This is a genomic window from Arthrobacter sp. CDRTa11, assembly GCF_026427775.1.
Lineage (GTDB): Bacteria > Actinomycetota > Actinomycetes > Actinomycetales > Micrococcaceae > Arthrobacter.
Genome location: NZ_CP044532.1, coordinates 3436035 through 3493705, shown reverse-complemented (window position 1 = coordinate 3493705; position 57671 = coordinate 3436035). Strand labels below are relative to the sequence as shown.

General features: G+C 61.7%; 54 protein-coding genes, 1 other RNA gene and 1 riboswitch (2 of these 56 cut by a window edge). Of the genes, 30 read left to right on the top strand and 25 right to left on the bottom strand.

Annotated elements, in window-relative coordinates; translation table 11 throughout:
- A protein-coding gene (locus tag F8G81_RS15755; RefSeq protein ID WP_267275626.1) for a hypothetical protein crosses the window boundary here: on the top strand, positions 1–384 show its end. 1923 nt of this gene lie to the left of the window's left edge; 384 of the gene's 2307 nt are visible here — the last part of the coding sequence; the start codon falls outside the window, past its left edge; the stop codon is at positions 382–384.
- Between the two features lie 59 nt (positions 385–443).
- Complete coding sequence (locus F8G81_RS15750; protein WP_267275625.1) at positions 444–2393, top strand: DUF7657 domain-containing protein; 1950 nt, start codon at positions 444–446, stop codon at positions 2391–2393.
- Here the strand turns inward: F8G81_RS15750 and F8G81_RS15745 are convergent.
- Together F8G81_RS15745 and rfbA are read right to left on the bottom strand one after the other, a co-directional pair.
- On the bottom strand, positions 2378–3949 hold the full coding sequence (locus F8G81_RS15745) for a DUF2142 domain-containing protein (protein ID WP_267279251.1): 1572 nt from the start codon (positions 3947–3949) through the stop codon (positions 2378–2380). The two genes, F8G81_RS15750 and F8G81_RS15745, sit on opposite strands and share 16 nt — an antisense overlap.
- A gap of 5 nt (positions 3950–3954) precedes the next feature.
- On the bottom strand, positions 3955–4824 hold the full coding sequence (gene rfbA / locus F8G81_RS15740) for a glucose-1-phosphate thymidylyltransferase RfbA (protein WP_267275624.1): 870 nt from the start codon (positions 4822–4824) through the stop codon (positions 3955–3957).
- A gap of 57 nt (positions 4825–4881) precedes the next feature.
- Here rfbA and rfbB point away from each other — a divergent pair, with 57 nt between their 5' ends.
- Together rfbB and F8G81_RS15730 are read left to right on the top strand one after the other, a co-directional pair.
- Positions 4882–5880: a dTDP-glucose 4,6-dehydratase gene (gene rfbB / locus F8G81_RS15735; RefSeq protein ID WP_267275623.1), complete on the top strand. Its 999-nt coding sequence runs from the start codon at positions 4882–4884 to the stop codon at positions 5878–5880.
- Positions 5877–7286 (top strand): bifunctional dTDP-4-dehydrorhamnose 3,5-epimerase family protein/NAD(P)-dependent oxidoreductase, encoded by a 1410-nt coding sequence (locus F8G81_RS15730; protein WP_267279250.1) that lies wholly within the window; start codon positions 5877–5879, stop codon positions 7284–7286. Before rfbB ends, F8G81_RS15730 begins: the two co-directional genes overlap by 4 nt.
- Before the next feature lie 92 nt (positions 7287–7378).
- Here the strand turns inward: F8G81_RS15730 and F8G81_RS15725 are convergent, their stop codons facing one another.
- The 5 genes from F8G81_RS15725 to F8G81_RS15705 all read right to left on the bottom strand — a co-directional run bounded on the left by F8G81_RS15725 (position 7379) and on the right by F8G81_RS15705 (position 16680).
- Positions 7379–8302 carry a glycosyltransferase family 2 protein gene (locus F8G81_RS15725; protein WP_267275622.1) on the bottom strand — a complete coding sequence of 308 codons (924 nt, stop codon included), beginning with the start codon at positions 8300–8302 and terminating at the stop codon, positions 7379–7381.
- A 46-nt stretch (positions 8303–8348) separates the two neighbouring features.
- On the bottom strand, positions 8349–8843 hold the full coding sequence (locus tag F8G81_RS15720) for a GtrA family protein (protein WP_267275621.1): 495 nt from the start codon (positions 8841–8843) through the stop codon (positions 8349–8351).
- Complete coding sequence (locus F8G81_RS15715; protein ID WP_267275620.1) at positions 8836–10497, bottom strand: DUF2142 domain-containing protein; 1662 nt, start codon at positions 10495–10497, stop codon at positions 8836–8838. The genes F8G81_RS15720 and F8G81_RS15715 overlap by 8 nt, the downstream gene beginning before the upstream one ends.
- Positions 10498–10701: 204 nt before the next feature.
- Positions 10702–13035, bottom strand: a complete 2334-nt coding sequence (locus F8G81_RS15710) for a GH25 family lysozyme (protein WP_416377059.1) — start codon at positions 13033–13035, stop codon at positions 10702–10704.
- Between the two features lie 519 nt (positions 13036–13554).
- On the bottom strand, positions 13555–16680 hold the full coding sequence (locus F8G81_RS15705; RefSeq protein ID WP_267275619.1) for a chitobiase/beta-hexosaminidase C-terminal domain-containing protein: 3126 nt from the start codon (positions 16678–16680) through the stop codon (positions 13555–13557).
- A gap of 226 nt (positions 16681–16906) precedes the next feature.
- On the opposite strand from F8G81_RS15705, the gene F8G81_RS15700 reads away from it, so the two are divergent.
- Positions 16907–17635, top strand: a complete 729-nt coding sequence (locus F8G81_RS15700; RefSeq protein ID WP_267275618.1) for a hypothetical protein — start codon at positions 16907–16909, stop codon at positions 17633–17635.
- A 165-nt stretch (positions 17636–17800) separates the two neighbouring features.
- The gene (locus tag F8G81_RS15695) at positions 17801–18241 is read left to right on the top strand and encodes a hypothetical protein (RefSeq protein ID WP_267275617.1); all 441 of its coding nucleotides are present in this window, start codon (positions 17801–17803) and stop codon (positions 18239–18241) included.
- 102 nt (positions 18242–18343) lie between these two features.
- On the opposite strand, the gene F8G81_RS15690 is transcribed toward F8G81_RS15695, so the two are convergent.
- Entirely contained in the window at positions 18344–19627 is a 1284-nt protein-coding gene (locus F8G81_RS15690; protein ID WP_267275616.1) for a hypothetical protein, read from the bottom strand.
- Between the two features lie 353 nt (positions 19628–19980).
- Between F8G81_RS15690 and F8G81_RS15685 the strand changes: the two genes are divergently transcribed.
- From F8G81_RS15685 to F8G81_RS15620, 14 genes are all read left to right on the top strand, one after another.
- Entirely contained in the window at positions 19981–21204 is a 1224-nt protein-coding gene (locus F8G81_RS15685) for a CpaF family protein (protein WP_267275615.1), read from the top strand.
- Positions 21204–22058 carry a type II secretion system F family protein gene (locus tag F8G81_RS15680; protein ID WP_267275614.1) on the top strand — a complete coding sequence of 285 codons (855 nt, stop codon included), beginning with the start codon at positions 21204–21206 and terminating at the stop codon, positions 22056–22058. Before F8G81_RS15685 ends, F8G81_RS15680 begins: the two co-directional genes overlap by 1 nt.
- On the top strand, positions 22055–22996 hold the full coding sequence (locus F8G81_RS15675) for a type II secretion system F family protein (protein ID WP_267275613.1): 942 nt from the start codon (positions 22055–22057) through the stop codon (positions 22994–22996). The genes F8G81_RS15680 and F8G81_RS15675 overlap by 4 nt, the downstream gene beginning before the upstream one ends.
- 132 nt (positions 22997–23128) lie before the next feature.
- A complete protein-coding gene (locus F8G81_RS15670) occupies positions 23129–23392 on the top strand; it encodes a hypothetical protein (protein WP_267275612.1) in 264 nt (87 codons plus the stop codon).
- Positions 23393–23464: 72 nt separating this feature from the next.
- Positions 23465–23812, top strand: coding sequence for a TadE family protein (locus F8G81_RS15665; RefSeq protein ID WP_267275611.1), 348 nt, complete (start codon positions 23465–23467; stop codon positions 23810–23812).
- A gap of 124 nt (positions 23813–23936) precedes the next feature.
- Positions 23937–24356, top strand: coding sequence for a hypothetical protein (locus tag F8G81_RS15660; RefSeq protein ID WP_323809195.1), 420 nt, complete (start codon positions 23937–23939; stop codon positions 24354–24356).
- Positions 24357–24366: 10 nt separating this feature from the next.
- The gene (locus tag F8G81_RS15655) at positions 24367–24852 is read left to right on the top strand and encodes a Tad domain-containing protein (RefSeq protein WP_267275610.1); all 486 of its coding nucleotides are present in this window, start codon (positions 24367–24369) and stop codon (positions 24850–24852) included.
- Positions 24853–24956: 104 nt separating this feature from the next.
- A complete protein-coding gene (gene prfB / locus F8G81_RS15650; protein ID WP_267275609.1) occupies positions 24957–26072 on the top strand; it encodes a peptide chain release factor 2 in 1116 nt (371 codons plus the stop codon).
- A 177-nt stretch (positions 26073–26249) separates the two neighbouring features.
- Positions 26250–27044 (top strand): cell division ATP-binding protein FtsE, encoded by a 795-nt coding sequence (ftsE, locus tag F8G81_RS15645; RefSeq protein ID WP_267275608.1) that lies wholly within the window; start codon positions 26250–26252, stop codon positions 27042–27044.
- Entirely contained in the window at positions 27041–27955 is a 915-nt protein-coding gene (ftsX, locus tag F8G81_RS15640) for a permease-like cell division protein FtsX (RefSeq protein ID WP_267275607.1), read from the top strand. Before ftsE ends, ftsX begins: the two co-directional genes overlap by 4 nt.
- A 27-nt stretch (positions 27956–27982) precedes the next feature.
- Entirely contained in the window at positions 27983–29389 is a 1407-nt protein-coding gene (locus tag F8G81_RS15635) for a M23 family metallopeptidase (protein ID WP_267275606.1), read from the top strand.
- A gap of 87 nt (positions 29390–29476) precedes the next feature.
- Positions 29477–29947: an SsrA-binding protein SmpB gene (gene smpB, locus F8G81_RS15630; RefSeq protein WP_267275605.1), complete on the top strand. Its 471-nt coding sequence runs from the start codon at positions 29477–29479 to the stop codon at positions 29945–29947.
- A 116-nt stretch (positions 29948–30063) separates the two neighbouring features.
- Positions 30064–30432, top strand: a transfer-messenger RNA (tmRNA) gene (ssrA, locus tag F8G81_RS15625).
- 350 nt (positions 30433–30782) lie between these two features.
- A complete protein-coding gene (locus tag F8G81_RS15620; protein WP_267275604.1) occupies positions 30783–31793 on the top strand; it encodes a S1C family serine protease in 1011 nt (336 codons plus the stop codon).
- A 29-nt stretch (positions 31794–31822) separates the two neighbouring features.
- On the opposite strand, the gene F8G81_RS15615 is transcribed toward F8G81_RS15620, so the two are convergent.
- From F8G81_RS15615 to F8G81_RS15570, 10 genes are all read right to left on the bottom strand, one after another.
- Positions 31823–32191 (bottom strand): hypothetical protein, encoded by a 369-nt coding sequence (locus F8G81_RS15615; protein ID WP_267275603.1) that lies wholly within the window; start codon positions 32189–32191, stop codon positions 31823–31825.
- Between the two features lie 46 nt (positions 32192–32237).
- Positions 32238–32642 carry a fluoride efflux transporter FluC gene (locus tag F8G81_RS15610; protein ID WP_267275602.1) on the bottom strand — a complete coding sequence of 135 codons (405 nt, stop codon included), beginning with the start codon at positions 32640–32642 and terminating at the stop codon, positions 32238–32240.
- Positions 32639–33043, bottom strand: a complete 405-nt coding sequence (locus tag F8G81_RS15605) for a fluoride efflux transporter FluC (RefSeq protein WP_267279247.1) — start codon at positions 33041–33043, stop codon at positions 32639–32641. Before F8G81_RS15605 ends, F8G81_RS15610 begins: the two co-directional genes overlap by 4 nt.
- A 21-nt stretch (positions 33044–33064) precedes the next feature.
- Positions 33065–33778: a metal-dependent transcriptional regulator gene (locus tag F8G81_RS15600; RefSeq protein ID WP_267275601.1), complete on the bottom strand. Its 714-nt coding sequence runs from the start codon at positions 33776–33778 to the stop codon at positions 33065–33067.
- A 31-nt stretch (positions 33779–33809) separates the two neighbouring features.
- Positions 33810–34568, bottom strand: a complete 759-nt coding sequence (locus F8G81_RS15595) for a class I SAM-dependent methyltransferase (RefSeq protein ID WP_267275600.1) — start codon at positions 34566–34568, stop codon at positions 33810–33812.
- A 165-nt stretch (positions 34569–34733) separates the two neighbouring features.
- Positions 34734–36167, bottom strand: a complete 1434-nt coding sequence (locus tag F8G81_RS15590) for an aminotransferase class V-fold PLP-dependent enzyme (RefSeq protein ID WP_267275599.1) — start codon at positions 36165–36167, stop codon at positions 34734–34736.
- A gap of 36 nt (positions 36168–36203) precedes the next feature.
- Positions 36204–36317: riboswitch (SAM riboswitch) on the bottom strand.
- Positions 36318–36467: 150 nt separating this feature from the next.
- The gene (gene hisN / locus F8G81_RS15585) at positions 36468–37286 is read right to left on the bottom strand and encodes a histidinol-phosphatase (protein WP_267275598.1); all 819 of its coding nucleotides are present in this window, start codon (positions 37284–37286) and stop codon (positions 36468–36470) included.
- A 143-nt stretch (positions 37287–37429) separates the two neighbouring features.
- Positions 37430–38545 (bottom strand): ribosome small subunit-dependent GTPase A, encoded by a 1116-nt coding sequence (locus F8G81_RS15580; RefSeq protein ID WP_267275597.1) that lies wholly within the window; start codon positions 38543–38545, stop codon positions 37430–37432.
- Positions 38529–39923: a 3-phosphoshikimate 1-carboxyvinyltransferase gene (gene aroA / locus F8G81_RS15575; RefSeq protein ID WP_267275596.1), complete on the bottom strand. Its 1395-nt coding sequence runs from the start codon at positions 39921–39923 to the stop codon at positions 38529–38531. Before aroA ends, F8G81_RS15580 begins: the two co-directional genes overlap by 17 nt.
- Positions 39924–39929: 6 nt before the next feature.
- A complete protein-coding gene (locus F8G81_RS15570; RefSeq protein ID WP_267275595.1) occupies positions 39930–40478 on the bottom strand; it encodes a DoxX family protein in 549 nt (182 codons plus the stop codon).
- A gap of 285 nt (positions 40479–40763) precedes the next feature.
- Between F8G81_RS15570 and F8G81_RS15565 the strand changes: the two genes are divergently transcribed.
- Together F8G81_RS15565 and rsrA are read left to right on the top strand one after the other, a co-directional pair.
- The gene (locus tag F8G81_RS15565) at positions 40764–41534 is read left to right on the top strand and encodes a sigma-70 family RNA polymerase sigma factor (RefSeq protein WP_267275594.1); all 771 of its coding nucleotides are present in this window, start codon (positions 40764–40766) and stop codon (positions 41532–41534) included.
- Positions 41531–41791: a mycothiol system anti-sigma-R factor gene (gene rsrA / locus F8G81_RS15560; protein WP_267275593.1), complete on the top strand. Its 261-nt coding sequence runs from the start codon at positions 41531–41533 to the stop codon at positions 41789–41791. The genes F8G81_RS15565 and rsrA overlap by 4 nt, the downstream gene beginning before the upstream one ends.
- Before the next feature lie 176 nt (positions 41792–41967).
- On the opposite strand, the gene F8G81_RS23600 is transcribed toward rsrA, so the two are convergent.
- From F8G81_RS23600 to F8G81_RS15540, 5 genes are all read right to left on the bottom strand, one after another.
- Positions 41968–42042, bottom strand: a complete 75-nt coding sequence (locus F8G81_RS23600) for a 50S ribosomal protein bL37 (RefSeq protein WP_369299106.1) — start codon at positions 42040–42042, stop codon at positions 41968–41970.
- 157 nt (positions 42043–42199) lie between these two features.
- Positions 42200–42814, bottom strand: a complete 615-nt coding sequence (locus F8G81_RS15555) for a PadR family transcriptional regulator (protein WP_267275592.1) — start codon at positions 42812–42814, stop codon at positions 42200–42202.
- The gene (locus tag F8G81_RS15550) at positions 42814–43671 is read right to left on the bottom strand and encodes a DUF4097 family beta strand repeat-containing protein (protein ID WP_267275591.1); all 858 of its coding nucleotides are present in this window, start codon (positions 43669–43671) and stop codon (positions 42814–42816) included. The genes F8G81_RS15555 and F8G81_RS15550 overlap by 1 nt, the downstream gene beginning before the upstream one ends.
- Positions 43672–43767: 96 nt before the next feature.
- Positions 43768–44367 (bottom strand): GDSL-type esterase/lipase family protein, encoded by a 600-nt coding sequence (locus F8G81_RS15545; protein WP_267275590.1) that lies wholly within the window; start codon positions 44365–44367, stop codon positions 43768–43770.
- Positions 44368–44517: 150 nt separating this feature from the next.
- A complete protein-coding gene (locus tag F8G81_RS15540; RefSeq protein ID WP_267275589.1) occupies positions 44518–48327 on the bottom strand; it encodes a multifunctional oxoglutarate decarboxylase/oxoglutarate dehydrogenase thiamine pyrophosphate-binding subunit/dihydrolipoyllysine-residue succinyltransferase subunit in 3810 nt (1269 codons plus the stop codon).
- Between the two features lie 562 nt (positions 48328–48889).
- Here F8G81_RS15540 and F8G81_RS15535 point away from each other — a divergent pair.
- From F8G81_RS15535 to F8G81_RS15515, 5 genes are all read left to right on the top strand, one after another.
- A complete protein-coding gene (locus F8G81_RS15535; RefSeq protein ID WP_267275588.1) occupies positions 48890–50221 on the top strand; it encodes a hemolysin family protein in 1332 nt (443 codons plus the stop codon).
- Positions 50218–51288: a hemolysin family protein gene (locus F8G81_RS15530; protein ID WP_267275587.1), complete on the top strand. Its 1071-nt coding sequence runs from the start codon at positions 50218–50220 to the stop codon at positions 51286–51288. Before F8G81_RS15535 ends, F8G81_RS15530 begins: the two co-directional genes overlap by 4 nt.
- A gap of 99 nt (positions 51289–51387) precedes the next feature.
- Positions 51388–52410 carry a metal ABC transporter solute-binding protein, Zn/Mn family gene (locus F8G81_RS15525; protein WP_267275586.1) on the top strand — a complete coding sequence of 341 codons (1023 nt, stop codon included), beginning with the start codon at positions 51388–51390 and terminating at the stop codon, positions 52408–52410.
- Positions 52411–53226, top strand: a complete 816-nt coding sequence (locus F8G81_RS15520) for a metal ABC transporter ATP-binding protein (RefSeq protein WP_267275585.1) — start codon at positions 52411–52413, stop codon at positions 53224–53226.
- Positions 53226–54101, top strand: a complete 876-nt coding sequence (locus F8G81_RS15515) for a metal ABC transporter permease (protein WP_267275584.1) — start codon at positions 53226–53228, stop codon at positions 54099–54101. Before F8G81_RS15520 ends, F8G81_RS15515 begins: the two co-directional genes overlap by 1 nt.
- A 98-nt stretch (positions 54102–54199) precedes the next feature.
- On the opposite strand, the gene F8G81_RS15510 is transcribed toward F8G81_RS15515, so the two are convergent.
- Positions 54200–54700, bottom strand: coding sequence for a Fur family transcriptional regulator (locus F8G81_RS15510; protein ID WP_267275583.1), 501 nt, complete (start codon positions 54698–54700; stop codon positions 54200–54202).
- A gap of 130 nt (positions 54701–54830) precedes the next feature.
- Here F8G81_RS15510 and F8G81_RS15505 point away from each other — a divergent pair, with 130 nt between their 5' ends.
- Entirely contained in the window at positions 54831–55487 is a 657-nt protein-coding gene (locus tag F8G81_RS15505) for an MBL fold metallo-hydrolase (protein WP_267275582.1), read from the top strand.
- Between the two features lie 19 nt (positions 55488–55506).
- Here the strand turns inward: F8G81_RS15505 and F8G81_RS15500 are convergent, their stop codons facing one another.
- On the bottom strand, positions 55507–56589 hold the full coding sequence (locus tag F8G81_RS15500) for a PLP-dependent cysteine synthase family protein (protein WP_267275581.1): 1083 nt from the start codon (positions 56587–56589) through the stop codon (positions 55507–55509).
- 73 nt (positions 56590–56662) lie between these two features.
- On the opposite strand from F8G81_RS15500, the gene F8G81_RS15495 reads away from it, so the two are divergent.
- Positions 56663–57544, top strand: a complete 882-nt coding sequence (locus F8G81_RS15495; RefSeq protein WP_267275580.1) for a sulfurtransferase — start codon at positions 56663–56665, stop codon at positions 57542–57544.
- 73 nt (positions 57545–57617) lie between these two features.
- Positions 57618–57671, top strand: partial view of an NAD(P)-dependent alcohol dehydrogenase gene (locus tag F8G81_RS15490; RefSeq protein ID WP_267275579.1) — the 5' end (the start) only. 1122 nt of this gene lie beyond the right edge of the window; the window shows 54 of its 1176 coding nt (coding positions 1–54); it begins with the start codon at positions 57618–57620; the stop codon falls past the right edge of the window.

The window sequence follows — 57671 nt, the reverse complement described above, 5'->3', positions numbered from 1 at the left end:
ACCCGCCTTAGTGAAGTCTCCAGGGACGACACCAAGGTGGTGCTGAAGGTCGAGGAGGTTCCGGCAGATGGCGGCCGTGCCGCTCTGAGCAGGCTTCCCTGGCCGGGATACAGCGTGGAGGGCGCCAGCATGACGCAGCGCCCGATCGGCGGGTACCTCCTTGGTTTATCGATTCCTTCGGATTCGCAGGGAAAGCTGATCACCATCAGCTTCGAACCTCCGGGCTGGCGGGTCGGCATCCCGCTTTGGGGCGCAGCGGTGACAGGGATGCTTATCTGGAGCCTGGTGATGGTACGGAGGCGTCGGTCAGACGGGCCGGTGGTGCCTGTGACTACCCAGGACGAAACCGAGAAGCGTGCCCCCGTCTACGACGGCATAAAGTGAAAGTCCGCACGGAGGGTGCAGTGGAGGCTTCTGTGGCCTCTGGAGGAAGTACGTCGAATGTGAAACTTCCCGCGCCCATAGTGGGGGCCACTCGCCGTTTCTGGCAATGGGTCTGTGTTAACGACCGGGCCGCACGCGCAATCACTGTTGTGGTCTTCGCCGTCCTTGTCCTGCTCGGTATTACCACATCGTCTATTGGCATTGCGGACCTCCGACAGGACCCGGCGAACCCGCTGGGCTGGCAATTCGGTAATTCGAGGCCCATCCGGTCGGATGAGATCCATGCCTATTCAGCGATTGTGATCTCCATCCTCGCTACCCATGGCGCACCGAGCCTGAGCCCGCTGGCCGCTCGAGCCGACGTGATCCACAGGTTCCCGACCGACGGCTTTTTTGAGCAATTCGTATTCTTCGATTCCACCATGCTCCGTGCCTCGGTGATCCTGCCGGAAAATATGCTGTTCGCGGCGCACTGGTGGCTGCCTTCCCTGATCCTTCTGTTGGCGCTGCCTACCTGGTTCCATCAGCTTGGACGCTCTCGCCGGTATGGCTGGTTGGCAGCAATCCTGATTGTCTTGTCCCCGTCCAGCGCGTGGTGGTCTTTGATGCCCGTTGCACTCATCGCCTATACGGTCGGTGGCAGCGTGCTGATGATCGCCGCCTTCCAAAGGTTCAGCCGCGGGCAACGCCTCATTCCGGTCATCATGGCTCTAGTCGGCGGAATCCTGATCGCCGGTCTTCCCTCGTTCTATGCACCCTGGTCCCTGATGCTCGGGCTGCCGGTTCTGGGCGCCTCCACTCTGTGGATTTTGCTTCAACGCAGTGACTGGGGACCTCGCCTGAAATCCGTCCTCGTGACGGGAGGAACGGCGTTGGTTTTCGGGGCCGGCATGCTGCTGGAAAACCGCGAGGGCCTCCAAGCCCTCTTGGGTACTGTTTATCCCGGTTCAAGGCGGGTGGGGGCAGACCCCCAACCTTTCGGTCGTATCTTCGGCGCGCCGGCGCTCGGGCCGCTGCAGTTCAGCGAGCCTGTCGGTGTTAACGCCAGCGAGCTCTCGTCGTCGTTTACTGTCTTCTTTGTATGGGCTCTGGTCCTGCTGCTTGCAGCACGGTGGCGGCCGACATTCCGCGACAATGTGGCTGAATGGACCTTTGGAGCGTGGTCGGCGCTGTGGATCCTATGGATCAGCCTGGATCTGGGCGCTACCGGGCGGATGGTTCCCCTCCTGAATATGGTGACTCCTCCCCGGGCTGCCCAAGTGGTCGGCGTGCTGGCCGTCATACTCCTTTGCCTGCTGATCAGCAGGTGGTCCCCGCCTGCCTCCTGGAGGGTCCCTCTGCTGGCCGGTGCTGCGTGCGCCCTTTCGACGGGCTATGCGGCCTCGCTCCTGAAAGCCACGGATTTGCCGGATATATCCACAGGGCTCATTCTTCTGGCCTCAGGCGTGGTGGGCATGACAGTTGCCGTCATCACAAAGTATCCCCAGCGCTCCTGGCCCCTGATTTTCTGCGCCCTCTTCGCTGTGCTGCCCGTTGCCCGCGCAAATCCTTTCCTGGCGGGTACGGGAGATCTGCGTGCATCGCAGACGGCCAAGACCATTGCCGCGCAGGTCCCGGCGGCGAAGTCAGGGGGAAAGCTGTGGGCAGCTGACAACCCTTCCATGAGCACGCTACTCCTGGCTAATGGCATGCCATCGCTGTCCGGACTCCAGCGCTCCGGTCCTGATGCGGAGGCATGGCAGAAGCTGGATCCAGACTCCGCATTCTCAGACAAGTGGAACCGCGGTGGCGGCTACATCTTTTTTGCCTGGACTCCTGGGCAGCCAACCACCTTCCAGACCAACGATTTCGACGCCGTCGGGGTGGTTATTGATCCCTGTGTCCTGAAGGGTTCCTGGCCGAACCTCGACAGGATCGTCTCGTCACAGCCGCTGGCGGCCGCGTGCCTCACCCTGGATTCAGAGCTGCAGTGGCAGGGCAAACCTGCCTACGTTTACGCGGTCAGCTGAGGCTGACGGCGTTCGGCGTTGATGGCGCGCCGGACCAGCCACAGGGCAAGGACCAGCATGAGGGTGAAGAGTGCAACGCACAACAGCGTCCCGCCCGGCGGCTGCCACGACGGGTTGGTAATCATCTCACTCCAACGCCGGTCCACTGCCCATCCGGTGACATAGCGTCGTAGCGTCTGGAGGAACGTCCATAACTGGAAGAGTGCAACGAGCGCGGCTGCGGCGTACAGGATCGATGCTGTCTGCTGGGAAAAAGGCCCGGGATTGGTGCGGTCCAACGCTATTCCACAAACCAACAGCAGCGGGAGGAACAATGCGAGGACGTAGCGGCCCTGCCAAACGATCCCAATCGTCTCAACGGCCTGTGCCTGAAGGAGCGGCGGCAGCAGGAGAAGTGCTGAGAGCAGGAAGATTGTGGCGGTACGCGTGCGGCCCCTGGATAATACGACGGCACCCATGACCAGGGCTCCGGCAAGCCCCAGCCAGAGTACAAAAGCGCCCAGCGGTGCAGGTACTTCCAGCCATCCGAACTGGCCGACATAGCCAGTGGCGTAGTCAAAGGTCCGGTCCATCATTATCTCGGCGCCGGCCCAGGGGGAGTAACCTGCGGCTTCGAAGGGGTTACTTTCCAGGCTGTCGTGACGGACAAGCCAGTAGAGCGCGAAGGCGCATGCAAGACTGATCGCTGCGGTCCCGGCCCATACCCAAGCGTTGCGGCATAACTCCCTAATTTGCGGCCAGGTTCCCAGAATGCAGGCCGTTATGACCATGAGTGCCAGCCAGAGAAGGGACAAGCCTTTCGTGTTGGCCAACAGACAGGCAGCCGCCGTTATAGGGGGAACATAACGCCGATAGACGTCCGGTTCCGCGGAACGCTCCAGGAGGAGAACCAGATTTGCCAGCAGGGCGGCTGACGTGGCGTATTCAAGTGAATTTGGGTTTACGGCCCCGTTGAGGAAGAGGACCATCGGCGTAACAGAGACAGCAGCGGCGACCATGGCCCACTTGCGGTGGCGCATTTTCGAGAGTGCCGAAAAGGCAATGGAGAGGAACAGGCAACTCAAGACGGCATTGATAAGCCGCATTCCATACACTGCGCCGGCGCCACTGTTCACCAGCGAGGGAAGCCCCACCACGGTGTAATAGATGGGATTGTAGTTTCCCGCAGACGTGCGGGCATCGACCAGAGCATTGATGTCACCATCAAACGGTGGGACACATGAAGGCGTGATTTCCTTCTGCTGCGCAAAACAGCCAAAGCTGTCGTAGTAGGCGATTCCCGCTGGGACTTTCACGAGGTGGAAGCCGCCTCCGCCAGCCATTTCCCGTCCAGTCAGCTCGCCTCTGACGACGGAGGCTGCCTTGATGACGTGCGCAGGTTCATCGGGAACTCCCATCAGCGGCGTGGCCACAGTCCATGCCGTGGAGAGTCCCATCAGCAGCAGGAAAACCCACCAGAACGTTCCTCGTCCGGATTTTTGCGCCCGGCCGTCGGCAAGCTCTTCGACGCCGGTTCGATCTACAAGGAACGCATTCGGCCGGTTGCCGAGCCGCATTGGGTTCAACGACCGTTTTCCAGGAGTCCCAGCAGGTAGGTTCCGTAGCCACTCTTGAGCAGGGGCTCGGCGCGCTGGCGGAGGTCGTCGTCGCTAAGGAAGCCCAAGCGCCAGGCGATCTCCTCGGGGGCGCCGATCTTCAGGCCCTGGCGGTTCTCTGTTGTGCGGACAAAATTGGACGCATCGTTCAGATCGTTAAAAGTTCCCGTGTCCAGCCACGCCGTCCCGCGGGGAAGAATCTCAACCTGAAGCTTTCCTTTGTCCAGATACGTCCGGTTGACGTCCGTGATCTCCAGCTCGCCCCGGGGCGACGGCTTGAGGTTCCGTGCGATGTCAACGACGTCGTTGTCGTAGAAATACAGCCCGGGAACGGCGTAGTGGCTCTTGGGTTTCGCGGGCTTCTCCTCCAGGGAGATGGCCTTGCCGCTGGCGTCGAATTCCACCACACCGTAGGACTTCGGGTCGGCAACCCAATAGCCAAAGACCGCACCGCCGTCGATGTCCTCAAAACGGCGAAGCTGGGTTCCCATGCCGTGTCCGTAAAAGATGTTGTCGCCGAGGACCAGTGCCACCGGCTCATTGCCAATGTGCTCAGCTCCCAGGATGAACGCCTGGGCCAGCCCATCCGGGGACGGCTGCTGCAGATAGCTCAAGCTGATGCCGAACTGCGAGCCGTCTCCCAGCAGGCGCTGAAACTGCTCGGCGTCATGGGGAGTGGTGATAATCAGGATGTCCCGGATGCCGGCCAGGATCAGGGTGGAAAGCGGGTAGTAGATCATCGGCTTGTCGAAGACCGGCATCAGCTGCTTGCTGACGCCAAGGGTAATCGGATGGAGCCGTGAGCCGGTACCGCCGGCCAGAATGATTCCGCGCATACGGTACATCTTTCCTGCTGACTCGCGCATCATCCAAATCCGGTAACCTTTGAAACTATGCAGCGACTTTTAGTAACCGGCGGCGCCGGCTTCATTGGCTCCAATTTTGTCCACTACGTCCTGTCCTCAACGGACAATCACGTGACAGTCCTCGACAAGATGACGTACGCAGGCAACCAGGAGTCGCTGGCGAACCTTCCGGCCGAGCGGTTCCAGTTCGTCAAGGGCGATATCTGTGACCAGCCCCTCGTGGACGAGCTGGTCGCAGCTCATGACGTCGTTGTTCACTATGCTGCTGAATCGCACAATGACAACTCCCTGCATGACCCGCGTCCTTTCCTGGACACCAACATCATTGGCACGTACACCCTTATTGAAGCGGCCCGTAAACACAACAAGCGCTTCCACCACATCTCCACGGACGAGGTCTACGGCGACCTGGAGCTCGATGACCCGGAACGGTTTACGGAAAACACGCCGTACAACCCGTCCAGCCCCTACTCATCCACGAAGGCCGGCTCGGATCTGCTGGTCCGTGCCTGGGTGCGTTCCTTCGGGCTGCAGGCGACCATCAGCAACTGCTCGAATAATTACGGTCCCTACCAGCACGTGGAGAAGTTCATCCCGCGCCAAATCACCAACGTGATCGACGGTATTCGCCCGAAACTGTATGGCAAGGGGGAGAACGTCCGGGACTGGATCCATGCCAACGACCACTCGTCGGCGGTTCTGGCAATCATCGCCAACGGCAAGATCGGTGAGACCTACCTCATCGGAGCCGACGGAGAGAAGAACAACAAGGACGTTGTGGAACTGATCCTCAAGCACATGGGTCAGTCCACTGACGCCTACGATCACGTCGTGGACCGTCCCGGCCACGACCTGCGTTACGCGATTGACTCCACCAAGCTCCGGAATGAGCTTGGCTGGGAGCCGCAGTTCTCCAACTTCGACGCCGGCATTGAGGACACCATTGCCTGGTACCGGAACAACGAGGACTGGTGGCGTCCGCAGAAGGCCGCCACCGAAGCAAAATACAAAGTGCAGGGCCAATAGGCATGGAGTTCCAAAAGAAGCTCGCAGCCACGGAAACGCCCATTCCCGGCATGCTGCTTTTCGATCTCCCGGTACACGGTGACAACCGTGGCTGGTTCAAGGAGAACTGGCAGCGGGAGAAGATGATGGCGCTCGGGTTGCCCGACTTCAGCCCTGTCCAGAACAACATTTCATATAACGACAAGGCCGGCACCACCCGGGGCATACACGCTGAACCGTGGGACAAATTTGTGTCCGTTGCCACTGGCCGCATTTTCGGCGCCTGGGTGGATCTCCGTGAAGGACCCACGTTCGGCTCTGTGTTTACGGCCGAGCTGGATGCCGGAAAAGCGATCTTCATTCCCCGTGGCGTCGCAAATTCCTACCAGACGCTTGAGGACAACACGTCGTACGTGTACCTGGTAAATGACCACTGGTCGGCCGATGCCGAGTACACCTTCGTGAACCTCGCTGACGAAACCGTGGGCATCGCATGGCCGATCCCGCTTGAGCAGGCTGAAGTGTCCGAGAAGGACATGGCGCACCCCCGGCTGGCAGGGGTCACTCCGATGGCTCCCAAGAAAACGCTTGTGCTGGGGGCAGACGGTCAGCTTGGGAAGGCACTTCGTACGGCATACGCGGGCGATTCCAGTGTGGAGTTCACTGACCGAAACACCTTTGACCTCCTCGATCCTGCTTCGTTTGGCAGCCGCAACTGGCGCAAGTATTCCACCATCATCAACGCTGCGGCGTTTACCGCAGTTGACGCCGCGGAGACCGAGGAAGGCCGCCAGGCTGCGTGGGCCCTCAACGTTACAGCCGTTGCCGAACTGGCAAAGGTCGCCGTTGCCAACGGTTTGGTGATGGTGCAGGTCTCCAGCGACTACGTCTTTGACGGTTCACGTCCATCACATGATGAGACCGAGGGCCCGACTCCGCTGGGAGTCTATGCACAGACCAAGGCTGCGGGGGACGCCGCCGTCAGTGTGGTTCCCCGGCATTACATCATCCGGACCAGCTGGGTCATAGGTGACGGCCCGAACTTTGTCCGCACCATGGCGTCCCTTGCCGACAAAGGCGTTTCACCCGCCGTCGTCAACGACCAGATTGGCCGCCTGACCTTCTCGGAAGATCTTGCGGCAGGGATCAAGCACCTTTTGGACGTCGGGGCACCGTTTGGTACCTATAACCTGACTAACGACGGCGAGCCCCAGTCATGGGCTGACATTGCCGCTGACGTTTTCGAACTTTCCGGGCGCCCGCGGGGCAGCGTCTCCGGCGTCTCTACATCCGAATATTTTCGTGGAAAGTCGGCAGCCCCCAGGCCCCTGAACAGCGTGCTGGACCTCACCAAGATCACCGACACCGGATTCCGCCCTGAACTGGCTGTTACCAGGCTGAAAGGCTACCTGGAGAACGCCAGGTAGCGGGCGGCAGTTGCGCGAGTTCCTTCCAGTCAAGGCGTGGGAACGGCATAAAAAAGGAGGCCCGGGCTGAATCAGCCCGGGCCTCCTTTCGCTTAGCGGCTTGTCCTGCCGTGCTTTCGAATGTGGGGGAGACTTGGCGCAGAGGGGCTGGCTTGTATGTCGAGCTGCAGCGCACTAATCAGCAGTTGAGTTCCGAGCATCAACGGCAAAGCGGCGAGCATCACAGTTGCCGCTGTTGCCACTGTGCTGGAAAGAATCTGGAAGCAGACCCAAATGCTGATGACGGCTCCCACTCCAAACAAAGCCATTCCCAGGAAAAGCATGAGTGCAACAGGGGAGAAGGACCACAGGACATACCGGTACCAAATCCGCTTCCAGAACCCGGTACCCAGCATATGCAGCAGCTCCGGCACAACCTTGCTCAGCCTGATGCTGGACACTTCCTCGCCGTACACCGCGGGGATGGGAACATCGATGGCGGGAACCTGCAGGATGTTCAGGTTCAGGAGCATGTCGTTCTCGAAGCTGTAGCGCTTGGAAATGGTCTCCAACGGCAAACGCTGCAGAATCTCCGTGCGTACGGCTGTATAACCGTTTTGCGGATCAAAAAGATGCCAGTAACCCGAGGCAAGTTTGGTCATGAAAGACAGGAGGATGTTGCCAAAAATACGGTAACGGGGCATCCCCGAGAAAGAGCCTGCTGAAAAAAACCTGTTCGCCTTGGCGAATCCGTAGCCGTCGTCCACTACCTTCTCCAGGAGATCCGGAAGGTACGCTGGATCCATCTGGGCATCGCCGGCCATGACGACATTTACATCGGCGCCGAGCTCCATGGCTTTTCGGTGACCGGTAATGATGGCACCTCCGACGCCCTGGTTGACGTCATGGCGAATGAGCTCCACTCTTGGGTCCGCCATCGCACGAACAGCACGGGAAGTGTTATCCGGGCTGCAATCGTCAACGATGACAATGTGGTCTACATAGTCGGGCATGGTTTCAATGACTTGCCCGATCATTCTCTCCTCTTTGTAAGCAGGAACGACTGCAGCGATTCGGGCGCCGTTATACATTGTTGATGGGATCCTTTCGGTTGTCTTCCTCGACATGGTCCCCCGTTGGCTGCTTGCCTCCGAATACCCAATGCTTGTAGAGGAAATAGTTCCATACAGTGGTCGCCGCAGTGGAAACCACCTTTGCGCCGCCATAACCCAGGCCGGTAAGGGACAAAAGTTGCACGATGATGACGGTTGCGACCGTGTTGGCGCCTACCAGGAGGGTATAGCGGCCGAGGCTGACGTGTGTTCGGTGGGCTGAGTCAAAGGCAAAGAGTTTCTGGACTGTGTAGCTGAAGGCGAAGCTGAGCAGAAACGCGGTGGCAGCGGCCACAGAGAGGTTCCACTGGAAGACCTCCCGGAAGAGAACAAGCAGACCAAAATCGACCAGAAATGACAGGCCACCGAAAAACAGGTATCTGAAGGCACTGTGATTGACGGCCAGCCGCAGGGGGTGGGTCGTCTTTGGCTGTGCAACGGTTCTGTCCTGTTGATGGTTATGCATGGTTTAGGTCGTCCTGTCCACGTGATACGCGCAGACGCCGTCTTGTTGCTGCGACTGGCTCAGCGGTACCCGCGACTGGCTCAGGATTGCCCTCGAGTGACTCAGTGTTATCCGTGGCTGGCTCAGTGTTGCCACGGGCAACTGGCAGGTCATCAGTGCTATTAATGTGACGCTTCAGAAGGGCCGCGGCAATGACCGACGTCGCGGAGAAAATAACCACCACTGCGACGATTCCAAGAGGCGGCTGCCATTTGGGGGCTTCAAGCATTTCAGCCCAGCGAATGTCGAGTGAAAGGCCAGTGGTGTACCGGCGGAGAACCCATACAAACGTGAATATTTGCGCAAATATGGCGATGTTGACAACGGTGTTGAGGGCCCGACGGCCCGGCGCCGGGATAGTACCTGTAAGTGACCTGTCCAGCGCCACGCCGGCGAAGAGCATAAACGGAACGAAGATGGCCAGGATGTATCGCCCCTGCCAGATGATTCCCTGCTCGGAAATGATCTGGGCCTGAAGCACTATGGGAAGAGCAATCAGGCTGAGCGCCAACAGCAGGGCGGCGATGCGGGCCCGTCCCCGGGTAAACAACAGGACAGAGAGAGTGACAACGAAAATGATCGCCATCCACAAGGCGAGGACACCAAGGGGGGCATCGAGTTCCAACCAACCGAATTGACCGATCCATCCGATCATGTGGTTGAAGACTTTATCGAGCATTATTTCTGCACCGTCAGCGGGCTCCATGCCGGCGCCCTCAAAGGGTTTGCTGCTGAGGCTGTCATGCCGGATGATCCACCGAACAGCGAACGCGCACGCGAGGGCAATGATTCCGGCACCGGCGAGGACTGCCGGGGTCTTGACTAAATGTTTCAGTTGGACCGCTGTCGCCGTAAGAATAACGGCTAACACAACTATTAGCAGCCAAAGCATGGAAAGTGCCTTCGTATTAGCAAGCAACGAGGCGGCGGCCGTGGTGATTGCTATTGGCAGAATTGGCAGCCTCCCCGATGAGGACTTTTCCAGAAGCAGGAGCAGATTCGCAGCTATGGCAGCGGTTGTCGCGTATTCGAGGCTGTTCGGGTTAACGGACCCATTGAGAAATAAGATCATTGGGGTAATCGCAGCCGACAGAGTAATAAGTGCCCACTTATTGCGACGTAATTGGCTCACCGCACCGAATGCCGCCGCGAGAAAGAAACAGCTCAAGAGGGCGCTGACGAAACGCATTACATAGACTGCAGGGAATCCTGACGTGGCGAGCGACGGCAATCCGACTATTGCATAGTAGATGGGGTTATATAGTCCCGCAGTGGTAAGTGCCTGGACCGTATCGTTAAGGTCTCCGTCGACGCGAGGGGCACAGGTCGGCGTGCTGGTCAGGTCCCTCGCGAAACACGACATGGCGTCTACGTGTCGGATGTAACGCGGAACCTCCACGGCCAGCAGCGGCCCATCGGTACCGATTTGAATGCCACCCAATTGGCCGCGGGCGACGGCCGCGGCTTTGGTGATATGGGCCGGCTCATCCGGGACAGATGCAATGGGCGAAGCGAAGGCCCACGACCAGCTCAAGAAGAGCAAGAGCAGGAAAGATGGCAAAAACCAGGATCTGCCTTGGGCCGCGCGGAAACGGGTTATCCGGGCAGAGATCACTGAAGAAGCCTCCTGTTTGTTGATGTCTTTGAGCCGAAAGGCTCCTGAGTGAACTCACCCGGTGTGCAATTCTACAGCAGAAGGAATGCGTCCGAAGCTACCCGGTTCCGTGCCGCTCCCGCTGCCCATGGCCTGGTTCAATGGCACTCTTACCGGCTGGAGGTGACCGGATTGAGGCGCCCACGGAGGAGGGAGCGCTTCAAATCAGGGCCAGCGTGCAGATCCGGCAATAGTCAAAGGCGTCCAGCCGACACCGATGGTGACGGGTGACCGCCACGCGCCGCTGACAACAGGATAGTAGGCAAGGGTGCCGTCCTTGAACCTGACCGTAAGACCGGCGGTGCCCCCACCCTGGAACCCCAGAGTAGAGGTGGCGGCGTCCACGGCATCCCAACCGCTGCCCACTTGCCTCCTGTTCTCGTTCAGAAAGTTGGAGGCTCCATCCGTGCGGTAGAGGAGCAGTTGCCCGTTGGAGTTTCGGGCAATTAGGTCTTGGTTGCCGTCGCCGTCAAAGTCGAACATGGTGATGTCGAGCCCGCTCCAGCCCCAGCCAATGGGAACTGCGGCCTTCAGTGCATCCGCACTCCCGCGGGCGTACAGCAAGAGGTCGCCATTCCCTGATTTTGCGACTATGGCAGGTCTTTGATCCCTGCTGTTCCAGGGGCCTACCGTCAGAGTCTTGTCCTGGAAGCCCGTGGCCAGTCCGACGGGGGCCGAGTATCCTCCTCCTGCCGATCCCTTATAAAGGGTGACGCTGCCGTTCTTCCATTGGGCCAGCAGGTCCAGCTTCCCGTCCATGTCCCAGTCGGTGCTGAATATGGCTTGAACGTTTGTCCACCCGGTACCGGCCGTCCGCCCTGACAGGAGCGTGCCGCCGTCGGCTGGGTACAGAAGCAGCTTTCCCTCAGGTGTGATGCCCATCGTGTCAGCAGGCGTAGCCCATGGAAGAGGCCCTGTCTGGTCACCGGAGCCAAGGATCAGCAGGGGGTCCCATCCTGAGCCGATGTTAGAGGCCTGTCCCCAGGATCCTTGTCCGAACGGGAAATACTGCAATGCTCCTCCGTCGCGGCGTACGACGAGACCGCGCGATCCATTTCCCGTGAAGCCGCTGCTCAGTGAAACCGCAGTGATGGCCTTCCAGCCGGTTCCCACCACCGCCCGCGACTCGGCAATGAAGGCGCCGGCGCCGTTTGAGCGATAGAGCTTCATTTCACCAGCACCGGTTTGGGCCAGGATGTCCTGCTTGCCGTCGCCATCGAAGTCCAGCATCGTGATGTTGATGTTTCCCCAGCCAGTCCCTGCAACGAGGCCGGCCTGCAATCCATCACCGGATCTCGGGTAGTAGAGAAGTTCACCCGTAGGTCTCCGTGCCATGACCCCGGGACGGGCGTCGGCGATCCGCCAGATGCCGAGAGTGATGACGTTTTCCTGAAAGCCCTGGCCAACCCGAATTGGGGACGAGAACCCCCCAGCGGGTAGCCCCCTGTATACGAGGAGGTCCCCGTTATTCCATTGCGAAAAGATGTCGCGGACACCGTCGCCGTCCCAGTCGGTGGTCGTGGCAGACCTCAGATTAGTCCAGCCCGTGCCGATGGTTCGTGGTGCGCGGAGCCCGCCCGCGCCATTCGAGACATAGTTCAACAGATTGCCTGATGCGTCAGCGGCGAGAACATCGGCGTCGGACTTTATTGAGGGTCCGCTTGGCCAGGAGTCACTAATGGCAGCGAATTCCCTCAGTTGGGCCATACTGCCGTTCCAGACATTCGAATCGCCGGCGAACGGCCCGGTGCTGCTGTATTGCCAGATGCTGTAGGTGCTCCAGCTTGAGGGAATGGCGCCGGCATTATTGGTTGGCGCCGCGGGGTAGGCTGCCACCCATAGCGGGTAGTCGCCGAAGCCGGGAGGATCGCCGAGGCACTCCTTCCACCAGTTTGTGTTGGTGTAGATCACCGGCAGGCGGCCTGTCATCGACAGCATGGTGCTGCCGAATTCGCGGACCCAGGAGGCCAGTTGTGTTGGCGACATGTCATAGCAGGTGTTGCCGAAGTAGAACCCGTTGATGGTTCTGCCCGCATAGGGGTTGAACTCAAAGTCGAGTACCGGAGGCATCGTGTAACCGTCTGCGGACCATCCGCCGCCGTTCTGCACGAAGAAGCGGGCCTGGTCCGAAGCGGAGGAACCGTTCGGGATTGCAAAGTGGTAGGCGCCGCGGATCATCCCGACGTTGCGCGATCCCTGATACTGGGAGTTGAAGTAGTCGTTGGTGAAGTAGCTTCCTTCTGTAGCTTTGACATAGGCAAATCTCGCGCCCATATTCCACTGCTGCTGCCAGTCCACGCTGGGCTGGTGGCCGCTTACGTCCAGTCCCTGGACACCAAAGGTGGGCATCCAGGTACCTTCGGTTGCCAGGGATTCTGTGGTGAGTTTTCTCGAGGAGCCAGAGGGATCGGACGCGGTCACCCTGGCGGAGCGTTGACCCATCTCCGCTCCGCCCTGCCCGACAGCTTCAGCCATCGATTCCTTCGTGGGTGTTGACATGGGAGCAGCCGTTGGCTGCTCCTTCGGCAGTGCCGAAGGGATTGTCGCCGGCGCGGATGCCGACGGGACTGATGAGGAGGGCGCAGGACCCGGATCCGCCGTGGGGGCCGTGGGGGCTGTTGGTGTCGGGCTGGGCACGACGGCGAGCGCAGTCCCTGCCAGACCAGGTCCTGTCACGAGGGACACGGCCAAAGCGGCCGTCCCCAGAACCCGCAGAAGGGGACGATGTCTGATCGAGTGGTTCCGCGTCATATTGGCTCCGGTGACAATGAGGCGCTACCCAAAGCGCAACGTCAGGGTTGCAGTTTCAGTGAACCCCACAAAGGGGAGACTGAACTGGGTTATCGAGACTTAATGCGCTCACCCTAGCACCGGAGTAACCAGTGAAACCAGTGATTCTATTGTTGCCAATGTGAAAGATGCGACACTGTTATCACTTCTGCACCAGTACGAAAACGCGCGCCGGCCAGCAGTCTGTGCTTCGACTTACAGGCGTAAACGCGCGTATTCTATATCCGGCTAAGGGATCAGGTAGCCATTCCAGCCTGAACCGATTTGGCTCCTGGGCAGCCATCCCGCCGAACCATTCCCGGGGTAGAGCCAGAGCCGCCCGGCTGAATCGCGTGCCAAAACGTCAGGTTTTCCGTCGCCGCTGAAGTCTCCGGGACCCAGGATGGCGCTCATAGCGTTCCATCCGTTACCCACTTGTTGCCGCGCGAGCCAGCCACCGCTTCCATTGCCCGCGTAAAGATAAAGGTTTCCTCCGGATTCCCGCGCCAGTACATCGTTAAAGCCGTCGCCATTAAAGTCGCCCGGACTGAAAATGAAGCTCATAACGTTCCATGCGCTGCCTACCTGAACCCGGCTCAGGAAACCTCCAGCGCCGTTTCCCGGATAAAGCCAAAGGGCGCCGCCATCGTCCCGCGCCAGGACGTCTGCCTTGCCATTGCCATCAAAGTCACCCGGCGAGAGAATCACGGACATCCCGTTCCACCCTTCACCGTTCTTGACCCTGGGCTGCCAGCCACCTGTGCCGTTGCCGCCGTACAGCCACAAAGCGCCGCTGGTATCCCGGGCCAGCACGTCACTGCGCCCGTCACCGTTGAAGTCCGGAGTGGGTACTATGGCCGACATTGCGTTCCAGCCAGTGCCCGTCTGGATGCGGGCAAGGAAGCCGCCTGACCCAGTGCCGGGGTAAATCCAGAGGCTACCCCCGCTGTCCCGGGCGATGACATCGGCCTTGGCGTCGCTGTTGTAGTCCTTCCAAAGTCCGGAAACGGGAGGAATAACCGTATACGCCTGGGTTCCCACCGGTGACGCGTTGTTGGAGGCATCAACCGCCAGGTATTTCAGCGTGATGGCACCAGACAGGGTAATGGGGGTTGTGTACTTCGTGCTGCCGGTCGATGGCGTAGAACCATTCGTTGTGTAGTAGATCGTTGAGGCCTCATTGGCAGTCAGTGTGATCTGCTGCCCGGTTGGGTAGGTACCCGCAGCCGGCGAGACGACCACCTCAGGTGGTGTCGCGTCAAGGACATAGGTCTGCTGCCCAACGCCAGAGGCATTCAATGCCGAGTCAACCCCCAGATACTTGATCGTCATCGACGTGCCGAGAGCGATGGGCTCTGTATACCGCGTGCCGGCCGCCGTCGGCGTTGATCCGTCAGTTGAGTAGTAAATCGACGCAGGCTCGTTCGACGACAGGGTAATGGTGGTACCCGGGCCGTAGGTTCCGGCCTGCGGCGAGGCCGTCACCACAGGCGGAACGGTGTCGGCGGCCTGAACTGTGAACTTGCGGGTCGCTATGGTCTTGTTTCCGGCCGCGTCCGACACCTCGACGTCGACCTGGTGCTGACCGTTCCCGAGACCGCTATAGCCCTTTGGAGAAGTGCAGGCTGACAGGGCGCTGCCATCCAGACGGCACCTGAACCCTGAAACGTCGGCTGATGTCGACGAGAACTGCACGGAAACCGAATCTGTAACGGTGGCACCTTCGGCAGGCTCCGTGATGGTGACAACCGGGGGCGTAAGGTCGACGGTGACATTGACAGAGGCAGCCGCGCTGACGTTTCCAGCCTGGTCAACAGCCTTCACACGAAGGGTTGCTGGCCCTTCTTTCGTCAAAGCGAACGGCTGGCCTGAGGCGCATGCCAGGAAGCTGGAGTCCGCCGTTGAATCCACAGAGCAACGCAGTGAACTTCCGGTTTCGAATGTGGCCGTGAGTATGGGATTGCCCGTGACGACCTGGGCTGCGGTTGGGGCGGTAATGGCTGGTACGCCAGGAGGAACCGTGTCGATCCGGAACTCACGCGTCGCGGCGACGCCCGGAATGGGACGAACAGCGAAGGAATAGGAGCCATCCGCCTTGGCTGAGGAAGGGGTATAACTTCCGGAAGTGCAGTCCTGCCACGCGGGAATCTGGCCTGCTGCCGTTAGGCTGCATTCCATCTGGCTACCTGCCGGAACAGTTCCTACCGTGAAGGTTGGCGTCGGATCGTTGGTGAACCCGGGGTCTGCCGCCTGCGTGCCATCTGCCGCCGTGGGGCCTGTCAGGATCTGGGCCGCCGTATTGGACAAGAGGTAGAGCTTTCCTTGTCCTGCCGGCTTGCTCGCGTCCAACTGGCCTGAGTCGTCCATGACCAGGAGTTTTCCGGCTTTCATGCCGAGGCCGCCCACCATACTGAAGCCAAGCGCCCATTGTGATTCAACGACCCCCGTCTGCAGGTTGATACGGGCAACTGTGTCGATGCCTGCGTTTGCCGCAGATGTGCCTCCGGCAGTTCCCGTGTAGAGCATCTTGGTAGCACTGTCGAAATGGACTCTTGTTGGCTTCCCAACGTTGTAGGAGGCAAAGGGAACGTAGTCAGTCAGGCTTCCGTCCGGGGGAGCTGTAAAAGTAGTCAGTCCTGTGGTCTCGGCCACAAAAACGGTGACTCTTCCCTGGCTATTGAAACTGGCAGCGGACAGCCCCAAGGCGGCCGAGTTGACCGAAGCTATCGATTCGATACTTGGTTGGTTCCCTGACGGCCTGGTGATCTTAACAATCGACCGCGCCCTCGAGAAAGAGAGGTAAATGTTGTTGTCAGGGCCCGCGCTCGCAGCATTCGGCCTCAGATCGCCGTCAAAGACAGTGAGCTGGTTGAGGTATTCGAACTTGCCCGTGGCCGGATTCCACTTGGCGCGAATCAGTTCGGCACTACCTGGCGCAGCGTCCGGAATGAACGCGAGTTCGTCTCCGCTTCCCGGGGAGTTGGGTGTCGGGTCGAGCAAAGCTGGACTCGCTGCCAGCGCCGGACCTTTTGCATGCTCCGGCAAGTTGCCGCCGAGGCAGGTCTTTGCGGCCGGATCCGTTGCTGTCAGTGGATGCTCGATCCTGCCGGCCGTGCTGCCCGAGGCTTCAAGGACGCGACAAAAGCCTGCCTTGGCATCAGATATCCAGATTCTGCCGGCTGGATCCTGAACCGATCCCGCCGGAGCGGTCAGACCAACAGCCAGGGTGTGGCGCGTCTGGTCTGCCGTCGCCGGTGCAGAAAAGAACACCCCGGTCAGTACCGCCGCCGCGATGCCAACCGAAGCAATAGATGCCGTAATCCGATGCCGTCGATGTCCCCATCCGACGCCGCTCCGGGAGCGGTATTCCTTCATGAGCTGAATGCTAAACCGGCTGGGAGGCTAAGTGAACAAGTAGTAGTACTCATATCTACCTCCACACGGCGGCGTGGGATCCGAGTGTTCCTGTTCCTCACCAGGCCCCGGCGCCCCATCGGAAGTCTTTTCGGACAGGCACCCGGTATTCGGTTCCCAGCGATACTGATCAGCCGGCTTGTTGACCCTGCAGCGACGTCGGTCGATGATGGAACAGGAGGCCAGCGTGAAAAAGTTCTTGTTGATAGGGACGTTGGCGGTTCTCCTCATTGGTTGCTCCGTGAGCCCGCCATCCGTCCAGCCCGAAAGTGCGCCGGCGCCGGCTACAACGACTGGTGGGAGTCCAAGGGAGCAGGACCAGCGGCTGGCTTTCTTTTGCACCAGTCTCGATAACTCGCCGGATGTACAGCTCTCGAGCCTTGAAGAGGTCTGGGCGGCAAGCAACTATCTGCGGATGGAATCGTGCGACGTCACCTACGTGGGTCCCCAACCCTTCCAGCCCACGCCCGACGAAGCCGCTGCCATCGAGATCGCGAATTCAGGAAGCACTAACGCTTCGGACGGGCTCGAAGCCTATTTGACCGCCGTCGAACTCTGTACCCGTGTCAGCGACGAAACAGCTCCAGGCGGCTTTGCTGAGCGCCCAAAGGAAATTCTGCTCGCGGCCGCGCGGATTTGTCCCGATGGCCCGCAAGGGAAGATCATCCAGGGGTGGGCCAACGGAACCCGGATAGGTGACGGTCGGCACGTCGTGGGGGACTCGATGGAACCGGGAAAGTATCGCCTGGAGAAGAAGATGACGGCTCCTGAAGGGGAATGCACCTGGGCTGTTGCGGGAGCAGATGGGTCCGTTATCGATCAGAACGGCAGCTTGTCGGAGCAGGTGGAACTGACCCTGGAAAATCGAGTAGTCCTTACTAGTGACAAATGTGGGATTTGGGAGAAAATTGACTAACTCGGCCTGAACGGCCGAATCGGAATTGCATGCGGAGCTGGGGAGCATCCCAAAGAAGTTGGGGGCTCCACTGTGGATATCCGCAGGCGAACCGTCGTTCAGTTGGCTCTCACCACTTTTGTGCTGAGTAGCTGTTCGACAGCGAACTATCAAAATTCCGGACCGGTGGATCCGCCGGCAGCGGACCGGACTGAGGCTGCGAAAGGCACCCCGCCGGAAAAGCCAGAGCCAATCGTCCGATATCAGTTCGACTGCTCTGACGTGGACGGGCAGAAGATTGGCATACTCTCCAGCCTGGACGAGGTATGGGCGTCGACGAGGTATATGCGGATAGCGACGTGCGACGTCGCCTATGTGGGTGGAACTCCGCATATCCTCACTCCAGAGGAGGAATCGGCCGTGCAAGTGGCACTTGCGGCCGGAGCGCCGGCGGACGATAAGTCTGCACTGTTCCTGCGGATTTTGAAGGCGTCCACTCGTACGAACCCCCGGGAGTTGGAGGCGCGTTTGCCGGAGATCGGAGTTCCAGTCATCAGGGGTGCGCTGGCGTTTGCCCCTATGGCACCGCAAGCTATCCTGCTGGAACGGTGGCTCCAAAAAGCCTGAACATCCCTGCGCCCTGAACATCCCTGCGCAGGGAGGCAACTCTCGAAATTAAGGGTGGCCGGCTAGCGTTGGCCCTCGAGCCATAACGCGGTGATGTCAGGACTAGCCCAGCATGGCATTCATAGTGTTGATCACTGTGTCTTCCACCCCATTGCTTCCGCCCTTGAAATGGGCCAGATGCCCGTAGACAGCCATCGACCCGCCAGCAATGCCGGGGTGGTCGGGATCCCATCCGCCCTCATAGCTCCCGTAGGGCATGTAGGGGGGAAAGAACTCATTGCTGGGAATGTAACAGCAGGATTCATTGGCATAGCCGCCAACTATGATGCCGTTCGCGCCGCCATGCCCGGCTCGGAAGTAGGCACCATAACCGCTGACTAGCTCCCCGCCAATCATTGCGATCTTCAATTGGGGGTTGCCCTGGAGCTTCCAAACTTGAAAAGGCGAAGGGATTGAGGTGGGGAGGTTGTTGCTATCGATCCTTGCGATCATTCCCTGCGCATGTCTTTGGTACCAGCTTGGCTGCCCTTCAGGATTGCCAAGCCTTGCAACGAACGCAGCACGGACGCCGACGAGATTTGCCGGGGTCAGAGTGATGTCGAGGGGGAGTTGTACTTCCTGGTAATAGGTCAGCAGGGGGCCGGCTATCGTTCGCCCTGGGCCGGACATTGCCGAATTCACAGCAGCGCCCAAAGCGTTCCCTTGCTGGTCCCGCAAGGCCCAGCCCCGGGCTCCAAGCGGATCCTGATCCCCAGATGCCCCCTGAAGGAAGAGGGCGAAGCAGCCTGCGGTTTGAGCTTCCAGGTAGTTGCATGCCGCGGCTGGAAAGTCGCCGTCGAACAGCGTGCGCCATCCGGCGCTCACCGGATGGCAGGCGTAACTGAAAATAACAGCGCGCGGAACCCCATTGCTGCGCCGGGCCACAAGGATCGGAACGGCAGTCTCGGTGTATGGCAATCCAACCCTGTTGGCCGCAAAATTCTGGCTTGCAACTTTGTAGTCAAGGGTGACGGGTGTCCGTGGAGCCGCCAGGGCTGTCTGGACGAGAGAGACAATCTTGTCCTCCAGCGCGGCACAGTAGCTTTTGATCAGCGTGAGGTCGGACAGGCCATACGAAATGTGAGGCTGGAGCGTGTCGATGAGGGCGGGACCGTTGTGGGTATGCGTTGCCTGCATGAGGATCTCGCTGCTGTGCCAGCCGGCGAGGGCCAGAACGCGGGCACGGATTCTCTGGTGCATCGCACGGGGGAACGCAAGCACGTCCGCGCTCAATATGAGGTGGGGGTACGTATCTTCCCAGAGAACGATCGCCCGCGCATATAAGGGCTGGTACGGCGTGCTGCTGGTCGCAATCCGTCCTCCGTCAACCGTTCCGTAGCCGGCCATGTAAGGATTCGTGCTGAGAGTCGGCGTGATGTCGACCCTGGCTGTTGCAACGCTGAACGCCATGGCTAGATAGCTCCCTATGCCGGCGCTCCCGGTGGACCGTGGTCCTTCTCGTCAGGATCAAAATCCAAGGTGCGCGACCAGTACGTCAAATATGCTTCATTAGACCATGCAGGCAGACCTTCCGGGGGAAATTGGTGATAAGTCCCGCCGGAAAGCCCATTGGAGTTGGGGTGCCCTCGTGACGTTTATCCACATCTGTACCCATATGACTTGGCGGGGTGTTGTAACCTCCCTAGGCTGTACCCAGTTGTACTGCCTCTGCCGGGGGCGGCAGTCATTTTGGGGAACGCATGGATGCTGTACGAATCGTGGAGGACGAAGTCCGGGAGCTGATCCGTCGCCGGGGTCTTGACCCGTTGCGGCAGCCGGGCGAGGTTCGCCGGCTGGTTGAAGCCGCCGTCAGTGACTATGACGAGCGGGCCCTGATGGGACCGCTCCCGCCGATTGGTCCGCTGGAGGCTGCCCAGAGGTTTGTCTTTGATGCAGTAGCTGGGTTCGGTGTGCTCCAGCCGTTGTTGGACGACCCCTCCATCGAGGAAATCTGGCTGAATGCACCCAATGAGATCTATGTGGCCCGGAACGGCGAGTCCGAGCTCACGTCCCTGAGCTTAACGGCCCAACAGGTGCGCGACCTCGTGGAACGGATGCTAAAGAGTTCAGGCCGGCGGCTCGATATGTCTTCTCCATTTGTCGATGCTGCTTTGCCGGACGGTTCAAGGCTTCACGTAGTCATCCCCGACGTCACCCGGCGGCATTGGGCGGTGAACATCCGGAAGTTCGTGGTCAAAGCAAGCCGGCTGGAGCATCTCGTGGAGTTGGGGACCCTGACGCCCCAGGCGGCCCGGTTCCTGGGAGCAGCAGTGGCCAGCGGACTGAATATTCTTGTCTCCGGCGCCACTCAAGCAGGTAAAACTACCATGCTCAACTGTCTCGCGGCGGGTATCGGCAGCCGGGAACGGGTCATCACCGTCGAAGAAATCTTTGAGCTGCAGTTTCCTTTGAGGGATGTGGTGGGCCTTCAATGCCGCCAGCCCAATCTGGAGGGCGAAGGCGAGATCCCTTTGCGCAGGCTGGTAAAAGAAGCTTTGCGGATGCGCCCTGACCGATTGGTGGTGGGCGAAGTCAGAGAGGCCGAAAGTCTGGACATGCTGATCGCCCTGAACTCGGGCCTTCCCGGGATGTGCAGCGTGCATGCCAACTCGGCACACGATGCTGTGACCAAGATCTGCACGCTCCCTCTGTTGGCCGGTGAAAATATTTCCAGCGCCTTCGTGGTACCCACGGTTGCATCCTGCATAGACCTGGTGGTTCACTGCAGCCGCCAGGCCAACGGCCGCCGTCAGGTGACAGAAATTCTTTCCCTTGGCAGGCGCGTTGAGAACGGCATCATCGAGTCGTCGATGGTGTTCGCCATCGTAGATGGCCAGTTGCAGCCGAGGGCAAGTTCGATGCCCGCCACTGAGAAATTTGCCCGCGCTGGTTACGACGTCGCGGCGCTGCTGGAGTCGCGCTGATGGCGCCGTTAGTTGGGGTGCTGGCGGGGACAGGGCTGTTTCTCATCTGGTTGTCCTGCTGGGAGCAACTGGCGCCCGTTGATCGCACCCATAAGGTCAACCGGCTGGAGGACCTGCTGGCCTCCGCCGGCATCGAAAAGGTTACCGGAAGCGGCCTCATTGCCACGTGTGTTGGCCTGGGCATCTTTGTGGCACTTGCTTTCTTCGCTGTCAGCGGGTCTTGGCCCATTTCTGCCTGCTTTGGATTGTTCGGTGCGTGGCTGCCCATCAGCCTGGTCCGGTGGCGTGCCAAAAAGAGGACGGCGGTGCTGCGTCAGCTTTGGCCCGACGTTGTCGATCATCTTCGTTCCGCCATCCGGGCCGGTTTGTCGCTGCCGGAAGCCCTCATTCAACTGGGAGAGAAAGGTCCGGAGGAGCTTCGCCCTGTATTTCGCGACTTTGGCGCGGACTATCGCGCCGGTGGCCAGTTTAATGCCGCGCTGAATAAGCTCAAGGATCGGTTGGCTGATCCGGTGGCAGACCGGATAGTCGAGGCCCTGCGGCTGACGCGGGAAGTAGGCGGTTCCGACCTCGGGAAACTTCTGGGGACCCTGGCCGAGTTTCTCCGTGAAAGTGCCAGGACGCGAAGCGAACTGGAGGCCAGGCAGTCATGGACCATCAGTGCGGCAAGGCTGGCGGTCGCCGCGCCGTGGATTGTCATGGTCCTCCTGGCCACAAGGCCTGAAGCGGTGCAGGCCTACAATACGCCCGCAGGGGCCGGCGTGCTCCTCGGCGGGCTCGTGGTGTCATTGATCTGCTATTCCGTTATGCTGCGCATTGGGGCCCTCCCGCAGGACGAAAGGGTGCTCCGATGACCGGCACCTCCGCCGCTGTGATCGTCTGTGGTGTCGTTTTGGGTGGAGGCCTCTGGCTGTTGCTGGTCAGGCTGCCGTTCATGCGTGCCACCACGTTCGCCGAGCGGATTGAACCGCAGCTGAGGTCCCAAAACCTTGAGTCCAGGCTTCTGCGATCGAGCGAACGGAATATCACTCCGTTTGGGCCATTGGAGAGAATACTCCGACCGGTCGTTCGCGATGGCCTCTCGAGGCTTGCCAAATTGAATCTTGGTTCCAGGGCGCTGGTGCGCAGGCTTGCACAGGCAGGGATCAGCAAAGCACCTGTGGATTTCAGGGCGGAACAGCTCCTGTGGGCCGCGGCAGGATTTGTTGTCTCACTGGCGGGAGTCGTCCTTGGCGCCGTCGCCGGGCGCTTCAGCCCAGTCTTGGCTGTTATTGCTGTGCTGGGCAGCACCCTTGGTGGCTTTATGCTCCGGGATTACTGGCTTGGCGTCCAGATCAGCAAACGGGAATCCCGGATGATGGCGGAGTTTCCCAGTCTCGCCGAGCTGATGGCGCTGGCAGTCAGCGCCGGGGAGAGCGCCACCGGCGCTTTGGACAGGGTATGCCGCAGCGCCCGGGGAGAGCTGGCCGGAGAATTTGCCAAAATTCTCTCGGAGACCAGGGCAGGAAAGCCCTTGGTTGCTGCACTGCAGGAATTCTCCGCACGGACGGACTTGGGGCCGCTGGTCAGGTTTGTCGACGGCGTCATTGTGGCCGTTGAGCGGGGCACACCCCTGGCAGATGTGCTGCGGGCCCAGGCACAGGACGTCCGGGACAACGCCAAGCGCGAACTTATGGAATCCGCGGGCCGGAAGGAGATTGCGATGATGGTGCCACTCGTGTTCGGAGTTCTTCCCTTGACGGTGGTCTTCGCCGTGTTTCCAGGAATAGCCGCGATCAGCCTGGGTCTCTGAAAGACCCGGCCGCGAAACGGGATTTACGTGCACAAAAGTCAGCATTACCGCGGATGAACAACTAGAGCCAAGAATCCGCCGAGTCATTGAGTCTTTGCCACCACGCAGTATCTACAGATTGGGGATTGAAGAATGAAAAACCTGGGACTTCGGAGCGGATTGCTCTTCCTGGCGTTTCTGGCCGGTCTCTGGACCGTGGCAACCAGGGCCGGCGCCAGGTCATTGAGTGACGCATCCGGGCAGGCCGGACGGGCTGACCATCCGGAGCGGGGCGACGTCCCTGGTTGGGTGATGATCACGTTGATGTCCGCCGTCCTGGTGGCAGCGCTGCTGGCGCTCGCAGGCCCGGCGCTTGAAGCAATGTTTAACCAGGCCATGGACAAGGTCGGAAGCTAGCCCGTGCACCGACAATGCCAGAGCGGACCTTCTTCCGCGACTGGTTGGCGCAGCGAAGAGCGCGGCTCTGCGGTGGTCGACTTCATCCTGGTGGGCGGCCTGCTCACGGTGTTCTTCCTCGCCATCATCCAGCTGGCCTTGGTCCTGCACGTCCGGAATACATTGATCGATGCCGCTTCCTCGGGTGCCCGCTACGGAACCCTGGCTGATCGTGGTGCCCCCGACGCTACTGAACGTGCAGCGGACCTGATCGGGTCAGCGCTAAATGCCGACTATGCCCTGGACATCAGCACGTCCGAGGTGACGTTTCAAGGCCTAAGAACTCTGCAGGTAACAGTCCGGGCACCCATGCCCGTCATCGGCCTCATTGGCCCGCGGGAGATGCTGGAGGTTAAAGGTCATGCTGCAATCCAGCCCTGAGCACCAATCCAGCAGCGAACACCAGTGGCGACCAGGATGGCAGTCATGCTGGCCGCCATTGAGCCTCCGAACCAAAAGCAGGTTCTGTGAAGCCCTGTGCCTGACCCCGGCCGATCCTGGCAGTGTGCGTGAAAGCGAGCGGGGGAGTGCGGTGGTTGAATTTACTTTCCTGGCACTCCTCCTGATGGTCCCCCTGGTGTATTTCATCATCACCATGGGGCACCTCCAAGGTGGTTCTTTTGCAGTGGTGGGTGCCGCCGACCAGGCAGCCAAGGTTTTTGTGGCACAGCCAGACGCACGCTCCGCTCAGACAGCCGCGGAGCAGGCTGCGCTCATCGCTTTGGCGGACTACGGTCACCCTGCCGAAGCGGCACACGTATCAACGCTTTGCGAGCCCTCTGACTGTCAGGCCGCGGGTACTGCTGTCACTGTCACTGTTAGCCTGACCGTTCAGTTGCCCTTCATTCCTTTCAGCGACGCGTTCAGACTGAATGCCAGCGAGGTCGAGGCCTCCTCAACCCAAGTGGTTGGCAAGTTTCGATGAAACAGATTCGATGAAAAACCTTCATAAGGCAGCGTCACCAAAAGCCAGGCAGAAGGAACGGCGAGCACGGGAGGACGGTCAGATGATCGTGCTCATCATCGGCTACGTTTTGCTGGCACTGCTTGTGACGACCGTGGTTGTTGGCATCTCCAGTGTCTACTTGGAACATAAGAGGCTGCTTTCGCTTGCCGATGGAGCATCGCTCGCAGCTGCGGACAGCTACAAACTGGGCCAAGTGGGGACGGAGGGTGGCGTCCCTTCTGCAGTCTTGAACCCAGAACGCGTCCGCAACGTGGCCAGCGAGTTCGTCGCAAAGTCTCCCGCCTCGCAGCGCTTTGATGACCTGTTGGTTGCCCCGGCGACCGGAAGTCCCGACGGTTCAACCGCCGTCGTAGTGCTCAGCGCCGCCGTCCACCCGCCGGTGGTGAATTTCCTGGTCCCTGACGGAATCAGGATAGAAGCGACCTCCACCGCGCGCTCCCGGCTAACCCGGTGACGGAGCGTGGCAGGCGGGGCAAGCGTTACGAGGAATACCGGGACGATCGCGGCGCCAGCAGGCCGGTTCGGGCTCCCGGATGGATAGCGTAGGCTTAAACGACCATGGCCAATATTGATTTTTCCGCAGAAATCCGCGCTCTTCGCGCTACCTACACCTCCATCGAGCGAGTGACTGATGTTGAGGCGTTGAAGGAAGACATCGCTGAATTGAGCGAGCGGGCGGGGGAGCCTGACCTGTGGGATGACCCGGCGGCAGCCCAGAAAATCACCTCACGCCTGTCCCATCGCCAGTCCGAGCTGGAACGGCTCAACACACTGGCATCGCGGATTGACGACCTGGAGGTCCTGGTGGAGCTGGGCCAGGACGAGGACGACGCCGATTCCATGGGCGAGGCGGCCACCGAACTTGAATCCATCAGGAAATCGCTGAAGGAACTTGAAGTGGTAACCCTGCTCTCGGGCGAGTACGACGAACGTGAGGCAGTAGTCTCCATCCGTGCAGGAGCGGGCGGCGTAGATGCCGCAGACTTCGCCGAGATGCTGATGCGCATGTACCTGCGCTGGGCCGAACGCCATGGTTACCCGACCACTGTCATGGACACGTCCTACGCGGAAGAGGCAGGGCTCAAGTCGGCTACCTTTGAAGTCAAGGCCCCGTACGCCTTCGGCACCCTCAGCGTGGAGGCCGGCACCCACCGGCTCGTCAGAATCAGTCCCTTCGACAACCAGGGCAGGCGCCAGACGTCCTTCGCCGCAGTGGAGGTCATACCTCTGATTGAACAGACCGACTCCATAGATATTCCGGACAACGAGATCCGCGTGGACGTCTTCAGGTCATCGGGACCCGGCGGCCAGTCAGTCAACACCACCGACTCAGCGGTGCGCCTGACCCACATCCCGACTGGCACCGTGGTTTCAATGCAGAACGAAAAGTCCCAGCTGCAGAACCGCGCGGCTGCCATGCGTGTGCTCCAGTCCCGCCTCCTTCTAATAAAGAAGGAGCAGGAAGATGCTGAAAAGAAGGCTTTCGCCGGTGACGTTAAGGCGTCGTGGGGCGACCAGATGCGGTCCTACGTGCTCAACCCCTACCAAATGGTGAAGGATCTCCGCACCGAACATGAAGTAGGTAATACCTCGGCTGTTTTCGACGGTGAGATCGACGACTTTATCGACGCCGGTATCCGTTGGCGCACCGATAACCGCAACGCTGACAAGTAGGCAGGTCGGCCTTACCCGGTAGGCCGGATCGCGCGACACGCCCCCGGAACCCCCTAAATCCGGGCAAAAGGCTGCGTATAGTCGAGGAGCCGGAGCTCTACTTCCCCCAAAAGAAAGCCCGCGCACCGGCTGCAGATCTGGGCTGCATCAGCCATGCCCTGCAGGGTACTTAGGGCCATGATCCGATTCGAAAATGTCACCAAGGTCTACGACCAGACAGCCCGGCCGGCGCTGGACGCCGTCAGCCTCGAGATTGACCGTGGTGAATTCGCGTTCCTTGTTGGTGCTTCCGGGTCCGGCAAGTCCACCTTCCTCAGGCTTGTCCTGAAGGAAGACCGGGCATCGTCAGGTGCCGTCTACGTGGCCGGCCAGAATGTAGCTAAAATTTCAAGCTGGCGCGTGCCCAAGCTGCGCCGAGGCATCGGTGTGGTCTTCCAGGATTTCCGTCTCCTTCCGCAGAAGAACGTTTTCGCGAACGTTGCCTTTGCGATGCAGGTGATTGGCAAGAGCCGCAGCGTGATCCGCGATACTGTCCCCGAGGTGCTCAAGACGGTAGGGCTCGAAGGCAAGGAGCACCGGATGCCGCACGAACTTTCCGGTGGAGAGCAGCAGCGTGTAGCCATTGCCCGCGCCGTAGTCAACCGCCCCGGCATTCTCCTCGCCGACGAACCGACAGGAAACCTCGATCCCACCACGTCCATGGGCATCATGGGCGTGCTGGACAAGATCAACCAGAACGGCACCACCGTGGTCATGGCCACCCACGACGACGACATTGTGAACGAAATGCGCAAACGTGTGGTGGAGCTGAAGAACGGCGTCGTTATCCGTGACGAGGCGAGGGCCCTCTACACCTCAATGATTCCCGTGGTGGGCCAGTCCCGGCGGCTCAAGGATGCCAGCGGACGGGAAGAAATTCCACCTGCCGTTCCTGTCGATTACCGTACAGATGCCGGGGAGGAGCAGCGATGAGGCTTGCATTTATCCTGGGCGAGATCGGCAGCGGGCTTCGCCGAAACATCTCCATGGTTGTTTCGGTCATCCTGGTTACTTTTGTCTCCCTGACATTCGTCGGCGCCGCCGGCATGCTCCAGCTTCAGATCAACCAGATGAAGGGCTACTGGTACGACAAAGTCCAGGTAGCGATTTTCCTGTGCAGTGATGGTTCGACGGCGACCGGCTGCGCAACGGGGCCAGTCACCCCCGAGCAGCAGGAGAACCTCAAAGGCCTCCTTGAGTCACCCGCCGTCGCGCAGTACATCAATGACTTCCAATACGAATCCAAGGAAGACGCCTACAAACATTTCAAGGAACAGTTCTCCAATTCGCCGATTGTGGACTCCGTCACCCCTGACCAGCTGCCGGCCTCCTTCCGGATCAACATGAAGGATCCGCAAAAATACCAGATCATCAGTGAGACGTTTTCGTCCCAGCCCGGTGTGGAGAGCGTTATTGACCAGCGGCAGCTGCTGGAGCGTTTGTTCACGGTTATGAACGGCGCTTCGCTGGTGGCAGTGCTGATCGCCGGCGTCATGATTGTTTGCGCCATCCTCCTCATCGCCACCACCATCCGCTTGTCAGCGTTCAGCCGTCGCCGCGAAACCGGCATCATGCGCCTGGTGGGAGCTTCCAAGACCGTCATCCAGCTTCCGTTCATTCTGGAGGGTGTGATTGCGGCGGTGATTGGAGCAGCGCTTGCCTCGGGCACCCTCTGGGCGGTGGCCCACTTCTTCCTGGGCGAGTTCCTGTCCAAGCAATATCCGGACACAGCATTCATCTCGCCGGGGCAGACGCTTATTCTTGCGCCGGCGCTGCTAATCCTTGGCGGATCCTTGGCAGGAATTTCGTCTCTCTTGACCTTACGTAGATATTTGAGGGTTTAGTCTGTGCAAACCGAACAAGGAATGCTTATGAACGCAATGCACCGAACCTTGCCCCGGCACCGCCGGGACAGCCCCCGCCCTTCAGCGCGCCGCAGCGGTGTCATCAGTGCTGTCCTTGCACTGGTCCTCACCGCCAGCCTCGCCTCCGCCGCCCCCACTGCGTTCGCCGGTGACTTGGAAGACAAACAGGCAGCCCTTGAAGCAGAGGCAGCCCGCGTCCAGCAGTCACTCGAATTTGTGGACTCCCGGATCGCCAAGGCAGCCGGCGACCTGGTGATCTACCAGGGTCAACTCCCCGGGGCCCAGCAGGCGCTCCTGGAAGCGCAAGGCCGGGTGGCCAGCGCGGTCAAAGAAGTGGAAGCACTCGCCGCCCGCGTCGACCTGGCGCAACAGAACAAGGCCAAGATCACCCAGCAGCTTGAGACAGACAAGCAGAAGATCGCGGAAACCAAGAAACTTATCGGCCAGATCGCAACCCAGGCTTACAAGTCCGGCGGGGTCCCGTCGAACCTGACGCTCTTTTTCGGGTCCAACACTGGCGGCAGCCTGACCGACACGATGGATCTCGCGGATCAGGCTATGCGCAGCCAGAACTCGGCCATGGACAAACTCACGCAGCAGAGCGCCACCAACGTGAACTCGCAGGCCCGCCTTGAAGCTGTCGAGGCGGAGATCCAGGACCTGAAGGCAAAAGCTGATGCCGCGCTGGAACGGGAAAAAGTTGCCCGGGACGAGGCGGAGGCAAAGAAGGCACAGGTTGACCAGCTGATCGCCGATACCCAGCGGCTGGACGCTGAGCTGCAGGCGGCGAAGCCCGGAATCCAGAGCCAGCTGGCCGCCGTCCAGGCGAGCCAGGACGCCATTGCCGCCGAAATTGTTGAGCGGGACAGAAAGCTCCGTGAAGCGTGGGAGGCTGAGCAGAGGCGCCTCGCCGCGGCCGCCGCTGCGGCCGCAGCAGCGGCGGGCCAGGCTGCGAAGCCGTACGTTCCGGTGACCGGTTCGCCGTCGGCCTTTGGCCTGCGTCATCCGTTCGATGGCAGCGTCCCCATCACGTCCGGCTTCGGTTGGCGGGCCACGCCCCCGGGCACCATCGACTTTTACGGCACAGGCGGCTACCTGCACACGGGCATCGACTTTGGCGCTGCCTGCGGTACGCCCGTATATGCGGCGGCTGCCGGGGAGGTATTTTCCTCCGGGTGGAACTCCGGTGACGGTGGCGGGTGGCGCGTAAAGCTCTCCCACGGTGTGGTGCAGGGCAACTCCCTGACAACCATCTACTACCACAACAGCAGCATTGTGGTTTCCAACGGCCAGCAGGTCTCCCAGGGACAGCTGATCGCGTACTCCGGAAACACCGGCAACTCCACAGGTTGCCATGCGCACTTCGAAACATGGCTTAACGGCGCGGCCGTGGACCCGATGCGCCTGCTCTAGTGCCGTCCGGCGGCTGCCGTACACTGGTATGACTCCAGGCCGGACTGGCCGGAGGCAACGAGGATGACAGAACTGAGGAGTTCCACCGTGCCCAAAGAAAGTGGCCGAAAAGTAGTGGCCACCAACCGCAAGGCCCGGCATGACTATCACGTGCTGGACACTTATGAGGCCGGAATCGCCCTGATGGGCACCGAAGTGAAGTCGCTCCGGGAGGGCCACGCCTCCATGGTGGATGGTTTCTGCACTTTTTATAATGATGAGCTGTGGATGGAGGGCATCCACATCCCGGAGTACAACCAGGGCAGCTGGACCAACCACTCCGCCCGGCGGCGGCGCAAGCTGCTGCTCCACAGGGAGGAGCTCATTAAGATCTCCCATAAGATCCGCGAATCGGGCTTCACCATAGTGCCGCTGCAGCTGTACTTCCTGGACGGCAGGGCCAAAGTGGAGATCGGCGTCGCCCGCGGCAAGAAGGAGTACGACAAGCGCCAAAGCCTCCGCGAGCAGCAGGACAACCGCGAAGCTTTGCGGGAAATCAGGGAACGCAACCGCCGCTAGGAATGATTTGGCCACGGCATGCGTTATGCTTGGTAGCCCGGCAGGAATTGCTGACTGCCCTTCTGGTTGTTTGCTTGAAGGGTGCAGGTTGAACTGCTGGTTTGATAACAAAATACGGGGATGATCGGTTTCGACGATGTTAGTCGCGACAGGTGAAGCGGGCCGAGGATGCAGAATTATCTCGTAAACGCTGTCTGCAAACCAATAAGTGCCGAAAACAAGCGCACTGACTTCGCTCTTGCTGCCTAAGCAGTAAGACAGTCCGTCAGCCCGAGGTTGCTATTGCCCCGGATCCTGGCGTCATTTAGATAGCCACTGCTGTTTACCTCCGTCATCGGGGTGAACGGGACTCTTAGATGACTGGGCCCGGATCAGCTACTTGTTTGCAAGATAGCTGGGGCCGAGAAAATCCGACGCAAACTGCGCCCGGAGAAGCCCTGACAACACGACATCGGACGGGGGTTCAATTCCCCCCATCTCCACAGAAGCTGGCCCCTAGAAATAGGGGCCATTTTCTTGCCCCAGCAGGAACGATCCCAGCAGCATTTCCAGCGCCGCTTCGCTCCGCGCGGCACTGCGGGGCTCTGTTCGGCCACCTGGCACACTCCGTCGGCAGAGCCCGTCGGCACATTCCGTTGGCACGGCCGCTCGGCACGGCCGATTGATACAGCCGCTTGCTACACCCGCGCGGCACGGCCGGGAAGCCCCCTGACGGCGTTCACCAACGGCGTAGCGGTGGAGGGACTATGGCCGGGCCGTCGATCGTTGTCCACTGTAGGACCCGGCGCCAGTCCAGCATCCGAAGCCGGGAGGCAGCAAGAGCAGGAGGTGCGCCATGGACCCGGCGCGGGAGCCCAATCCAGCAGTGCCCAATCCAGCAGTGCCCGATCCTCCAGAGTCCGACGACGGTCTCCTGGACTCTTACTCAAAAACCGTGATGCGGGTGGCCGAAACTGTCACTCCCCACGTTGCAGCCATTGAAATGACCGGCAACCGCCGAAATGGCAGGTTCAGGTTTGGAGCGGGATCAGCCGTGCTCTTCACTGAGGACGGCTACCTCCTCACAAACTCCCATGTAGTAGCCGGAACACATCACGGGCATGCAGTCTTCGCGGATGGCAGCCGGACCGAGCTTGAGCTCGTGGGAGTGGATCCCCTGTCCGACCTTGCAGTGATCCGCGGCCGTGCGCCGAAAGTAGCCCCGGCAGAGTTCGGCGACGCCGAGTCCCTGCGGGTAGGGCAGTTGGTAGTGGCCGTTGGCAATCCGCTGGGACTGGCAGGTTCCGTGACAGCCGGTGTGGTCAGCGGCCTGGGCCGGGCGATTCCGGTGTGGTCAGGCGGCAACCGGCGGGTCATCGAGGATGTCATCCAAACGGACGCTGCCCTGAATTCAGGCAGCTCGGGCGGCGCCCTGGCAGACACCCATAGCCGGATCGTGGGCATCAACACGGCGGTGGCAGGTGCAGGGTTGGGCCTGGCTGTTCCTATCAATGCCACCACCCGCCGCATCATCTCCGCACTCCTGACAGATGGCCGTGTGCGGCGGGCCTACCTCGGCGTGGTCAGCACACCTATCCGGCTCAATGCCAGTGCAGTGGTCAGGACCGGGCAACGCGACGGTCTGAGGGTAGTTGAGGTGCTGGCAGGTTCTCCCGCAGACAGGGCGGGCATCCAGGCCGGCGACTTTATCCTGACGGCGGGAAACCGTCGGGTCAGCAATGCCGAAAGCCTTCAAAAACTGCTCTTCGCGGATGCTATCGGCCAGCCTCTTCAGATCGCCGTCCTGCGCGATGGCAAGGAAATGGATCTCGTGGCTGTCCCTGAAGAAATGGCCGCGAACGGGTAGGTTGGCGGGTTGACGGGAAGCGGCGGGTCTCAGTCCGGAACGGAAACGTCAGCGATGCCCACAAAACGGGTCCCGACGCCGTCGAACTCGCTCCGGACGAAGCCAGGACGAGGGGGCGGCAGCTCGCTGGGAGCATGGTGGCCGCAGGTGACGTAGGTGAAGTCGGGCCACCATTTCTTGGGCCGTGCCGCTTCCTCATACCCACAGACGGCGCACTCCAAATGGACCCAGACCGGACGTTTGCCCGTTCTGTTGGCGCGTGACTGGACAAGCCACGGTGGTGGGTTGTCCAGGATCTCACCCAGGTCCGCTTCGGACAGCCACTTGGGGACTCCATGCCGCTGGGCCATTTCCATAGGTACATCAAGGGCAATTGCCGCGTCGCGTCTGCTAATCATCACAGTCAACGATACGGGACACTGCCAAACCGGTGATCCGGACCGGTCAGCGCCAGGTCACCAGGGCAATGCCCAGGGCCGCGGCGGCGAAGCCCGCAACGAGGTTCCCGCCCAGGTTCAGTCCGGCCGCCGTGAACCGCGCTTCGCTCAGGAGCCGGACCGTGGCCGTGGTCCAGGAACTGAAGGTGGTGAGCCCTCCCGCCAAACCTGTGGCCACGGCGGTGTGCCAGTCGGCGGGAAGTCCCAGCCGTCCGGTGATACCGATGGACAGCCCGATAATGAGGCAGCCTGTGACATTAACCAGCAACGTTGCCCAAGGCCAGTGGCGCGGTGTTCCACCCACCGTGGTGACAGGGCGGCGGGCAGCATGGTGTGCGAACCAGCTATCGGCCGCGAAGCGCAGCAGCGCGCCCAGGACACCCAACACTCCGACGAGCCCTGCGGCGATCATGTAACCGCCCCCTTCCTGTCGGCAAGGACCTTGCCTGTGCGCCAACCTGCTGCTGCGGCGCCCAGTCCAAGTATCAGGGAGAGGGCAAGGTAGGCAATCCATGCTGGGTGCTGGCCGGCCCGCGCCATTTGGTCAATGGCGAATACCACAGCGGAGAAGGTAGTGAACGAGCCCAGCAGCCCGGGGCCTATGCCGGCCCTGAGCCAGAAGGCAGTGTGAGGGCGTGCAATCCAGAAGGTGGTCAGTGCCGCGAGCACAAAGCTCCCGGAAACGTTGATCAAGAGTGTGGCCCACGGAATGGCTCCGGGAGCGTCAGGGAAGGCAAGGCCCAGGCCGTAGCGAACTTCCGTTCCCACCAGGCCACCTGCTGCCACTGCCAGCCACGCGCGCCAATTCGGCATGCTGCCGGCGGCCTGGTTCACTCAGCGGTCCTCGAGGACGCAGCCAGGGTGGGGGTGGTCGCTGTGCACCCAGAGGGCTGACGTCACTTCGTCGGTGAGGTCATATTCCTGTTTCCTGCCCGCAGAACGGATCCGCACCACAAGGGCCCCGCCGAAGGGTTTACGGCCTACAACCTCAACATCGGCGTCCAGGTCGATTTCCTGGGCGGAGAGGTACCGCAGGAGGTCGGGGTTCTCATCGCTGATCCTGGTGATCCTGCCGGTGTGGCCCTGATCCAGCTCGCTCATCAGGCGGGCCGGTGGCATCAGCACGGTTCCGTCCGCAGTAGGAATGGGGTCCCCGTGGGGATCGCGCTGGGGATTGCCCAGCTTGGCCGCCATGCGCTCAATGAACGTATCCGAGACCGCGTGCTCCAGCAGTTCGGCTTCATCGTGGACCTCATCCCAGCTGTACCCCAGCTGCTGGACAAGGTAGGTCTCGATTAGTCGGTGCCGCCGCACCATGGACAGGGCCAACCGTACCCCGTCCTGAGTCAGGGTGATGGCACTGTACGGCTTGTGGTCCACCAGGCCCTGGTCCTTGAGTTTGCGGACCATTTCCGAAACCGAGGAATTTGCCACCCCCAGGCGCTGGGCGAGCTGGGAGGACGTGATGGGCTTGTCCTGCCACTCCGTGAAGGAGTATATGACCTTGACGTAGTCCTCGATCGAGGAGGAGGGCGCGCTGGTCTTCACGGTACCAAGCCTACCCGGTGGTCAGCCGGCGTCATGCCTTGATGGCCCGCCAGGTCAGCGTCAGGTAAGGCAGTCCCAGCCCAGCACCGGCGGTGTGGTCCAAATGCTCGTGCAGGTACCAGTCGAGATTGGCGAGGACCTTACTCCGGGTGGCCTCACCCGCCCTCAGGAAATAGCTCCGGGATTTGGCCAGTTCAATGATGTCCGCCGTGCTGAGCCGGTCTTCCCACCGTGTCACATGGCTTTCGAGCCCCTGGAACTCAGACCCCACCACAGGACGGAATTCCGGCTTGTAGACGTCTCCGGCGTGCATGATCCGTGAGAGCCGGTGGACCCACGGTATGGACGTGTCCAGCTGGTTCCAGATAAGGCCGAGTGTCCCACCGGGACGAAGAATCCGTGCGAGTTCCGTGCTGGCTGGCAGCGGGTCACACCAATGCCAGGCCTGGGCAACGCTGACGACGTCGAAGGAGCCGCTCGCCATACCTGTTGACTCGGCTGTACCCTGCTTTGCCGCCACTTGTGGATAGTGGATCGCCAGTTGCTTGAGCATGTCGGCGGAAGGGTCCACCGCTGAAACGGCCAGGCCGCGCTCCAGCAGCAAGGCCGTGAACTTGCCAGTCCCTGCACCCACGTCAACGGCATCCCGGGCCCCGACGGGAATCAGCCAGTCAGCTGAGTCCGCGGGATACCCGGGCCGGACGCGCTGGTAGTGCTCGCCGCCGTCCTGGAAGCTCTGTGCGAGTTCCCGACGGCGTCCGTGGTCAAGTTTGGGGCCACCCCGTGCCACGCGCGGCCTCCTTCGCCTGATGCCCTTGGGTATCTTTCGAATTTACCGCACGGGCGCGTACCGACGAACCAGGCCTCCAGCAGGCCTCACGCCGGACCTTTGAAAGGGGTGCACTTCAGTCTTGGGCGCAGGTCAGTCTCAGATGCAGTTCAGTCTTGGGCGCAGTCAGTCTTCGATGCAGGGAGCGGCGCCCGCGGTGCCGGGGGTGTTCGGCGCCCACGACGGGTAAGTCCGGGTGTCATTGGCGGGGACCCAGCGGCCGGCGTCCACCACGTAGTCCCAGCCCAGGCCGGTGCGTCGCAGTTCCTCGATGCCTGCCAGCAGCCGTTGGGCGTCTTCGAGGCGGGATCCCAGTCCGAAGCTGGCCCGGAGGGAGCCGGAAGGAAGACCAAGGCGTTTGAGCAAGGGGTGGGCGCAGAAACGGCCGTCACGGAGGCCGACGCCGTGCTCGGCGGACAGATAGGCAGCCACCAGTCCCGCGTCATAGCCGGCAACGGAGAAGTTCACGACGCCGATGGTATCGGTCTCGGGGTCGGTGTCCTTGAAGATCTGGTGGACTGTGACGCCGTCGATCTTCTCAAGGCCTTCCACCAGGAAGGACCTGATGGCGGACTCATGGGCATGCCAGCGGTTCTGGTCCAAGGCGGCGATGACCTGGGTGGCGCGGGCAAGAGTGGCTGCGCCCAGGACGTTGGGGGAGCCGCCTTCATGCCTGGCCGGGCCGGTGGCCCAGCTCACGCCATCCAGCCTGGCTTCCCGGACAGCGCCGCCGCCCGCCAGGTGGGGAGTGCCGGCGTCGAGCCAGTCCGGGCGGCCCACCAGGACACCTGACCCAAAGGGCGCATAGAGCTTGTGGCCGGAGAAGGCCAGGTAGTCGACGTCGTCAGCGGCGATGTCGATCCGCCGGTGCGGTGCAAGCTGTGCGGCGTCCACCACGATGCGGGCGCCGTGCTCGTGGGCCAGTGCCGCCAGTGCCCGGATGGGCAGGATCTCGCCGGTGACGTTGGACGCACCGGTGACGGCCAGCAGGCTCACCCCGCCCTGTTCCAGCTCGGCACGGATAGCCTCGACGGTACCGGTGAGGGTGTCGGCGGCGACGACACTGCGGTGCGGGACTCCCTGCCACGGCAGGAGGTTGGCATGGTGTTCGATGTCGAGATACAGGACGTCGCCCAGGTTGCGCCCGTCGGTGGCCGGAAGGCAGCCGGCCAGCAGGTTCAGGGAATCAGTGGTGTTACGGGTGAAGATGACGGAGTCATCCGGACGGCCGCCAACAAAGTCCCTGACGATGCTGCGTGAGTTCTCATAAACCGAAGTGCTGATCTGGGATGCGTAGCCGGCACCACGGTGGACGCTCGCGTAAAACGGCAGGATCTCGTTGAGGTAGGCAGAAACCACGGAGAGGGCCGGCGCCGAAGCACCATAGTCCAGGTTGGCGTACCTGGCGTGCCCGCCCTGGATCAGGGGAGCCTGGATCTCCGCTCCGGTGACGGCGGAAAGGGGACGCCCGGCGATGGCAAGGCGATCAGCGGACAGTGCTGTTGATGTGCCGGGCCGTGCCTGGGCAGCGGTATTGGGGGAGACGGTGGCAGTTGTCACAGAGACCTCACTCTGAAAAGGACTCCCTGTGCCGGGAATCCGCGCTTGCCGCATCCGTTCCGGACCGGCCTGGTCGTCACCCGGGGCACCCCACCGCGAATGGAGGGTTGCCGGCCAGCAAACCGGGGTTTAGCGCTGGCACTCGTGACCTGTTAAGAGCGTAGGACATGGGCCGGGCGGGGAAAAAGCCGGGCCGAATGTTAAGGGTTTTGTTACGTGGCGTTGAAATAGGCCTACTCATCGAAGATACGACGGCGGACGCCTCCTTTTGGAGGCGTCCGCCGCTGATAATTCGGGTGATCAGGACGACAGGAGATCGTCCAGGCTGGGATTGAGTCTCTTCAGGACCTCCGAGTGCAGGATGGAGTTGGTGGCCAGGGCGTTGCCTCCGAAGGGTCCGTCCTCTCCCTCGAGGGAGGTAAACCGGCCGCCGGCCTCAACCACAATGGGCACCAGCGCCGCCATGTCGTAAAGGTTCAGCTCCGGTTCACAAGCGATGTCCACAGACCCTTCGGCCACCATGCAGTAGGACCAGAAGTCGCCGTATGCCCGGGTCCGCCACACATCCTCAGTGAGCTCCAGGAACTCGTCCAGGTTGCCCCGTTCCTTCCACCCGCCCAGGCTGGAGTAGGACAGCGACGCGTCCGAGAGCTTCGAGACGTCCGATACCCGGAGCCGGGTGGCGGCGGCGAGGGAACGGCCCATGTAGGCTCCAGCGCCCTTGGCCGCCCACCAGCGCTTACCGAGCGCCGGGGCGCTGACCACGCCAACCACCGGTTCGCCCTCGTCAACGAGTGCGATGAGTGTGGCCCAGACAGGGACGCCGCGAACAAAGTTCTTAGTGCCGTCAATGGGGTCGATGATCCACCGGCGGGAACCATGTCCGCTGCTGCCGAACTCCTCACCGAGCACGGCATCACGGGGACGGGAGCGGGAGAGCTGGCCTCGGATGGCTTCCTCAGCGGCCTTGTCAGCATCTGTGACCGGCGTCAGGTCCGGCTTGGTTTCGATGTGGAGGTCCAGGGCCTTGAAGCGGCTCATGGTCTGGTCGTCCACGGAGTCGGCCAGCACGTGGGCCAGGCGCAAGTCATCGTTGTAGCTCGAAGCGGGTTGGATCATGGTTCCAAACTACCGTCAAAGCGAGGCAGGGGCGGGGACATCGGCGTCCCGAACCGTTCCGACGCTCCCGGACACGGTCCGCTGAAGGCAGGAAAAGCGGCAAAAACCCGACGAACAGTGAGCGGATTCCGGCTGGCCGTACGTCAGCCCATGCTGCCGAGTTCCTTGGTTTCCTGGCCTTCCATCCGCGGATCAGTGCCAAGCAACCGCCGCAGTGATGCAAGCCGGGCTGCACCCGTGGAGCCGGCGTGGCCCTCGGCCACCCATGCGTCCAGGCCGCAGTTGACCGCGGCGGCGTTGTGCTTGCAGCCACGTTCGCACGCGTCTGTTCCCGGTTCGAGGTCCGGGAATGACCGGAGGATGCGGTCCGGATCCACATGCGCCAGGCCGAAGGACCGGATCCCTGGAGTGTCAATGATCCAGCTGCCCGCCGGCGCGTCAGTCAGTTTGAGGGCCAGGGCAGACGATGACGTGTGCCGCCCCCTCCCCGTCACCGCGTTGACGCCGCCGGTGGCACGTTCGGCACCTGTCAGCGCATTAACCATGGTGGATTTGCCCACGCCCGAATGCCCCAGCATCACCGTGACCTTGCCATCGAGGTGTTCACGGAGCTGGGCAACGGCATTACTGTCCAGCCGGGCCGACAGTCCGTCATCGGAACGCGCGTCGATGCCGGACGCCTCGGAATCGGCCGTGCGGCTGATGATCACCGGGAAATCAAGGTGCTCGTAGTTGGACAACAGCTCCGAAGGATCCTTCACGTCCGCCTTCGTGACCAGCAGCAGCGGGTCAATCCCGGCGTCGTAGGCTGCTACCAAGGCGCGGTCGATAAAGCCTGTGCGGGGTTCCGGGTTGGCGGCAGCCACCACAACCACCAGCTGATCAGCGTTGGCCACTACTGCGCGCTCCACCGGATCCGTGTCGTCCGCGCTTCGGCGCAGGAGTGTCCTGCGGTCCTGGATCTTGACGAGGCGGGCCAGGGTGTCCGGTTCCCCCGATACATCCCCCACCAGCGAGACGAAATCTCCGGCAACCACGGGGGAACGGCGCAATTCCCGGGCCCTTGCCGAGATGATCACCCGCTCATCGCCCGAATCCTCACCCACCACTGCTGTATACCGGCCGCGGTCCACCGTGATGATGCGTCCCGTGACAGCGTCGTCGTGACTGGGACGGTCCTTGGTGCGCGGGCGGGACCCCTTCTTGCTGGGACGGATCCGGACATCGGACTCGTCCCAAGAATCAGTGCTGCGTGCCACCGACGGAACCCTCCGGTCCCTGGGGCTCGGTTGACTGGCCCTGGGCCAGCATGTCCGCCCACAGTGCAGGAAAGTCCGGCATGGTCTTTGCGGTGGTGGCGATGTCCTCCACCTCGACGCCTTCCACGGCGAGGCCAAGGATGGCGCCCGCTGTGGCCATTCGGTGGTCTGCGTAACTATGTACGACGCCGCCATGCAGCTTGGCCGGGCGGATCACCAATCCGTCGCTGGTCTCTTCTGCATTGCCGCCGAGGCGGTTGATTTCGGTGACAAGCCCCGCCAGCCGGTCTGTCTCATGCCCGCGCAGGTGCGCTATTCCTGTGAGTCTGGAAGGCCCGCTGGCGAGGGCGCACAGGGCGGCGACAGTCGGGGCAAGTTCGCTGGTTTCATCGAAGTCGCCACCCTGGATCCCAGCTCCGCCGGTAACGGTCAGGACGCCGTCAGCCAGGCTGACTTCGGCGCCCATTGCGGACAGGATGCTGCGCCATTTGTCGCCCACCTGGGTGGTACCGGCCGGCCAGTTCGGGATGCGGACCGTTCCGCGGGATGCCAAGGCAGCGGCCAGGAAGGGGCCCGCGTTGGACAGGTCCTGCTCGATGCGCTGGTCGAAAGCCCGAATGTGGCCCGGGGCGACAACCCAGTGGTTGGGGACGGAGTCATCCACAGAAACCCCCACGCTTCGCAGTACGGCCACCGTCATGTTGATGTGGTCAAGGCTTGGCACTGGCTTGCCCACGTGCTCCAGGTGCAGGCCTTCAGCAAACCGTGCTCCCACCAGGAGCAGAGCCGAGACGAACTGCGACGACGCGCTGGCATCTATCACCAAGTGTCCGCCGCGGACTTCGCCCGTGCCCTCGACCACGAAGGGCAACGAGGCAGGAGTGCCGCCGTCCTCGGCTGCTACCGCAACGCCCAGGGCTTTCAGCGCTTCGATAATGGTTCCCATGGGGCGGTTCCTGGCGTGCGGATCGCCGTCGAAAACGCTCTCGCCGTTTCGAAGCGCGGCAAGCGGAGGAACGAACCGCATGACGGTTCCGGCGAGGCCGCAATCTATCTGTGTCCGAGCCGGGGGAGCGTCCTGGCTCAGCGGAATCACTTCGAGGTCCGGCCCAAAGGCACCGTCCCCCGGTACCTCGGTGATGCCGGCACCGAGTTGGCGCAGGGCCTCAATCATCAATGCGGAGTCCCTCGAGTGCAGCGGTGCCCGCAGCCTGGAGGGGCCGTCAGCCAGTGCCGCCAGGACCAGGAACCTGTTGGTCAGGGACTTCGAACCCGGCACCGTAACAGTGGCGTTGACCGGCCTGGCGGCAAATGGGGCGGGCCAGTGGGGCACAGTTTCGGAAGAGTCTCGGGCAGGGGCGGCAATGGATCCGGTCATGCGTCCTTAGGCCCCCGTTGCCTGATCCACGACTCGCCGGACAGCCTTGTCAGCCTTATGGAGCTGCTTCCCGGTGGTCTTTTTGGTGTCGGCAGCGAGGTGTGAAGCGCCCTTTTTCACGTCGGCAGCCAGGTGCTCTGCGCGCCAGGCCAGTCCGGGCTTGCCTGCCGTATCCACGGAGGCAAGCAAGGCGCCGCCGCTGAGGGAGAGGTTTTTGAGGAGCTGCTTGCGCCGGGCATCCCGGCCTTCCTTGGAACTGATGTCCGCGCTTCGCCACTCCACAAAAGTGTTCAGAACCGAGATAACCGTGAGCAGTGTTGCTGACAGCCGGGCGAACTTGCCGAGTCCGAACAACACACCGGCACCCACCTGCGTTCCGCCAATCACCTTGGCCAGTGTCTTCTCGCTGGTCTGGAAAGGCAACGAGGCTGCTGCCTTGCGCAGAAGGGGCGAGAGTTGCTGGGCGGTATCATCAGCGTTCTTGAACTTGTCCAGACCGGCAAGGATGAAACTGGATGCCAGCATGGGCCGGGCGAGAGTACGGACAAAGGACATGGATTTCCTCCTGGGTGGACGAACCGCGTCGTATGCGGCGGAGTCCGTTCTAGTCTTGCACTTTTGAGGAATATTTGCCTGCCACCAGTGGTTATGGTTTGCGGGTCCGGGTATGCCGGACACCCCCAATCGATGAACTGCAGTGGCAAAGAGCGGAGTTGGCCCTTGGCGTTGGTGAAGGACGAAACGGAAGTCGCGGGCCCGGTAGTTTTGGAGACTCTGGAATCAGATCCTCCGGAGTACGGTTCGGAGCGCGCGCGGAGCGTGACAGTAGACTTGAAGGCAATGAGCACCCTGGATCCGGCCCTAGAGGCCATGTATGAGGCCTCCGGAAGCGAAGCCAAGAGCCGTATCGACGCGCAGGCCCCCGCTGCCGGAGAATCCGCAGAGCCTGAAACCGTCACTGGTGAGCCTGCAGAGCCCGCCGTTGACGTGGCCAACGAATCGCCGGAAGAGCGCCGCATCCGCTTCGAGCGGGACGCAATGCAATACGTGGACCAGCTTTATTCCGCTGCCATGCGCATGGCCCGGAACCCGGCTGATGCCGAGGACCTTGTCCAGGAGGCGTACACCAAGGCGTTTTCGGCCTTCCATCAGTACAAGCCGGGCACCAACCTCAAAGCATGGTTGTACCGGATCCTGACCAACACCTACATCAACCTGTACCGGAAACGGCAGCGGGAGCCTTTGCAGTCCAATTCGGACACGATTGAGGACTGGCAGCTGGCCAGGGCGGAGTCCCATACGTCCAGTGGCCTCAGGTCAGCGGAGGCAGAGGCCCTCGATCACCTGCCCGATTCAGATGTGAAGCGCGCGCTGCAGGCAATTCCGGAGGAGTTCCGGCTGGCCGTTTACTTCGCGGACGTCGAAGGCTTCGCCTACAAGGAAATTTCGGACATCATGAACACGCCCATCGGCACCGTGATGTCCCGGCTCCACCGCGGCCGGAAAATGTTGCGGGACATGCTGGCGGACTATGCCGCCGATCGGGGATTCAAAGGCGCCGTCGAAACCCAGGAAGCGGCCGAAAGCACACAACAGGAGAACAGGAAATGAGCGACTGCCAGGGATTGGGCGACTGCGACGACGCCAGGATGCAACGCATCTATGAGTACCTTGACGGGGCACTGACCCGTGAAGACATCACGGAGATCAAGCACCACCTTGATGACTGCCCTGAATGCACTCAGCAGTACGACCTCGAATGCGTGATCCGGAACATGGTGAAACGGTCATGTACCGAGGCCGCGCCGGAGAACCTGAAGAACGCCATCCTGGATCGGATACATTCCATCCGCCCGGTGGACGCTTAGCATTCACCGCCAGCTGCGGAGGACCTGATCCGCTGAGGGATCCGATCCCCGGAAAACCGGGCAGGACGAACCGGTCAAGAACTGATTCAGGGACGAGAACCGATTCAAGACGAAGGACCCCGGAAGCCGTGTGGCTTCCGGGGTCCCTCGCTTAAACCGTGATTCCAAGCTTTTGCTTAGGTGTTGGGGCGCTTCCCATGGTTCGCGCCGCCACGCTTACGGTCACGACGTTTACGTGCACGCTTGCTCATAGCTGGCCTCCTTAATTTCGGTACTCAAAAGAGCTGCCCTCAAGTCTCCCATAAGAAGGGACAGGCCGCGAACCAGGAACGCAGCCATGACCTAGGCGGTGTTCGGCAACGGCCCGGCCCTGCAGTGGCTTGCCCCGCCATTCACCCGCCCCGCCAGTCAACCGTGCAGCGAATTCCTGATGGAGATGCGGGCCTGGTCAAGGACGGTCTTGACGGTTTCGAGTGCCAGGGGGCTGAGCGGCTGCCGGCTCGCCTCCAGTCGAAGTTCGATCCGGAGGTCGTCGCGGAACGCCTGAAGGAGCAGCTCGGCCTCCTTCAGCGTCCGGTTCCCGTCGTGGGGCTGCCGGTTACCTGTCATCCTGAAGTCGGCAGAGCGGGCTGCGGAACGCGCCGCCTCGGCCGTTGCTGCCAGATCTGCCCGCAGGCCGCGCATGTTGCTGCGGATGTCCTCGCGGAGGTTGTCCGCCAGGCGGCGGACGGAGGCGGAGATGTCGTTTTCGACGCCGGCGAGCTCGTCCCGGCGGCTGTTCAGTTCCGCCAGCCCCGCAGCGGTGATGAAATAGTTTGTCCGCCTGCCCACCGACTCCGTAGCTACCAGACCCTCCTCCTCCAGCTTCCCCAGGCGCGGGTAGATGGTTCCGGCGCTGGGGGAATATGTGCCGCCGAACCTCTCCTTGAGGGCCTTGATGAGCTCGTAGCCATGTTTGGGGCCGGACTCCAGGAGAGCCAGAAGGTAGAGCCGGAGGGCACCATGGGCGAAGACCGGAGGCATCAGCCCGCCGCTTCCGGGTTCCTTGTTTCGCCGTCCGATGTTTCCCCGTTACTCGGAGCGTGGCCATGGAAGATGGACGTCTTGCCTGAGACGGAGTTGGTTCGCACCAGCATGAGCTTCCTGTCCGGGCCGGCGATGGTTTCCACCTTGCCCCCGGACTGCGCATAGTGCTGGTCGTCGATGACCACTGTCCCGCTGGCCGATTTCGCCACAATGTCCACCCCGACGTCGTGCGGGAGCCGGATGGTCAGGTCCCCGGAAACTGAATTGGCCCCGAAATCATGGGTAAAGCCCCACAGGTCAAAACTCATGTCGCCGCTGACAGTGTTGGCGCGGATATTGCTGAACCGGCCGGAGGCCGTAACTTCGCCCGAGACGCTTTTGGCGGTCAGGACGCCGTCGTGATTGCGCGCTGCCACGTCCCCGCTGATGGTGTTGATGTGGAGGTTGCCACTGGTGCCATCCGCCATCACCGAGCCGGAGACGGTGTTGAGCCTGGTGTGCCCGCTGATCCCGGACACCAGTCCGTCACCGCTGACCGTGCCCGCTTCCACTTCGACCCCTGCCGGAACGGCTATGCTGATGACCGCCGAATTATTGCTGTTGTGGTTGACGGTTCCCATGAGGTTCTTGAACCAGCCTTGCGGCCCGTGAAGCTGGTGGCGGACCTCAAGCCGGCCGTCGACAAACGAAACAGCCACAGGGTCGCCCTGCACGTCGGTGATTTCAATCCGGGTTACCGGCTCGGCATGGGTAACGACGTCGAACCTTCCGCGCACCATGCCCAGCTTGAGTGACCTGACACTGTCTACGTCGATTGTTTGCGGATCGGTGACGGTCCAGCTGTCCTCTGCCATTGGTTCCTCCAAGATCGCGATATATCGTGTCTTAGGCCAACTTATAACGGGAGCAGGAGTAGGTCAAGATATATCGCGAACTGCCGAAGTGGCCGCTTAGGCCGGAGCGTCCATTTTGAGCCATTGGAACCAGCCGCGATGCAGGACCAGCCACGCCATGAGGCCATACCCCGCCTGTCCGGGGGTTCCGCTGTTAGCGGCGAGGTCCTGCCGCCACTGCTCATGGTTGACCAGTGGAGAGAACGTGTCCACGTAAAGGTGTTTGCGGCGGGTGGTCACATCGGCGAAGGCAGTATTCAGCTCGCCAAGGCGCCGGTTTTGTGCCGGGTCCAGGGTGGGGGGCGGCCCCACCACAAAGACTTCAATCCTGTTTTGCGATGCCGAATCCAGGATATTTGCCAGGTTGAGCCGGCTGCGTGCAGTGGAAAGGCCGAATTCAATGTCCCGGCCGGACAGTCCAATCACGAGGCGGTTCTCGTGCTGGTCACCGAACCGGCGTCCGGCCTCCTCCAGCCAGCGGGCTGCCAACCCTTCCGTTCCCTCCTGCGGGCAGGGGAGGGCATAGCTTTCCAGTTCCACGCCATCCTGGGGAGTGCGGGCCAAAACGCGGCCCAGCCAGCCGAGTGCCCTGGGATCCCCAAGCCCGGCCAGCAGTTCATCTCCAACAGCTGCGATGCGCAGCTTCCTGTCTTCCACGGATTCCTCTTTACTTCAGTGCTGAATGACATGACGCGTAGCCCGCATCTGCTGCTGCCGGACCGTTTCCGGGAAGCGGCCCACCCCCCATTAAACAGAACTGCCCGGCCGGAGTCTGGTATTTCGACGTCCGGCCGGGCAGCCTCGTGGCTACTTCCGTGCAAATGCCTGCTTCAGGAGCGAATCCTGCTCGGCCGCGTGCCGCTTCATGGAGCCGGCAGCCGTAGAGGCCGAAGCGGGACGGGATACCAGCCGGACGGCACGGTCAAGCGCGCCCGGGAGGTTAAGCCCCATAAACGGCCACGGCCCCTGGTTGGCAGGCTCGTCCTGGGCCCACACCACTTCCGCGTTCGGGTACTTGGCAAGCTCCGCCGCGATCTCCGCGTGCGGCAGCGGGTAGAGCTGCTCCACGCGGACGATCGCCGTCGTCTTGTCCTCCGTCTTCTGCCGGGTGGACAGGAGATCGTAGTAGAGGCGGCCGGAGACCAGCAGGACGCGTTCGACGGCGTCCGCCGCCAGCTGCTCATGGTCACCGATAACGGTGCGGAAGCTGCCGGTGGTGAAGTCCTCCACGGAGGAAGCCGCGCCCTTGAGGCGGAGCAACTGCTTCGGAGTGAAGATGATCAGCGGCTTGCGGGGGCGGCTGTACGCCTGGCGGCGCAGCAGGTGGAAGTGGGATGCCGCCGTCGTGGGGTTGGCGACGATCATGTTTTCTTCCGCACACATCTGCAGGAATCGTTCGATCCGCGCCGAGGAGTGGTCCGGGCCCTGGCCTTCATAGCCGTGCGGCAGCATCAGCACCAGGGAGGACCGCTGGCCCCACTTCTGTTCTGCGGAGGAGATGAACTCATCGATGATGGTCTGCGCGCCGTTGACAAAGTCACCGAACTGCGCCTCCCACAGGACGAGCGCATCGGGACGTTCGACGGAGTAGCCGTATTCGAAGCCCATTGCCGCATATTCGGACAGCAGGGAATCGTAGATCCAGAGCTTGGCCTGGTTGTCCGAGAGGTGGCCCAGCGGCAGCCATTCGTTGCCGTTGGCGCGGTCGTGGAAGACAGCGTGGCGCTGAACGAACGTTCCACGGCGGGAGTCCTGCCCGGCCAGGCGCACGGGGACGCCTTCCATGATGAGGGATCCGAACGCCGCAATCTCGCCAAAGCCCCAGTCGATGCCGCCTTCGCGTGACATCTGTTCGCGCTTCTCGAGCAGTTGCTTGAGCTTTGCGTGGACAGTGAAACCGTCGGGGATTTCAACGTGCGCCTTGCCGATGCGGGCCAGGGTTTCAGGGGAGATGGCGGTGGACGCCGGCGCATTGGACCCGGAGTCGGACTGCTGGGCGATGGGACGCTCGATGTCCGATACCGCGGCGGAGTCGGCCGTGATGATCGGGATGGGTGACGTCTGGGCCGCGTGGGTCTCGGCAAAGACCCGCTCCAGGCGCTCCTGGTAGTCGCGGAGCAGCTGCTCGGCTTCTTCTTCGGTGATGTCGCCACGACCGATCAGCGACTCGGTGTACAGCTTCCGCACGGAGCGCTTGGCTTCGATCAGGTTGTACATCAGGGGCTGGGTCATCGAGGGGTCATCACCCTCGTTGTGGCCACGGCGGCGGTAGCACACCATGTCGATGACAACGTCCTTGTGGAAACGCTGGCGGAACTCGTAAGCGAGCTGCCCGATGCGGACTACCGCCTCGGGGTCGTCACCGTTCACATGGAACACGGGGGCCTGGATCATCTTGGCGACGTCCGTGGAGTACGTCGAGGACCGTGATGATGAAGGTGCGGTGGTGAAGCCGACCTGGTTGTTAACCACCACGTGGATGGTGCCGCCGGTGCGGTAGCCGCGCAGCTGGGAAAGGTTCAGGGTCTCAGCCACCACGCCCTGACCGGCGAAGGCGGCGTCTCCGTGGACCATGATGGGCAGCACGGGGAACGCCTCGCCCTGATCCAGTCGGTCCTGCTTGGCGCGGACAATGCCTTCCAGCACGGGGTCCACAGCCTCAAGGTGGGACGGGTTGGCAGCCAGGTAGACCTTGGTCTCCTTGCCGTTATCCGAGGTGAAGGTGCCTTCGGTGCCGAGGTGGTACTTGACGTCACCTGATCCCTGCACGGAGCGTGGATCCTGGGTGCCTTCGAATTCACGGAAGACCTGGGCGTAGGTCTTGCCGGCGATGTTGGTGAGAACATTCAGTCGGCCGCGGTGGGCCATGCCGATGGCCACTTCGTCCAGGCCGTCGTCCGCGGCGTCGGACATGATGGCGTCCAGAAGCGGAATCAAGGACTCGCCGCCTTCGAGCGAGAAGCGCTTCTGGCCCACGAACTTGGTCTGCAGGAACGTCTCGAAGGCCTCGGCCGCGTTCAGCTTGGAGACGATACGGAGCTGTTCTTCGCGGGTGGGCTTGGAGTACGGGTGCTCCAGCTGATCCTGGAACCACTTGCGTTCCTCGGGCTCCTGGATGTGCATGTATTCGATGCCGGTGGTGCGGCAGTAGGCATCGCGGAGCACGGCCAGGATGTCGCGGAACTTCAGCACGGGCTTGCCGCCAAAGCCGCCGGTGGGCCATTCGCGGTCCAGGTCCCACAGGGTCAGCCCATAGGTCAGCACGTCAAGGTCCGGGTGTTTGCGCTGGACGTACTCGAGCGGATCGGTATCCGCCATCAGGTGTCCGCGCACACGGTAGGAGTGGATGAGCTGCTGGATCCGGGCGACCTTGTTGATCTGGTCAGATGGGTCCACCTGCAGGTCCGGGCTCCAGCGCACGGGCTCGTACGGAATGCGCAGGGACTCGAAGATCTCGTCATAGAAGTTCTGCGCGCCGAGCAGCAGCTGGTGGACAAGCTTCAGGAACTCGCCGCTGCCGGCTCCCTGGATGACACGGTGGTCATAGGTTGACGTCAGCGTGAGGACCTTGCTGATGGCGTTGTGCGCAATGATCTTTTCGCTGGCGCCCTGGAACTCGGCAGGGTAGTCCAGGGCACCGACGCCGATGATGGCGGCCTGTCCCTTGGAAAGCCGCGGCACGGAGTGCACCGTGCCGATGCCGCCGGGGTTGGTCAGGGATACCGTGGTGCCGGAGTGGTCGTCGGCTGTTAGTTTGCCGGCACGGGCGCGCTTGATGAGGTCTTCGTAGGTGTGCCAGAACTCAGAGAAGTTAAGCGTCTCTGCCTTCTTGATGTTGGGCACCATCAGCAGGCGCGTTCCATCAGGCTTGGGCATGTCAATGGCGATGCCGAAGTTTACGTGTGCAGGCTGGACCGCAACGGGCTTGCCGTCCACTTCGTCGTAGTAGACGTTCATGGACGGGAACTGCGACAGGGCCCGGATGACGGCATAACCGATGAGGTGGGTGAAGGACACCTTGCCGCCGCGTGCGCGGGCCAGGTTGGAGTTGATGACAACACGGTTGTCGATCAGCAGCTTTGCCGGGATGGCCCTCACGCTGGTGGCGGTGGGCACCTCCAGGCTGGTGACCATGTTCGAGGCGATGGCTTTAGCCGGGCCGCGGAGGACTGAGACAACGTCCTCTTCGGGCGCCGTGGGCGCTTTGACATTTTTGGGGAGCTGCGCGGGGATCGGCTGTGATCCGGTTCCGGGCTCGGCTATCTTTGCGCCGTCCCGGGCAATAGTTGCAGGGGCCTTCTTTGCCGGTGCGGGTGCCTGTGCAGGTGCCGGAGCGGGAGCGGATGCGGCAGGCTGCGCTGCCGGCGCCGGTGCCGGAGCTGCGGGGGCCTGGGCCGGAGCTACGGCAGGCATTTCACGGGTAGGGGGGTGGGCGACCGCGAGGGGCGAATTCCCGTTGGAAGAAGAATCGCTGCCCGAGTCGAAGGATTCAAACAGTGGCCACCATTTGGCATCCACAGCATTCTTGTCCTTTTGGTACTGCTCGTACAGTTCGTCAACGAGCCACTCATTTCCGCCAAATTCCTCTGGTAGACGGTGGCTAGGCTGCTCTGGCACTTGAAATACGCCTCTTCCATGAGTTTGATTTCCCTCTGGCCGCCACGGTGCCTCAGCACAACATCCGAACCAGTTCTCTGCGTCCTCTGAACCCAGACCTTTGCCAGTCTAATGAGCATCTTGCGCTAACTGCCAATAAGGGTGACCCAAATCATGAAGTGACGCCAAGAATGTGGAATATGGCGTGCCTGAAGCTGCTGCGAACGAAAATCCGCAGGTGCCGCAGAGCACCACTGCACACCCCGACTGCACAGCACGCGGGGGCAGCAATCTGCTCCTGTAGACTGAAACTCTTATGGACAGTAAATCTAGGTGCCGGCCTGGGGGCTGTCAGCGGAGCACGAAGAACAGCGCCGCACAGTCCACCCGCAGAGCCGGCAAACCCCGAACGCGCGCCCATCACTCTCCGCCGGTCCTGGCCCGTGGAGCCTCTATGGAAACACCGTCGGCTTCGGCTGACCATCCTCCGCCGGGCAGTTTCCCCCGGAAGCGGCCCGCCGCCCAGATCCTTCACACCACCTGGATTCCCCGCTTGTCCCTGACTTTCAGGGCGGGTTGCTGAATGGAGTGGTTACTTCTCGCAGCAGGTTTCCTGCTGATCGCCGGCACCGGTTTTTTTGTCGCCGTCGAATTTTCCCTCATTGCTTTGGACCAGGCGACGGTCCAGCGGGCCATCGACAACGGTGATACCGGTGCCGTTCCTCTGCTCAAATGCCTGAAGTCCCTTTCCACCCAGCTCTCCAGCTGCCAGCTTGGCATCACACTCACCACACTGCTGACCGGCTACGTGATGGAACCGTCCGTCGGCAGGCTGCTGGAAGGCCCGCTGGTTGCCCTAGGTATTCCCGGCGTCGCAGCAGCATCCATTTCCCTGGTGATCGCCATGGCGCTGGCAACCCTGCTCTCCATGCTGCTGGGCGAACTGGTGCCCAAAAACATGGCCATCGCGTTGTCGTTTCCCGTAGGCAAAGCGCTGGCCAGGCCGCAGCTTGTTTTCACCGCCCTTTTCAAGCCCGCCATCCTGGTGCTGAACGGCTTCTCCAATAAGGTCCTGAACGTGTTCGGGCTTGAAGCCAAGGAAGAAATTTCAGGGGCCAGGACACCCGCCGAGCTTGCCTCACTGGTACGGCGTTCCGCCGCCATGGGAACGCTCGACGCCGGCACGGCCAACTTTGTGGCCAGGACGCTGAATTTCTCGGCCCGGACGGCTGCCGACGTCATGACGCCGCGGATCCGTGTGGAGACCATCGACGCCGACCAGCCGATCTCGGACATCCTGGACGCTGCGCGGCGCACGGGATACTCCCGGTTCCCGGTCATTGGCGAGTCCTCCGACGACATCAGGGGACTGGTGCATGTCAAAAAGGCTGTGGCTGTGCCGTGGGACCGGCGGCCCAACCTGGAAGCAGGCGCCATCATGACCGACGTCCTCAGGGTGCCGGAAACCATCCATCTGGATGCCCTCCTCGCGGAACTCCGCGAGGGAAACCTGCAGCTCGCCGTCGTGCTGGACGAATACGGCGGAACGGCCGGCATCGCCACCCTCGAAGACCTTGTTGAGGAAATCGTGGGCGAAGTTGCAGACGAGCACGACAAAGTTCGGCCCGGTCTCCTCCAGAGTGCGTCCGGGGACTGGTACTTTCCTGGGCTGCTGCGTCCGGATGAACTGTCCGAACAGATTCCCGGCCTGAGCGTTCCTGATGAGTCCGCCTATGAGACGGTTGGCGGCTATGTAATGAGCGAACTTGGCCGCATCGCCACTGTTGGGGACACCGTGCCAGTGGGCGGCGGAACATTGAGTGTTACCAGGATGGATGGACGACGCATCGACAGGATCTGCTTCCAACCCGCCGCGCCGGACGCTGATGAAGGCCCGGAGAGGACCGCACCATGAGCGACTGGGAAGGAATTTTCTGGCTGGTTATCCTCCTGCTCGGCAACGCTTTTTTTGTTGCTGCCGAGTTCGCGGTGATGTCCGCACGGCGCAGCCAGATCGAACCCCTGGCCGAGGCAGGCTCCAAGCGCGCCCAGACCACGTTGCGTGCCATGGAAAATGTGTCGCTGATGCTCGCCTGCGCCCAGCTGGGTATCACTGTTTGTTCACTGCTGATCCTCCAGGTGGCAGAGCCCGCCATCCATCACCTGATGGCCGCACCGCTGGAAATGCTGGGGTTGCCGGTGGAGATGGCGGACGTTGTGGCTTTTGCGATTGCCTTGATGCTGGTGACGTTCCTGCACGTGACCTTCGGCGAGATGGTTCCGAAGAACATCTCGGTATCAGTTGCAGACAAGGCTGCGCTGTTCCTGGCGCCGCCGCTGATGTTCGTTGCCCGTCTGGTGAAGCCCGCAATCGTGGCGCTTAACTGGTCCGCGAACCACATCCTGAAGCTCATGCGGATTGAGCCCAAGGATGAGGTGAACTCGTCCTTCACGCTCGAAGAAGTCCAGTCCATTGTCCAGGAGTCCACACGCCACGGGCTGGTGGACGATGACGCCGGGCTCATTACCGGTGCGTTGGAATTCTCCGAGCACACGGCCTCGGACATCATGGTGCCGCTGGACAACCTGGTTATGCTGAAAGCGGCCACCACTCCGGTGGAGTTTGAGAAGGCAGTCAGCAGGACCGGCTTCTCCAGGTTCCCCATGCTGGATGACGACAGCATGCTGGCCGGCTACCTCCACGTAAAGGACGTGCTGTCCATTCCTGACGCGGATTATCAGCATCCCATTGCTGAAAGCCGGATCCGCTCATTGGCGAACCTCGCGCTTGATGACGAGATCGAACAGGCGATGTCCGTCATGCAGCGTACAGGCTCGCATCTCGCCCGGGTCATAGGCCGTGACGGTCAGACCCAAGGCGTGCTGTTCCTCGAAGACATCATTGAGCAGCTTGTGGGTGAGATCCGGGATGCAACCCAGGCGACGGGGATCAGGAGGCTCGGCCAGCCCAACGGAGAATGACCATGCCGGGCTGCTCCCTAAATAGGAATCATTCCCATTTAGGGGTTAGACTCTCCCAAGACGTAGAAGTCCATCCCCCTAAACAGATTTGAGGTTTTCGTGCGCCGTTCTGCCGCCGCCCGCACATCCGTGGCCGCCCTCGCAGGCCTGAGCCTTTTGCTCACCGCCTGCGGTCCGGGTGGTGAAGCATCGTCAGCATCGTCCACTTCGCCTTCTGAGGGCTTGATAGACATTGTCGCGTCCACCAACGTCTACGGCGACATCGCCCGCTCTGTCGGCGGCGATAAAGTCAACGTATCCGCCATTATCACCAAGACCAGCCAGGACCCGCACTCCTACGAGGCAACGGCGCAGGACCGGCTGGTTGTTTCAAAGGCAGACCTGGTGATTGAAAATGGTGGCGGCTACGACGGCTTCGTCGACAAGATGGCCGAGGACAGCAATATTTCCCATGAGAGCATCCTGACTGCGGTCGAAATCTCGGGCCTGGCGCCGGAGGAAGAGGCTGATCATGCCCCGGCCAGTGATGCCCCGGCCACAGGCGCCGCGGCCACCGAGCCTGCTGATGAGCACGGGCACGACGAGCATGGCGAATTCAACGAACACGTGTGGTACAGCCTGGATGCAATGGGCAAGCTGGCCGATGCCCTCGCAGCCAAGCTCGGCGAACTCGAGCCCGGGTCCGCAGCCACCTTCACGGCGAATGCCGACACCTTCAAGTCAAGCCTGGATGGACTCGCTGCCAAGCTCGCAGCGCTCAAGGCGGCCGGGGGAGCGGGGGCACCTGTAGCAGTTACTGAACCTGTCCCGCTGTACCTGCTGGAGGCGGCAGGGCTGGAGAACCAGACGCCGGCCGATTACAGTGCCGCTATCGAGGAAGGAACCGACGTCCCGCCGGCAGTGCTCAAGGCAGCAACGGACCTGGCCGGTTCAAAAGACATTCGTTTCCTCGCATACAACGATCAAACAGAGGGCCCGCAGACTGAAGCGCTCAAGAAGGCGGCCGAAGCGGCCGGTGTTCCCGTGATCGACTTCAGCGAAACACTGCCCGAGGGCAAGACGTACCTGCAGTGGATGACGGACAATGTTGACAACGTCAGCAAAGTTTTGGAGAAAAAATAGTTGAAACCAGTGGTGAGCCTCCGCGGGGCGTCCCTGAAGTTCGGCAAACGGGCGCTCTGGGAGGATCTCAACCTGGACATCAGGCCTGGTGAGTTCTTCGCCGTGCTTGGACCTAACGGCAGTGGGAAGACAAGTTTCCTCAAGGTGCTCCTTGGCCTTCAGGACCTGCATGCAGGGAACGCCACGCTAGGCGGCCACCCGGTGGAGCGGGGAAGCAAACTGATTGGTTATATCCCCCAGCAGAAGTCTTTTTCCCCTGATACCCCCATGCGGGCCCGTGACCTGGTGGGGCTGGGGGTGGATGGCCACCGCTGGGGACTGCGCCTGGCAGCCTCCAAGGCAAACAGCAGGATAGATGAACTCCTGGAACTCGTTGGAGCGAGCGACTACGCCAAGGTGCCGGTGGGGCAACTCTCAGGCGGCGAACAGCAGCGGCTCCGCGTTGCCCAGGCCCTCGCCACGGATCCCAAGGTCCTGCTCTGCGACGAGCCACTGTTGTCCCTGGACCTGCACCACCAGCAGGCAGTGAGCGCGCTGATCAACAAACAGTGCCACGACCAAAACAGTGCAGTGGTCTTCGTCACGCACGAAATCAACCCCATCATCGACTACGTGGACCGTGTGCTCTACCTCGCCGGAGGCCGGTTCAAAGTGGGGACACCGGAGGAGGTCATGACCACCGCGGTGCTGTCGGACCTCTATGGCAGCCACGTTGAGGTTATCCACGCCAACGGACGCATCGTCGTCGTCGGGTTGCCGGATGCAACCACCCACCATCATGCAGAAGTCCCCGCCACCGCAGCGGAGATGGCCTGATGGACCCGGACAGCATTATCGGATCGATCTTCAGCTTCGAGAATTACGGCGAACTGCTGGTCCTGGTCCAAAACTCCATCTGGGCCGGTGCGGTTCTGGGTCTGCTGGGCGGACTTGTTGGCACTTTTGTGATGAAGCGGGATCTCGCCTTTGCTGTTCACGGCATCTCTGAATTGTCGTTCGCCGGGGCGGCCTTTGCCCTTCTGATCGGGGCGGACATCGTTTTCGGCTCGCTGATTGGTTCAGTGGCAGCGGCGCTGCTGCTCGGGCTGATGGGAGTCAGGGCCAGGGACAAAAACTCGATCATTGGTGTGATCATGCCGTTTGGGCTGGGCCTGGGCATCCTTTTCCTATCCCTTTATGAGGGCCGGGCCGCCAACAAGTTTGGTCTCCTGACCGGGCAGATCGTCTCGGTCGATACCGTGCAGCTGCAGGCACTCGCCGGAACTGCCGTGGTGGTCATGGTGGCCCTGGTGGCAATCTGGCGACCGCTGAACTTCGCCAGCGTTGACCCGGAGCTTGCCGAAGCGCGCGGCGTTCCCGTCCGCACCCTGGCACTCGTCTTTATGGTGCTGCTGGGGGTGAGCGTGGCGCTGTCCATCCAGGTGGTGGGAGCTCTTCTGGTGCTGGCTCTGCTGATCACCCCGGCTGCGGCTGCCTTGCGCGTAACGTCCTCGCCCGTCACCGTGGTGGTGCTGAGCGTGGCGTTCGCCATGACTGCCACAGTGGGGGGAATCCTCCTGGCCCTGGGCGGACGCATACCCATCAGCCCCTACGTCACAACGCTCTCATTCCTGATCTACGTGGTGTGCCGGGTGATCGGAACCGTCCGGGCGAAGAAGGGGCTCAACGGGCGCGTTATGCTTGCGCGCTGAGCCGTTTCTACTGAGCCGGTTCTGCTGAGGCCCTATTTGCTCAAGCCCTTGTAAGAGAGGCCCTGCTTGCTTGCTGAGGCTGTAGAGACCTTGGCCAGTCAGAGCTCGCCGGCTGCCTTGCGGGCAGTGCAGTCGGGGCAAAGACCGTAGATCTCCACGGTGTGTGCCACATCGGTGTAGCCGTGGTCCTTCGCCGTCCGGGCAGCCCACGTTTCCACCGCAGGGGCTTCGACTTCCACGGCCTTGCCGCAGTTGCGGCACAGGAGATGGTGATGGTGGCCAGTTACGGCGCAGCGGCGGTAAACGGCCTCGCCTTCACCGTTGCGGAGCACATCAACTAGTCCTTCATCAGCGAGGGACTGCAAAATGCGGTAGGCCGTAGCGAGTGAAACAGAGACGCCCTGGTTCTGGAGGATCCGGTAAAGCTCCTGCGTGCTCACGAAGTCATCCAGGTCGTCCAGCGCGGCGCTGATGGCCAGGCGCTGCTTGGTGACGCGCTGTTCCTTTCCGGCTCCCGTTCCTCCGCTGCCCGCAGCCGTAGCGGGTGAGGGGGCAGAGGTGGACGGCGTGGTTTCGTCAGCCTTGGTGCCGAACGGCATTGGAGGACTCGCTTCCCTGTGGGATGGTGGCAAAGATCAAGATTACCAGCCGGAGCCTCCTGAGCCGTGAGCGCGGGACCGGCCCTGGGCCTCGTGGACACTCTTTACAGCCGCCCCCTAGGCTGGCGCTATGAAGCTGACAAAATACACACACGCCTGCGTCCGCCTCGAAAAGGACGGCCGGGTGCTGGTGCTGGACCCAGGGACGTTCTCGGAGACGAAGGAAGCCTTGGCCGGTGCGGAGGCGGTGCTGGTCACACACGAGCACGGTGACCATATCGACGTGCCCGCCATGGTGAATGCGCTGCGCGGGAATGACAGCCTGGCGGTGTTCGGCCCAGGTGGTGTGGCGGCCCACCTGCGTGAAGAGGCACCGGAAGCGGCAGGCCGGATCCATACGGTGGAGCCCGGCAGCTCATTCGAGGCGGCGGGATTCAGCATCCGCAGTTACGGCGGCCAGCATGCCCTGATCCATCCCCAGATCCCCGTGGTGGTCAACATCGGGTATCTCGTGGACGGGAATGTCTACCATCCCGGGGACTCCTTTATCATCCCGGACGGCATGAGCGTCCAGACCCTCCTGGTTCCCCTCCACGCACCGTGGAACAAGGCCAGCGAGGTGGTCGATTTTGTGATCGGAGTACGGGCCGCGCGTGCGTTTCAGATCCATGACGGGCTGCTGAATGACATGGGCCTCAAAATGGTGGAATCGCATGTGAGCCGGCTGGGTGGCAAGTACGGAACCGAGTTTGTGCACCTTGCCCCCGGGGAATCGGTGGAGGTGTAGCAACCAAAGCCCGCCGGAACTACCCCTCCCAAACACCCGTTTCGAAGAACTTCTTGAGCACCGCTTCGTATGGCTCAGGATCCATATTCTGGCTGGCCAGCCACGCAGGGTTGTAGTAGTTCCCCGCATAGCGTTCCCCGCCGTCGCACATGAGCGACACAATGCTGCCGCGCCGTCCGTCGGCGATCATCTCCGCCACCAGCTGCCAGACGCCCCACAAATTGGTGCCCGTTGAAGGCCCTGCGTGCAGGTCCGCGACTGTCCGCAGATGCCGCATGGCGGCCACGGAGGCGGCGTCCGGGACCTGAATCATACGGTCGATCACTGAAGGGACGAAGCTGGGTTCCATCCTGGGCCGGCCGATGCCTTCGATCCGCGACGGCATCCCGGTGCTGTAGTCCGGCACACCGTCACGCCAGCCCGGATAGAAGGCTGAGTTTTCGGGATCCACCACAGCCAGCCGGGTCTGGTGGCAGTGGTAGCGGAGGTACCGGCCTATGGTGGCGCTGGTGCCGCCTGTGCCGGCCCCAACAACCACCCAGTCAGGCACCGGGTACTCTTCCAGCTCCAGCTGCTGGAAGATCGATTCCGCAATGTTGTTGTTGCCCCGCCAGTCTGTGGCCCGTTCCGCGTACGTGAACTGGTCCATGTAGTGGCCGCGGCTGGTCTCTGCTACTTCCCTGGCCACGGCATAGACCTCCGATGCATGGTCCACCAGCAGGCAGGAGCCGCCAAACTGTTCAATCAGTGCGATTTTCTCCGGGCTGGTGGTACGGGTCATCACTGCCACAAAGGGAAGCCCCAACAGCTGCGCGAAGTACGCCTCCGAGACCGCTGTGCTCCCGCTGGAGGCCTCCACGATGGTGGTGTCTTCCCTGATCCAACCGTTCACCAGGCCGAACAGGAAGAGGGAACGGGCCAGCCTGTGCTTGAGGCTGCCGGAGCGGTGGGTCGATTCGTCCTTGAGATAGAGCTGGACACCCCAGTGTTCGGGAAGGGGGACCGAGTAGAGATGGGTGTCGGCGGAGCGGTTGTTTTCTGCGCTGATCTTGCGGACGGCCTGGTCTGCCCAGGAGCGGTCGGTGCTGCTTGCCCTATTCACCGCACCAGCCTACCCGCGCTGCTCCGGAGGCTAGAGTAGTCAGACCCACTGCTGACCCCAGCCAAGGAGAATGATGGGCCCTCTGATGGATGTAGCCACCCTGGAAGCCCGCCGGGCTGCCGGCCAGCGGACTGTCCTGCTGGATGTTCGCTGGGCCCTCGGGGATCCGCACGGCCGGGATCACTACCTGGCCTCCCATCTGCCAGGCGCCGTGTACGTGGACCTCCCCACCGAGCTCGCCGCGCCTGCCGTCCCTGCCCGCGGCAGGCATCCGCTGCCGCCTGCTGAGGATTTCCAGGCCGCAGCCAGGCGTTGGGGGATCAACGACGGCGATGTTGTGGTGGCGTACGACGACAGCGGCAACATGGCAGCGGCCCGGCTCTGGTGGATGCTCCGAAACGCGGGCCTCCAGGAGGTCTATCTGCTCGACGGCGGCCTGGCCGCCTGGCGGGCTGCCGGACTCCCTCTTGAGGAGGGACCGGCGGAATCCCTTCCCGGCAATGTTTCTTTTGCTGATGTCATTGCTGATGACTCTATGAGTGCTGGCAGTATGCCTGCCATTGATGCGGCCACCGCAGGAAGCTGGGCGGGAAAAGGCGTGCTCCTGGATGCCCGGGCCGGGGAAAGATACCGCGGCGAGTTCGAACCTGTTGATCCGCGCGCCGGCCACATTCCCGGCGCCGTCAGCGCGCCGACGTCGGATAACGTGGATGAATTCGGCCGCTTCCTGCCCGCGCCGGAACTCCGGCGGCGCTTCGAAGAGCTGGGCATCACTGACGACGTCCCGGTGGCGGTGTACTGCGGCTCCGGCGTGACTGCCGCCCATGAGGTGGCGGCACTGGAAATAGCGGGCATACGGGCTTCGCTTTATCCAGGTTCCTTCTCGGAGTGGTCCAATAATCCGTCGCTGCCCGTCGTCACCGGGAACGAGCCCGGCGGCAGCGTTCAACCTTGACCAGGCTGCACCAACCAAGCCGAACCAGACCGTCGAGTGGAAATGCCGCGGCCAGCGGGGGTAGCGTCGCAGTATGACTCCTGGACGACCCGTACCGCCACCTCGCGCCCAACCCATTTCTCCCGTC

What these genes read in the sequence shown, in the direction of transcription:
- F8G81_RS15535 (WP_267275588.1), top strand. Translation starts at nt 48,890, where the DNA reads ATGGAGTGGTTACTTCTCGCAGCAGGTTTCCTGCTGATCGCCGGCACC.
- F8G81_RS15725 (WP_267275622.1), bottom strand. Translation starts at nt 8,302, where the DNA reads ATGATCGGGCAAGTCATTGAAACCATGCCCGACTATGTAGACCACATT.
- F8G81_RS15570 (WP_267275595.1), bottom strand. Translation starts at nt 40,478, where the DNA reads ATGTCCTTTGTCCGTACTCTCGCCCGGCCCATGCTGGCATCCAGTTTC.
- F8G81_RS15510 (WP_267275583.1), bottom strand. Translation starts at nt 54,700, where the DNA reads ATGCCGTTCGGCACCAAGGCTGACGAAACCACGCCGTCCACCTCTGCC.
- prfB (WP_267275609.1), top strand. Translation starts at nt 24,957, where the DNA reads ATGGCCAATATTGATTTTTCCGCAGAAATCCGCGCTCTTCGCGCTACC.
- F8G81_RS15530 (WP_267275587.1), top strand. Translation starts at nt 50,218, where the DNA reads ATGAGCGACTGGGAAGGAATTTTCTGGCTGGTTATCCTCCTGCTCGGC.
- F8G81_RS15655 (WP_267275610.1), top strand. Translation starts at nt 24,367, where the DNA reads ATGAAAAACCTTCATAAGGCAGCGTCACCAAAAGCCAGGCAGAAGGAA.
- F8G81_RS15710 (WP_416377059.1), bottom strand. Translation starts at nt 13,035, where the DNA reads ATGTCAACACCCACGAAGGAATCGATGGCTGAAGCTGTCGGGCAGGGC.
- F8G81_RS15605 (WP_267279247.1), bottom strand. Translation starts at nt 33,043, where the DNA reads ATGCCGAATTGGCGCGCGTGGCTGGCAGTGGCAGCAGGTGGCCTGGTG.
- F8G81_RS15675 (WP_267275613.1), top strand. Translation starts at nt 22,055, where the DNA reads ATGACCGGCACCTCCGCCGCTGTGATCGTCTGTGGTGTCGTTTTGGGT.
- F8G81_RS15720 (WP_267275621.1), bottom strand. Translation starts at nt 8,843, where the DNA reads ATGCATAACCATCAACAGGACAGAACCGTTGCACAGCCAAAGACGACC.
- rsrA (WP_267275593.1), top strand. Translation starts at nt 41,531, where the DNA reads ATGAGCGACTGCCAGGGATTGGGCGACTGCGACGACGCCAGGATGCAA.
- aroA (WP_267275596.1), bottom strand. Translation starts at nt 39,923, where the DNA reads ATGACCGGATCCATTGCCGCCCCTGCCCGAGACTCTTCCGAAACTGTG.
- F8G81_RS15565 (WP_267275594.1), top strand. Translation starts at nt 40,764, where the DNA reads ATGAGCACCCTGGATCCGGCCCTAGAGGCCATGTATGAGGCCTCCGGA.
- F8G81_RS15555 (WP_267275592.1), bottom strand. Translation starts at nt 42,814, where the DNA reads ATGCCTCCGGTCTTCGCCCATGGTGCCCTCCGGCTCTACCTTCTGGCT.
- F8G81_RS15615 (WP_267275603.1), bottom strand. Translation starts at nt 32,191, where the DNA reads ATGATTAGCAGACGCGACGCGGCAATTGCCCTTGATGTACCTATGGAA.
- rfbB (WP_267275623.1), top strand. Translation starts at nt 4,882, where the DNA reads ATGCAGCGACTTTTAGTAACCGGCGGCGCCGGCTTCATTGGCTCCAAT.
- F8G81_RS15620 (WP_267275604.1), top strand. Translation starts at nt 30,783, where the DNA reads ATGGACCCGGCGCGGGAGCCCAATCCAGCAGTGCCCAATCCAGCAGTG.
- rfbA (WP_267275624.1), bottom strand. Translation starts at nt 4,824, where the DNA reads ATGCGCGGAATCATTCTGGCCGGCGGTACCGGCTCACGGCTCCATCCG.
- F8G81_RS15610 (WP_267275602.1), bottom strand. Translation starts at nt 32,642, where the DNA reads ATGATCGCCGCAGGGCTCGTCGGAGTGTTGGGTGTCCTGGGCGCGCTG.
- F8G81_RS15495 (WP_267275580.1), top strand. Translation starts at nt 56,663, where the DNA reads ATGGGCCCTCTGATGGATGTAGCCACCCTGGAAGCCCGCCGGGCTGCC.
- F8G81_RS15690 (WP_267275616.1), bottom strand. Translation starts at nt 19,627, where the DNA reads ATGGCCGGCTACGGAACGGTTGACGGAGGACGGATTGCGACCAGCAGC.
- F8G81_RS15550 (WP_267275591.1), bottom strand. Translation starts at nt 43,671, where the DNA reads ATGGCAGAGGACAGCTGGACCGTCACCGATCCGCAAACAATCGACGTA.
- F8G81_RS15505 (WP_267275582.1), top strand. Translation starts at nt 54,831, where the DNA reads ATGAAGCTGACAAAATACACACACGCCTGCGTCCGCCTCGAAAAGGAC.
- ftsE (WP_267275608.1), top strand. Translation starts at nt 26,250, where the DNA reads ATGATCCGATTCGAAAATGTCACCAAGGTCTACGACCAGACAGCCCGG.
- hisN (WP_267275598.1), bottom strand. Translation starts at nt 37,286, where the DNA reads ATGATCCAACCCGCTTCGAGCTACAACGATGACTTGCGCCTGGCCCAC.
- ftsX (WP_267275607.1), top strand. Translation starts at nt 27,041, where the DNA reads ATGAGGCTTGCATTTATCCTGGGCGAGATCGGCAGCGGGCTTCGCCGA.
- F8G81_RS15685 (WP_267275615.1), top strand. Translation starts at nt 19,981, where the DNA reads ATGGATGCTGTACGAATCGTGGAGGACGAAGTCCGGGAGCTGATCCGT.
- F8G81_RS15680 (WP_267275614.1), top strand. Translation starts at nt 21,204, where the DNA reads ATGGCGCCGTTAGTTGGGGTGCTGGCGGGGACAGGGCTGTTTCTCATC.
- F8G81_RS15670 (WP_267275612.1), top strand. Translation starts at nt 23,129, where the DNA reads ATGAAAAACCTGGGACTTCGGAGCGGATTGCTCTTCCTGGCGTTTCTG.
- F8G81_RS15635 (WP_267275606.1), top strand. Translation starts at nt 27,983, where the DNA reads ATGAACGCAATGCACCGAACCTTGCCCCGGCACCGCCGGGACAGCCCC.
- F8G81_RS15745 (WP_267279251.1), bottom strand. Translation starts at nt 3,949, where the DNA reads ATGCGGCTCGGCAACCGGCCGAATGCGTTCCTTGTAGATCGAACCGGC.
- F8G81_RS15515 (WP_267275584.1), top strand. Translation starts at nt 53,226, where the DNA reads ATGGACCCGGACAGCATTATCGGATCGATCTTCAGCTTCGAGAATTAC.
- F8G81_RS15705 (WP_267275619.1), bottom strand. Translation starts at nt 16,680, where the DNA reads ATGAAGGAATACCGCTCCCGGAGCGGCGTCGGATGGGGACATCGACGG.